Annotated in this window: 56 protein-coding genes, 1 pseudogene and 1 riboswitch (1 of these 58 only partly in view); of the genes and pseudogenes, 24 read left to right on the top strand and 33 right to left on the bottom strand. The window is 67.8% G+C overall.

Annotation, left to right across the window (positions count from 1 at the left end; genetic code table 11):
- Window positions 1–405: the start of a formimidoylglutamate deiminase gene (locus tag CV103_RS13350; RefSeq protein WP_107395206.1), read on the bottom strand. It extends 969 nt beyond the left edge of the window; 405 of the gene's 1374 nt are visible here — the first part of the coding sequence; the start codon lies at window positions 403–405; its stop codon lies beyond the left edge, outside the window.
- Window positions 406–469: 64 nt separating this feature from the next.
- Between CV103_RS13350 and hutI the strand changes: the two genes are divergently transcribed.
- Genes hutI through hutU form a run of 4 tightly spaced genes read left to right on the top strand, consistent with a single transcriptional unit; the run spans window position 470 to window position 5680 of the window.
- Window positions 470–1681: an imidazolonepropionase gene (gene hutI, locus CV103_RS13345; RefSeq protein WP_107395205.1), complete on the top strand. Its 1212-nt coding sequence runs from the start codon at window positions 470–472 to the stop codon at window positions 1679–1681.
- Window positions 1678–3201 (top strand): histidine ammonia-lyase, encoded by a 1524-nt coding sequence (gene hutH / locus CV103_RS13340; RefSeq protein WP_107395204.1) that lies wholly within the window; start codon window positions 1678–1680, stop codon window positions 3199–3201. Before hutI ends, hutH begins: the two co-directional genes overlap by 4 nt.
- Entirely contained in the window at window positions 3198–4019 is an 822-nt protein-coding gene (hutG, locus tag CV103_RS13335; protein ID WP_107395203.1) for an N-formylglutamate deformylase, read from the top strand. Before hutH ends, hutG begins: the two co-directional genes overlap by 4 nt.
- Window positions 4016–5680, top strand: a complete 1665-nt coding sequence (hutU, locus tag CV103_RS13330) for a urocanate hydratase (RefSeq protein WP_107395202.1) — start codon at window positions 4016–4018, stop codon at window positions 5678–5680. The genes hutG and hutU overlap by 4 nt, the downstream gene beginning before the upstream one ends.
- A 34-nt stretch (window positions 5681–5714) precedes the next feature.
- Here the strand turns inward: hutU and CV103_RS13325 are convergent, their stop codons facing one another.
- The 8 genes from CV103_RS13325 to CV103_RS13290 form a co-directional block, all read right to left on the bottom strand.
- Window positions 5715–6059: a DUF423 domain-containing protein gene (locus tag CV103_RS13325; RefSeq protein ID WP_107395201.1), complete on the bottom strand. Its 345-nt coding sequence runs from the start codon at window positions 6057–6059 to the stop codon at window positions 5715–5717.
- Window positions 6056–7831, bottom strand: coding sequence for a cation:proton antiporter domain-containing protein (locus CV103_RS13320; protein ID WP_070934012.1), 1776 nt, complete (start codon window positions 7829–7831; stop codon window positions 6056–6058). The genes CV103_RS13325 and CV103_RS13320 overlap by 4 nt, the downstream gene beginning before the upstream one ends.
- Window positions 7828–8271: an iron-sulfur cluster assembly scaffold protein gene (locus CV103_RS13315; RefSeq protein WP_191225187.1), complete on the bottom strand. Its 444-nt coding sequence runs from the start codon at window positions 8269–8271 to the stop codon at window positions 7828–7830. Before CV103_RS13315 ends, CV103_RS13320 begins: the two co-directional genes overlap by 4 nt.
- A 42-nt stretch (window positions 8272–8313) precedes the next feature.
- Window positions 8314–8859, bottom strand: coding sequence for a CvpA family protein (locus CV103_RS13310; RefSeq protein WP_107395200.1), 546 nt, complete (start codon window positions 8857–8859; stop codon window positions 8314–8316).
- A 68-nt stretch (window positions 8860–8927) separates the two neighbouring features.
- Window positions 8928–10292 carry a DNA repair protein RadA gene (gene radA / locus CV103_RS13305; RefSeq protein WP_015457087.1) on the bottom strand — a complete coding sequence of 455 codons (1365 nt, stop codon included), beginning with the start codon at window positions 10290–10292 and terminating at the stop codon, window positions 8928–8930.
- A 115-nt stretch (window positions 10293–10407) separates the two neighbouring features.
- Window positions 10408–11691: a dihydrolipoamide acetyltransferase family protein gene (locus CV103_RS13300; protein WP_107395248.1), complete on the bottom strand. Its 1284-nt coding sequence runs from the start codon at window positions 11689–11691 to the stop codon at window positions 10408–10410.
- Window positions 11692–11696: 5 nt separating this feature from the next.
- Entirely contained in the window at window positions 11697–12701 is a 1005-nt protein-coding gene (locus tag CV103_RS13295) for an alpha-ketoacid dehydrogenase subunit beta (RefSeq protein WP_015457089.1), read from the bottom strand.
- 20 nt (window positions 12702–12721) lie between these two features.
- On the bottom strand, window positions 12722–13993 hold the full coding sequence (locus CV103_RS13290) for a 3-methyl-2-oxobutanoate dehydrogenase (2-methylpropanoyl-transferring) subunit alpha (RefSeq protein ID WP_107395199.1): 1272 nt from the start codon (window positions 13991–13993) through the stop codon (window positions 12722–12724).
- 431 nt (window positions 13994–14424) lie between these two features.
- On the opposite strand from CV103_RS13290, the gene CV103_RS22885 reads away from it, so the two are divergent.
- Window positions 14425–15024: a PEPxxWA-CTERM sorting domain-containing protein gene (locus CV103_RS22885; RefSeq protein WP_015457091.1), complete on the top strand. Its 600-nt coding sequence runs from the start codon at window positions 14425–14427 to the stop codon at window positions 15022–15024.
- A 94-nt stretch (window positions 15025–15118) separates the two neighbouring features.
- Here the strand turns inward: CV103_RS22885 and CV103_RS13280 are convergent, their stop codons facing one another.
- The 8 genes from CV103_RS13280 to CV103_RS13245 all read right to left on the bottom strand — a co-directional run bounded on the left by CV103_RS13280 (window position 15119) and on the right by CV103_RS13245 (window position 23776).
- The gene (locus tag CV103_RS13280; protein ID WP_107395198.1) at window positions 15119–16471 is read right to left on the bottom strand and encodes an ATP-binding protein; all 1353 of its coding nucleotides are present in this window, start codon (window positions 16469–16471) and stop codon (window positions 15119–15121) included.
- Window positions 16468–17169 carry a response regulator gene (locus CV103_RS13275; protein ID WP_015457093.1) on the bottom strand — a complete coding sequence of 234 codons (702 nt, stop codon included), beginning with the start codon at window positions 17167–17169 and terminating at the stop codon, window positions 16468–16470. Before CV103_RS13275 ends, CV103_RS13280 begins: the two co-directional genes overlap by 4 nt.
- Window positions 17166–17822 carry an EF-hand domain-containing protein gene (locus CV103_RS13270; RefSeq protein ID WP_245896821.1) on the bottom strand — a complete coding sequence of 219 codons (657 nt, stop codon included), beginning with the start codon at window positions 17820–17822 and terminating at the stop codon, window positions 17166–17168. The genes CV103_RS13275 and CV103_RS13270 overlap by 4 nt, the downstream gene beginning before the upstream one ends.
- Window positions 17819–19027 (bottom strand): ABC transporter permease, encoded by a 1209-nt coding sequence (locus CV103_RS13265; RefSeq protein WP_041865064.1) that lies wholly within the window; start codon window positions 19025–19027, stop codon window positions 17819–17821. Before CV103_RS13265 ends, CV103_RS13270 begins: the two co-directional genes overlap by 4 nt.
- Before the next feature lie 68 nt (window positions 19028–19095).
- The gene (locus tag CV103_RS13260; RefSeq protein ID WP_015457096.1) at window positions 19096–19800 is read right to left on the bottom strand and encodes an ABC transporter ATP-binding protein; all 705 of its coding nucleotides are present in this window, start codon (window positions 19798–19800) and stop codon (window positions 19096–19098) included.
- The gene (locus CV103_RS13255; RefSeq protein ID WP_084673611.1) at window positions 19790–21289 is read right to left on the bottom strand and encodes an efflux RND transporter periplasmic adaptor subunit; all 1500 of its coding nucleotides are present in this window, start codon (window positions 21287–21289) and stop codon (window positions 19790–19792) included. Before CV103_RS13255 ends, CV103_RS13260 begins: the two co-directional genes overlap by 11 nt.
- Window positions 21289–22752, bottom strand: a complete 1464-nt coding sequence (locus tag CV103_RS13250) for an efflux transporter outer membrane subunit (RefSeq protein WP_015457098.1) — start codon at window positions 22750–22752, stop codon at window positions 21289–21291. Before CV103_RS13250 ends, CV103_RS13255 begins: the two co-directional genes overlap by 1 nt.
- A 91-nt stretch (window positions 22753–22843) precedes the next feature.
- Window positions 22844–23776, bottom strand: coding sequence for a LysR family transcriptional regulator (locus CV103_RS13245; protein WP_107395197.1), 933 nt, complete (start codon window positions 23774–23776; stop codon window positions 22844–22846).
- Between the two features lie 121 nt (window positions 23777–23897).
- Here CV103_RS13245 and wrbA point away from each other — a divergent pair, with 121 nt between their 5' ends.
- The 3 genes from wrbA (at window position 23898) to CV103_RS13230 (ending at window position 25836) form a co-directional block, all read left to right on the top strand.
- Entirely contained in the window at window positions 23898–24497 is a 600-nt protein-coding gene (wrbA, locus tag CV103_RS13240) for an NAD(P)H:quinone oxidoreductase (RefSeq protein ID WP_107395196.1), read from the top strand.
- A 92-nt stretch (window positions 24498–24589) separates the two neighbouring features.
- Window positions 24590–24904 (top strand): hypothetical protein, encoded by a 315-nt coding sequence (locus CV103_RS13235; protein WP_015457101.1) that lies wholly within the window; start codon window positions 24590–24592, stop codon window positions 24902–24904.
- A 20-nt stretch (window positions 24905–24924) separates the two neighbouring features.
- The gene (locus tag CV103_RS13230; RefSeq protein ID WP_107395195.1) at window positions 24925–25836 is read left to right on the top strand and encodes a pirin family protein; all 912 of its coding nucleotides are present in this window, start codon (window positions 24925–24927) and stop codon (window positions 25834–25836) included.
- A gap of 103 nt (window positions 25837–25939) precedes the next feature.
- Here CV103_RS13230 and mltG read toward each other — a convergent pair whose 3' ends face one another.
- From mltG to fabD, 5 genes are all read right to left on the bottom strand, one after another.
- On the bottom strand, window positions 25940–26941 hold the full coding sequence (mltG, locus tag CV103_RS13225; RefSeq protein WP_015457103.1) for an endolytic transglycosylase MltG: 1002 nt from the start codon (window positions 26939–26941) through the stop codon (window positions 25940–25942).
- Between the two features lie 25 nt (window positions 26942–26966).
- The gene (fabF, locus tag CV103_RS13220) at window positions 26967–28229 is read right to left on the bottom strand and encodes a beta-ketoacyl-ACP synthase II (protein WP_015457104.1); all 1263 of its coding nucleotides are present in this window, start codon (window positions 28227–28229) and stop codon (window positions 26967–26969) included.
- A 162-nt stretch (window positions 28230–28391) separates the two neighbouring features.
- The gene (locus CV103_RS13215; protein ID WP_015457105.1) at window positions 28392–28628 is read right to left on the bottom strand and encodes an acyl carrier protein; all 237 of its coding nucleotides are present in this window, start codon (window positions 28626–28628) and stop codon (window positions 28392–28394) included.
- 153 nt (window positions 28629–28781) lie between these two features.
- Complete coding sequence (gene fabG / locus CV103_RS13210) at window positions 28782–29522, bottom strand: 3-oxoacyl-[acyl-carrier-protein] reductase (protein ID WP_015457106.1); 741 nt, start codon at window positions 29520–29522, stop codon at window positions 28782–28784.
- Window positions 29523–29580: 58 nt separating this feature from the next.
- Window positions 29581–30516 carry an ACP S-malonyltransferase gene (fabD, locus tag CV103_RS13205; protein WP_015457107.1) on the bottom strand — a complete coding sequence of 312 codons (936 nt, stop codon included), beginning with the start codon at window positions 30514–30516 and terminating at the stop codon, window positions 29581–29583.
- Window positions 30517–30706: 190 nt separating this feature from the next.
- On the opposite strand from fabD, the gene CV103_RS13200 reads away from it, so the two are divergent.
- From CV103_RS13200 to rplI, 4 genes are all read left to right on the top strand, one after another.
- On the top strand, window positions 30707–31060 hold the full coding sequence (locus CV103_RS13200) for a hypothetical protein (RefSeq protein ID WP_107395194.1): 354 nt from the start codon (window positions 30707–30709) through the stop codon (window positions 31058–31060).
- A gap of 122 nt (window positions 31061–31182) precedes the next feature.
- Complete coding sequence (gene rpsF / locus CV103_RS13195; protein ID WP_015457109.1) at window positions 31183–31587, top strand: 30S ribosomal protein S6; 405 nt, start codon at window positions 31183–31185, stop codon at window positions 31585–31587.
- A 14-nt stretch (window positions 31588–31601) separates the two neighbouring features.
- Complete coding sequence (rpsR, locus tag CV103_RS13190) at window positions 31602–31826, top strand: 30S ribosomal protein S18 (protein ID WP_010125005.1); 225 nt, start codon at window positions 31602–31604, stop codon at window positions 31824–31826.
- A gap of 13 nt (window positions 31827–31839) precedes the next feature.
- Window positions 31840–32436 carry a 50S ribosomal protein L9 gene (gene rplI / locus CV103_RS13185; RefSeq protein WP_015457110.1) on the top strand — a complete coding sequence of 199 codons (597 nt, stop codon included), beginning with the start codon at window positions 31840–31842 and terminating at the stop codon, window positions 32434–32436.
- An 83-nt stretch (window positions 32437–32519) separates the two neighbouring features.
- Here rplI and CV103_RS13180 read toward each other — a convergent pair whose 3' ends face one another.
- Entirely contained in the window at window positions 32520–33422 is a 903-nt protein-coding gene (locus tag CV103_RS13180) for a PAS domain-containing protein (protein ID WP_107395193.1), read from the bottom strand.
- A 244-nt stretch (window positions 33423–33666) separates the two neighbouring features.
- Between CV103_RS13180 and CV103_RS13175 the strand changes: the two genes are divergently transcribed.
- Both CV103_RS13175 and CV103_RS13170 read left to right on the top strand, forming a co-directional pair.
- Window positions 33667–34089, top strand: coding sequence for a TadE/TadG family type IV pilus assembly protein (locus tag CV103_RS13175; RefSeq protein ID WP_245896820.1), 423 nt, complete (start codon window positions 33667–33669; stop codon window positions 34087–34089).
- A gap of 2 nt (window positions 34090–34091) precedes the next feature.
- Window positions 34092–35756 (top strand): pilus assembly protein TadG-related protein, encoded by a 1665-nt coding sequence (locus CV103_RS13170; protein ID WP_107395191.1) that lies wholly within the window; start codon window positions 34092–34094, stop codon window positions 35754–35756.
- Between the two features lie 25 nt (window positions 35757–35781).
- Here the strand turns inward: CV103_RS13170 and folE are convergent, their stop codons facing one another.
- From folE to CV103_RS13155, 3 genes are all read right to left on the bottom strand, one after another.
- Window positions 35782–36387 carry a GTP cyclohydrolase I FolE gene (folE, locus tag CV103_RS13165; RefSeq protein ID WP_041865068.1) on the bottom strand — a complete coding sequence of 202 codons (606 nt, stop codon included), beginning with the start codon at window positions 36385–36387 and terminating at the stop codon, window positions 35782–35784.
- A gap of 152 nt (window positions 36388–36539) precedes the next feature.
- Complete coding sequence (locus CV103_RS13160) at window positions 36540–38666, bottom strand: malate synthase G (RefSeq protein WP_107395190.1); 2127 nt, start codon at window positions 38664–38666, stop codon at window positions 36540–36542.
- Between the two features lie 139 nt (window positions 38667–38805).
- Complete coding sequence (locus tag CV103_RS13155) at window positions 38806–39177, bottom strand: hypothetical protein (protein ID WP_015457116.1); 372 nt, start codon at window positions 39175–39177, stop codon at window positions 38806–38808.
- Window positions 39178–39288: 111 nt separating this feature from the next.
- Here CV103_RS13155 and CV103_RS13150 point away from each other — a divergent pair, with 111 nt between their 5' ends.
- From CV103_RS13150 to CV103_RS13110, 9 genes are all read left to right on the top strand, one after another.
- Window positions 39289–40509, top strand: coding sequence for a hydrolase (locus CV103_RS13150; RefSeq protein ID WP_107395189.1), 1221 nt, complete (start codon window positions 39289–39291; stop codon window positions 40507–40509).
- Window positions 40506–41522: an arginine N-succinyltransferase gene (locus CV103_RS13145; RefSeq protein WP_107395188.1), complete on the top strand. Its 1017-nt coding sequence runs from the start codon at window positions 40506–40508 to the stop codon at window positions 41520–41522. Before CV103_RS13150 ends, CV103_RS13145 begins: the two co-directional genes overlap by 4 nt.
- Before the next feature lie 3 nt (window positions 41523–41525).
- Complete coding sequence (locus tag CV103_RS13140) at window positions 41526–42779, top strand: N-succinylarginine dihydrolase (protein ID WP_107395187.1); 1254 nt, start codon at window positions 41526–41528, stop codon at window positions 42777–42779.
- Window positions 42780–42865: 86 nt separating this feature from the next.
- Window positions 42866–43318, top strand: a complete 453-nt coding sequence (locus tag CV103_RS13135) for a nuclear transport factor 2 family protein (RefSeq protein WP_107395186.1) — start codon at window positions 42866–42868, stop codon at window positions 43316–43318.
- A gap of 71 nt (window positions 43319–43389) precedes the next feature.
- On the top strand, window positions 43390–44031 hold the full coding sequence (locus tag CV103_RS13130; RefSeq protein ID WP_107395185.1) for a phosphoribosylanthranilate isomerase: 642 nt from the start codon (window positions 43390–43392) through the stop codon (window positions 44029–44031).
- Window positions 44028–45251, top strand: a complete 1224-nt coding sequence (gene trpB, locus CV103_RS13125) for a tryptophan synthase subunit beta (RefSeq protein ID WP_070934032.1) — start codon at window positions 44028–44030, stop codon at window positions 45249–45251. The genes CV103_RS13130 and trpB overlap by 4 nt, the downstream gene beginning before the upstream one ends.
- The gene (gene trpA, locus CV103_RS13120; protein ID WP_107395184.1) at window positions 45248–46072 is read left to right on the top strand and encodes a tryptophan synthase subunit alpha; all 825 of its coding nucleotides are present in this window, start codon (window positions 45248–45250) and stop codon (window positions 46070–46072) included. The genes trpB and trpA overlap by 4 nt, the downstream gene beginning before the upstream one ends.
- Window positions 46069–46917, top strand: a complete 849-nt coding sequence (gene accD, locus CV103_RS13115; protein WP_015457124.1) for an acetyl-CoA carboxylase, carboxyltransferase subunit beta — start codon at window positions 46069–46071, stop codon at window positions 46915–46917. The genes trpA and accD overlap by 4 nt, the downstream gene beginning before the upstream one ends.
- Window positions 46918–47045: 128 nt before the next feature.
- A complete protein-coding gene (locus CV103_RS13110) occupies window positions 47046–48374 on the top strand; it encodes a bifunctional folylpolyglutamate synthase/dihydrofolate synthase (RefSeq protein ID WP_107395183.1) in 1329 nt (442 codons plus the stop codon).
- A gap of 47 nt (window positions 48375–48421) precedes the next feature.
- On the opposite strand, the gene CV103_RS13105 is transcribed toward CV103_RS13110, so the two are convergent.
- From CV103_RS13105 to CV103_RS13085, 5 genes are all read right to left on the bottom strand, one after another.
- Window positions 48422–49906, bottom strand: coding sequence for a class I adenylate-forming enzyme family protein (locus tag CV103_RS13105; RefSeq protein WP_107395182.1), 1485 nt, complete (start codon window positions 49904–49906; stop codon window positions 48422–48424).
- Between the two features lie 10 nt (window positions 49907–49916).
- Window positions 49917–50204, bottom strand: a complete 288-nt coding sequence (locus CV103_RS13100; RefSeq protein ID WP_236626832.1) for a hypothetical protein — start codon at window positions 50202–50204, stop codon at window positions 49917–49919.
- Window positions 50205–50330: 126 nt separating this feature from the next.
- Window positions 50331–51494 (bottom strand): acyl-CoA dehydrogenase family protein, encoded by a 1164-nt coding sequence (locus tag CV103_RS13095; RefSeq protein ID WP_107395246.1) that lies wholly within the window; start codon window positions 51492–51494, stop codon window positions 50331–50333.
- 127 nt (window positions 51495–51621) lie between these two features.
- Window positions 51622–52047 (bottom strand): acetyltransferase, encoded by a 426-nt coding sequence (locus CV103_RS13090; RefSeq protein WP_342749166.1) that lies wholly within the window; start codon window positions 52045–52047, stop codon window positions 51622–51624.
- A gap of 52 nt (window positions 52048–52099) precedes the next feature.
- Complete coding sequence (locus CV103_RS13085; protein ID WP_107395180.1) at window positions 52100–52636, bottom strand: AAA family ATPase; 537 nt, start codon at window positions 52634–52636, stop codon at window positions 52100–52102.
- Between the two features lie 73 nt (window positions 52637–52709).
- Window positions 52710–52819: riboswitch (SAM-I-IV-variant riboswitch) on the top strand.
- A gap of 36 nt (window positions 52820–52855) precedes the next feature.
- On the opposite strand from CV103_RS13085, the gene CV103_RS13080 reads away from it, so the two are divergent.
- Complete coding sequence (locus CV103_RS13080) at window positions 52856–53797, top strand: homoserine O-succinyltransferase (protein WP_015457131.1); 942 nt, start codon at window positions 52856–52858, stop codon at window positions 53795–53797.
- 424 nt (window positions 53798–54221) lie between these two features.
- Here CV103_RS13080 and CV103_RS13075 read toward each other — a convergent pair whose 3' ends face one another.
- Both CV103_RS13075 and CV103_RS13070 read right to left on the bottom strand, forming a co-directional pair.
- Window positions 54222–54968: an SDR family NAD(P)-dependent oxidoreductase gene (locus CV103_RS13075; RefSeq protein ID WP_107395179.1), complete on the bottom strand. Its 747-nt coding sequence runs from the start codon at window positions 54966–54968 to the stop codon at window positions 54222–54224.
- Window positions 54968–55351, bottom strand: a pseudogene (locus CV103_RS13070) (acyl-CoA dehydrogenase family protein); the annotation flags it as partial. The pseudogene CV103_RS13070 and the gene CV103_RS13075, both read right to left, overlap by 1 nt.
- Window positions 55352–55431 lie beyond the last annotated feature (80 nt).

Below are 55431 nucleotides of genomic sequence, written 5' to 3'. Positions count from 1 at the left end.
CGTCCGCCCGCCGATGTCGTGGTGGAGGTAATGGAACTCGCCCACGCGGGTATATCCCGCCTCGATCATCTCGACATAAGCGAGCGCCGCGATCGCCTCCACCTCGTCCGGCGTCAGCCGGCCGACGAAGCGATACATCCATTCCCGCCATGTCCAGAAGCTGTCCGATCCCGGCCCCCGCAGGCCGGTAAGCCCCGCCATCGCGCGCTGGAAGGCATGGCTGTGCAGGTTGGCCATGCCCGGAAGGCCGATCGCGATCCGCGCGTCGCCCGCTTCCGCCGCCACGCCCCGTTCGAGTCGCGCGATCCGGCCGCCGGAAACGCCGACGCGCACGTCCCGCGCCCAGCCGTCCGGCAGCAGCAGGCTCGCGAAATGCGTGAAATTCAGATCGCTTTCTCGCTCCACTGGACAGGCTCCCTCGTTCGCGAATATGTATAGACATTATTGCTGTCGAGCGAAAGGGAGGCGGATGACGGAAGGTTGCGATCGCCTGTGGCGCAACGCCCGCCTCGCGACGCTGGCGCCCGGCCTGCCGGGCCTGGGCGAGGTGGAAGACGGCCTCGTCGCCTGCCGCGACGGGCTGATCCTCTATGCCGGCCGCGCCGCCGACGCCCCTGCCTTCAACGCCATCGAGACGATCGACTGCGAGGGCCGCTGGATCACCCCCGGCCTGATCGATTGCCACACCCACCTCGTCCATGGCGGCGATCGCGCCCATGAATTCGAACTGAGGCTGGCCGGCGCTTCCTATGAGGAGATCGCTCGGGCCGGCGGCGGCATCCTTTCCACCATGGCCGCCACCCGCGCGGCGAGCGAGGCGGAGCTTGTCGCCTCCGCCCTCCCCCGCCTCGACGCCCTGATCGCCGAGGGCGTGACGACGGTGGAGATCAAGTCCGGCTACGGCCTCGCCCTCGATCATGAAATGAAGCAGCTGCGCGCCGCCCGCGCGCTCGGCCGCGAACGCGACGTCACCGTCCGCACCACCTTCCTCGGCGCCCATGCCCTGCCGCCCGAATATGCGGGCGATGCCGAGGGCTATATATCGGCGGTCGCGAACGAGATGCTGCCGGCCGTCGCCGCCGAAGGGCTGGCCGATGCGGTCGATGCGTTCTGCGAAGGCATCGGTTTCACGCCCGTGCAAGTCGATCGGCTGTTCGACGCCGCCCAGGCCCGCGGGCTGCCCGTGAAGCTCCACGCCGAACAGCTTTCCAACCTCCACGGCGCGGCGCTGGCCGCCCGCCACGGCGCGCTTTCGGCCGACCATCTCGAGCATCTCGACGATGCCGGCATCGCGGCGATGGCTGCCGCCGGCACGGTCGCCGTGCTGCTGCCGGGCGCCTTCTATTTCGTGCGGGATACGCACCGCCCCCCGATCGATGCCCTGCGCGCCGCCGGCGTTCCCATCGCCATTGCCACCGATTGCAACCCCGGCACCTCGCCCCTCACCTCGCCGCTGCTGGCGATGAACATGGCCGCCACCCTGTTCCGCCTGACCGTGCCCGAATGCCTGGCCGGCATGACGCGCGAGGCCGCGCGGGCGCTGGGCCTGCAGGATCGCACCGGCACGCTGGAGGCCGGCAAGGCCTGCGATCTCGCCATCTGGTCGGTCGAGCGGCCGGCCGAACTTGTCTATCGCATGGGGTTCAACCCGCTCCATGCCCGTATCCGGAGTGGTCGATGACCGAAATCATCCTCAAGGCGGGCGAAGCGACGCTGGCGGACTGGCGCGCCATCTATCGCGGCGCCAATGCGCGGCTGGATGCCGCCACCGCGCCGGCCATCGCCGCCAGCGCGGCCGCTATCGAACGCATCCTCGCCCGCGGCGCCCCGGTCTACGGTATCAATACCGGCTTCGGTAAGCTCGCCAGCGTCCGCATCGGCGACGAGGATCTCGCCACGCTCCAGCGCAATATCGTGCTGAGCCATGCCGCCGGGGTGGGCGATCCCATGCCCGTGCCGATCGCCCGGCTGATGATGGCGCTGAAGCTCGCCAGCTTCGCCCATGGCGCGTCGGGCGTCCGGCCGGAAACGGTGGCGATGCTGGAAACCATGCTGGCGCGCGGGCTCACCCCCGTCATCCCCGCGCAAGGGTCGGTCGGCGCCAGCGGCGATCTCGCCCCCCTGTCCCACATGGCGGCCGCGATGATCGGCGTGGGCGAGATCATCAGCGACGGTATCGCCATGCCCGCTGCCGCCGCGCTCGCCGCCGCCGGCCTCGAGCCGCTGACGCTCGGGCCGAAGGAAGGGCTGGCGCTGCTCAACGGCACGCAATTCTCCTGCGCCAACGCGCTGGCCGGCCTGTTCGAGGCGGAGAACCTGTTCCGAACCGCCCTTGTCACCGGCGCGCTTTCCACCGAAGCGGCCAAGGGATCGGACGCGCCGTTCGATCCCCGCATCCACGCGCTCCGCCGCCATGCCGGCCAGATCGCGGTGGGCGAGGCGTTGCGCGGGCTGATGGCAGGCTCCGCCATCCGTGCCTCGCACCTCGAAGGCGATGCCCGCGTGCAGGACCCCTATTGCCTGCGCTGCCAGCCGCAGGTGATGGGCGCGGCGCTCGATCTGCTTCGCCAGGCCGGCCACACCCTTGCCACCGAAGCGAACGGCGTTTCGGACAATCCCCTGATCTTCGCCGATACGGACGAGGCGCTTTCCGGCGGCAACTTCCATGCCGAACCCGTGGCCTTCGCCGCGGACATGATCGCCATGGCGATCTGCGAGATCGGATCGATCGCCGAACGCCGCATCGCCATGCTGGTCGATCCCGCGCTTTCGGGCCTGCCGGCCTTCCTCACCCCCCATCCGGGGCTGAATTCGGGTTTCATGATCCCGCAGGTGACGGCGGCCGCGCTGGTTTCGGAGAATAAGCAGCGCGCTTACCCCGCCAGCGTGGATTCCATTCCCACCTCCGCCAACCAGGAGGATCATGTGTCGATGGCCGCCCATGGCGCGCGCCGACTGCTGGCGATGGCGGAGAATGCGCGCGGCGTGATCGCGATCGAATATCTCGCCGCCGCGCAAGGGTCAGATTTCCACGCGCCGCTCAAGTCCAGCGAGGTGCTGGAGGCCGCCCGCGCGCTGCTGCGCGAACAGGTGCCCACGCTGGGCGAGGATCGCCATTTCCACCCCGATATCGCAGCCGCTGCCGCGCTGGTGGCCGGCGGGCGGATCGCCGCGCTTGCCGCCCTGCCCGGTGTGGCATGACGGACTGGCTGGAAATCCATCGCGGCACGGCGCCGCTGATCGTCAGCTTCCCCCATACGGGGGCGGACATCCCGGCCGATATCGAGGCGGGGCTGGCATCGCCCTGGATCGGGCGCAAGGACGCCGATTGGTGGGTGGACCGGCTCTACGCCTTCGCGCGCGATCTGGGCGCCACCACCGTCCGCACCCGCCTGTCGCGCACGGTGATCGACGTCAACCGCGATCCTTCCGGCGCCTCGCTTTATCCGGGGCAGGCGACCACCGGCCTCTGCCCTGTCGAGACCTTCGACGGCGAGCCGCTCTACCGGGCCGGCGCCGAACCCGATGAAGCCGCGATCGCCGATCGCCGCACCCGCTATTTCGATCCCTATCATGCCGCGCTCGGCGCCGAGATCGATCGGCTGCGCGCCATCTATCCAGCGATCGTCCTCTACGACGCGCATTCGATCCGCAGCCATGTGCCGCGCCTGTTCGATGGCGCGCTGCCCCAGTTCAACATCGGCACCAATGACGGCCTGAGCTGCGCGCCGGGGCTGGCCGCCGCCGTGGAAGGGGCGTGCGACGCATCGGCCTTTTCGCGCGTCACCAACGGGCGCTTCAAGGGCGGCTGGATCACCCGCCATTATGGCGCGCCGGGCAAGGGCATCCACGCCATCCAGATGGAGCTCGCCTGCCGGGGCTATATGGGCGAGCCCGCCGGCCCCTTCTCCCCCGAAAACTGGCCCACGCCCTTCGATCCGGCGCACGCCGCGCCGCTCGCCGCCGTGCTGCGCGCCGCGCTCACCGCCTGCATCGCCTTCGCCAAGGACCAAGCATGACCCGCACCGACAACAGCCGCGTCATCCGCCCCGCCACCGGCACCGGGCTTTCCGCGAAAAGCTGGCTCACCGAAGCCCCGCTCCGCATGCTGATGAACAATCTCCATCCGGACGTCGCCGAACGGCCGGAGGAGCTGGTCGTCTATGGCGGCATCGGCCGCGCCGCGCGCGACTGGGAAAGCTATGACCGGATCGTCGAGACGCTGAAGCGGCTGGAGGACGATCAGACGCTGCTGATCCAGTCGGGCAAGCCGGTGGGCGTGTTCCGCACCCATGCCGATGCCCCGCGCGTGCTGCTCGCCAATTCGAACCTGGTGCCGCACTGGGCGACGTGGGAGCATTTCCACGAGCTCGACCGCAAGGGGCTGGCCATGTATGGCCAGATGACGGCCGGGTCGTGGATCTATATCGGCAGCCAGGGCATCGTGCAGGGCACCTACGAAACCTTCGTGGAGATGGGCCGCCAGCACCATGGCGGCGATCTTTCGGGCAAATGGCTGCTGACCGCCGGGCTGGGCGGCATGGGCGGCGCGCAGCCGCTGGCGGCGGTGATGGCGGGCGCATCCTGCCTCGCCATCGAATGCCAGCCCTCGCGCATCGAGATGCGGCTGCGCACGGGCTATCTCGATCACGCCGCCTCGACCATCGAGGAAGCGCTGGCGATCATCGAGAAGGCCTGTGCCGAAAAGAAAGCCGTCTCCGTAGGCCTGCTCGGCAATGCGGCGGAAATATTGCCCGAACTCTATCGGCGCGGCGTGCACCCCGATCTGCTGACGGACCAGACCTCCGCCCATGATCCGGTGAACGGCTACCTGCCGATCGGCTGGACGCTGGAACAATGGGCGGAAGCGCGCGAGCGTGATCCCGCCTCGGTCGCGGCGGCCGCGAAGCAATCCATGGCCGTCCACGTCCGCGCCATGCTCGATTTCCAGGCCGCCGGCGTGCCCACCGTCGATTACGGCAACAATATCCGCCAGATGGCGCTGGAAGCGGGCGTCGCCAACGCCTTCGACTTCCCCGGTTTCGTGCCGGCCTATATCCGCCCGCTCTTCTGCCGGGGCATCGGCCCCTTCCGCTGGGCGGCGCTGTCCGGCGACCCGGAGGATATCGCCCGCACCGACGCCAAGGTGAAGGAGCTGATCCCGGACAATCCCCACCTCCACAACTGGCTGGACATGGCGGCCAAGCGCATCCACTTCCAGGGCCTGCCCGCGCGCATCTGCTGGGTCGGCCTCGGCGACCGGCACCGGCTGGGCCTCGCCTTCAACGAGATGGTGGCATCGGGCGAACTGAAGGCGCCGATCGTCATCGGCCGCGATCATCTCGACAGCGGCTCCGTCGCCAGCCCCAACCGCGAGACGGAAGCGATGGCGGACGGATCGGATGCGGTATCGGACTGGCCGCTGCTCAACGCGCTCCTCAATACCGCCAGCGGCGCGACCTGGGTGTCGCTCCACCATGGCGGCGGCGTGGGCATGGGCTTTTCCCAACATGCCGGCATGGTGATCGTGGCGGACGGCACCGAGGCCGCCGCGCGCCGGCTGGAACGGGTGCTCTGGAACGATCCTGCCAGCGGCGTGATGCGCCATGCCGATGCCGGCTACGACATCGCGATCGATTGCGCGCGCGAAAAGGGCCTCGACCTGCCCGGCATCCTCTGAAAAAGGCGGGGCCGCCCCGATGCGGCCCCTTATCTCAGCGCCGGAACGCCGCCAGCGCCAGCAGCAGCCATCCGCCGATCATGGTGACGCCGCCCAGCGGGGTGATCGCGCCGAACCAGCGCGGCGCGCCAAAAGCCATGGCGTAGAGCGTGCCGCTGAAGACCAGCGCGCCCGCCAGCATCAGCAAAGCCGCACCCCTGCCCCGTGGCAGGCCCAGCGCCGCCAGCGCGGCGGCAGCGTGGACGAGCTGGTAGGTCGCGCCCGTGCGCAGCCATTCCACCGCCTTGCCCGATGCGCCATGCGCACCGAACGCGCCCGCCGCCACCGCCAGCGCGCCCGAAAGCCCGGCCAGCGCCACCAGCCATCCCCCGCGTTTCATCCTTCCTTGATCTCCTCCATCGGATTGCCCGGCCGGAACATCATGTTCTTGGCGGTGCGCAGATCGCCGGACTGGCTTTGCAGTTCCAGCCGGATGGCATCGCGCTCGCGATACTCATCCTCGACGCGATCGATCTCCTCGGCCGGAATGCCGACGGCCTCCAGAGCATGCCGCCCCATCAGCACCGCGGATTCGAACATCTCGCGCACCGATGCCGCCAGATCGAGGCCGCTCAGCGACATCAGGGACCGCCGGTCATAAGCGCGCACCAGGATCGCCGCATGCGGGAAGGCGGACATCACCGTCTTCAGCTCGTCCCGGCTTAGGGTGCGATCGTCGATACAGAAGATGATCGCACGGGCCGTCTCGGCGCCAGCGAGCCGCAGCAGATCGAGCCGGCGTCCGTCGCCATAATAGACCTTCATGCCGAAATCCTGGCCGCGATCGATCGTCGCGGCCGCATTGTCGATCAGCGTGACGTCCACCGCCTTGGCCATCAGCATCTGCGCCACCGTCTGCCCGAAGCGGCCATAGCCGACGACGATCGCCGATCCTTCCGCGCCCGCGTGCGGCCCTTCCAGATCGCCCCGATCGGCCGCCTTCTTGTTCACGAAACGACGGGACAGCATCATCAGGAACGGCGTGGTCGCCATCGAAAGCGTGACGACCGCCCCAAACAGGCTGGCCGCCTCCGGCGCGATGAGCTGCGCCGCCTTCGCCTGGGCGAACAGCACGAAGCCGAATTCGCCGCCCTGGCTCAGCAGCAGGCCAAGCGCGAAGGCCTGCCGGCTCGCCAGGCCGAACAGACGGGCAAGCACGAAGATCACCCCCGTCTTGATCGCCACCACGGCCGCCGCCAGCGACAGCACGAAGACGGGGCGCATCGCCACCGCGTTCAGATCCAGCAACATGCCGACGGCGAGGAAGAAGAGGCCCAGCAATATCGTGCGGAACGGCTCGATATCGGCTTCCAGCTCATGCCTGTAGGGCGAATCGGCCAGCATCATGCCGGCGATGAACGCGCCCAGCGCGGTCGAAAGGTGGAGCGCCTCCATCACGGCGGCGGCCGTCATCACCGTGAACAGGCCGGCGGCGATGAACAGCTCGCGCTCGCCCAGCCCGCCGATCAGGCGGAACAAAGGGTTCAGGATCAGCCGGCCGAACAGCACCAGGCCGATGATCGCCCCCACGGTATAGACGGCCAGCAGCCAGCCCGGCGGCGCCGAAGGATCGGCCGGCGCGCGGGAAAGGGCCGCGATGATCGTTATCAGCGGCACGATCGAAAGATCCTGGAACAGCAGGATCGAGAAAGCCTTTTCGCCGAAGGGCGTGCTCAGCCGCCCCGCCGATCGCAGCATCGGCAGCACCTGCGCCGTGGAGGAGAGCGCCAGCGGCAGGCCCAGCGCGATCGCCGCCGCCATCGAAAATCCTGTGCTGGCGAACAGGAAGGCGGAAAGCGCCACGCCGCACAGCACCACCTGCGCCAGCCCGAATCCGAAAATGTCCCGCCGCAACCGGAACAGCCGGCTGGGATGGAGATCGAGGCCGACGAGGAACAGCAGCAGCACGATGCCAAGCTCGGCAATGCCAAGCTTGCCTTCGGCGTCGCCCACCAGCCCCAGCCCCTGCGGCCCGATCAGCGCGCCCGCGACGAGATAGCCGAGCACCGCGCCCAGCCCGAGCCTGCGGAAAAGGATGACGAGCACCAGCGCCGTGCCGAGCAGCACGACGCCATCGCGCAGCAGCAGGGTGGTCACATGTTCCTCGTTCACGCCACCGTCTCCGTAGCGCGGGCCGCGGCCTCGGCCACGGCTTCGAAGGCGAGCCTGATGGATGCGTGCCGCGCCTTGTGCGGGCGGGCGGGCGCGAAGATATCCAGGCCCGGCCACGCGCCGGGATCGTCGCGCTCGCCGGCCAGGAACGCCGCCAGCGCATCGCGCGCGGCCGCAAGCTCGGCGGCGTCGCGGCCGATGGCGTGGCCGCCCATGATCGCGGCCGAAGCCTGACCCAGCGCGCAGGCCCGCACATCCTGCCCCAGGGCGACGATCCGGCCCTCGCCATCCACGGCGACATCCACCGTCACCCGGCTGCCGCACACCGGCGATCGCCGCTCCACGCTGGCATCGGCATGGTCGAGCCGGCCGAGATGGGGAATGGCCGTCGCCAGCCGCAGGATATCCTTATTGTATAGCGCGCTCGACATGAGCGCCATTTAGGCGCCGCAGCCCGCCAGCGTCACCCCCGCAGCGCGAATTTATCCGCCGCTGGCATTATCCTGCGCGGCCTTGCCGTCATCCTGCCCGCGCGTGCGCATCTCCACGAAATCCACGATGGCGCGGCTGCTGGCGTTGAGCAGCGGGAAGGTGCGCGATTCGCGCACCCAATCCGGCCGTTCGGCCGCCGCGCCGTAGATCACGCTGTTCACCAGCCCGACGGCGAGGAACAGCAATGTCGCCACGATCAGGCCCTTGATACCGCCGAAGCCGAAGCCCAGCACGCGATCCACCGGCCCCAGCACCGATTGCCGCACCTGCCGGCCCGTGCGCCCCGCGATCAGCTTGCCCGCGACGAACACCGCCAGGAAGATGATGGCGAAGGCCAGAACCGCCGCCCCCATTTGCGTGCCGACGGGGCCGGCCAGCATCGCCGTGACCGGGCCGTGCCCAGCCTTCACCGCCAGGATCGCCGCCACCCAGGCGAACAGCGACAGCATCTCGGCCGAAAAGCCGCGCAGGCCGCCCATGATGGCGCCCCCGCCCATCAGCAGGAGGACGACGATATCGAGTGCCGTAAGATTCATGCACGCCTGCTACGGCATTTCCCGTTCGACTGGCGATCCCATAACGCCATCCCGCCGATAAAATCTTCCTATCCCCGCCCCAGCAGGTGATCGACCAGGCCGCCCAGCGTGGCAAATTCGGCGAGGCGCAGCGCGCCATTCTCGCTGCCCTTGGGCACCAGCGCGCCGGTAAAGCCCAGCTTCGCCGCCTCGCGCAGACGGAGGCCGCCATGGGCCACCGGCCGGACCTCCCCGGAAAGGGCGACTTCGCCGAACGCCACCGCGTCCGGCGGCACCGGCCGTTCCGCCAGCGCCGAAATCAAAGCCGCCGCCACGGCAAGGTCGGCCGCCGGATCGGACAGGCGATAGCCGCCCGACACGTTCAGATAGACTTCCGCCGTGGAGAAGCTCAGCCCGCAGCGCGCCTCCAGCACCGCCAGGATCATCGCAAGCCGGCCCGAATCCCAGCCCACCACGGCGCGCCGCGGCGTCGCCCCGCTCTGCAGGCGGACGACGAGCGCCTGGATCTCGACCAGCACGGGCCGCGTCCCTTCCATCGCGGGGAACACCGTGGCGCCGGCAATCTCCTCGCCCCGATGGGTCAGGAACAGGGCGCTGGGGTTCGTCACCTCGTCCAGCCCGCCCTCGGCCATGGCGAACACGCCGATCTCGTCGGTGCCGCCGAAGCGGTTCTTGATCGCACGCAGGATGCGATATTGGTGGCTGCGCTCGCCTTCGAAGGCCAGCACCGTATCCACCATATGCTCCAGCACGCGCGGGCCGGCGATCGTGCCGTCCTTGGTGACGTGGCCGACGAGGATCAGGGCCGTGCCCCGTTCCTTGGCGAAGCGGATCAGTTCCTGCGCGGAGGCGCGGACCTGGCTCACCGTGCCCGGCGCGCCTTCGATCACGTCGGAATGCATCGTCTGGATCGAATCGATCACCAGCAGCGCGGGCGCCTGCCCCTGCCCCACCGTCGCCAGGATATCGCGGACGGACGTGGCGGAGGCGAGCTTCACCGGCGCGTCGCCCAGCCCCAGCCGGCGGGCGCGCAGCCGCACCTGATCGGCCGCTTCCTCGCCCGAAATATAAGCGACATCGCCGCCGGCCATGGCGATTCGCGCAGCCGCCTGCAGCAGCAGGGTCGATTTGCCGATGCCCGGATCGCCGCCGATCAGCGTGGCGGAGCCGGCCACCAGCCCCCCGCCCAGCGCGCGGTCGAACTCGGCGATGCCCGTCGCCATGCGCGGCGGCAAGGCCACGTCCGCGTCCAGCCCCGCCAGCTCGAACACGCGGCCGCCGGTCCGCAGGTCATGCCGGGCGGAAAAGACGGTGACGTTGGATGCTTCCTCCGCCAGCGAATTCCATTCGCCGCAATCCACGCACTGGCCCTGCCACTTGCTCGTGGCGCTGCCGCATGCCTGGCAGACATAACGCTTCTGGGGCTTGGCCATGATGCTCCCGATCCCGAACAGACCGGGAACATAGCTGGGCGTATCGGGGGATGCAACGACCGGCGTTCACCAGCCGATGACCGTCATCCCGACGAAAGCCGGGATGACGGAAATCTCAATCCACGAACAGCAGCGCCGGCGTCTCCAGCAGCCGCTTCAGCGCCTGCACGAAGCTCGCCGCATCCCAGCCATCGACGACGCGATGGTCGCAGGAGATGGAAAGGTTCATCAGCTTGGCGACCGCGATCTCGCCGTCGCGGATCACCGGCCGTTCCACCACCTTGTTGGGGCCGATGATCGCCACTTCCGGCCGGTTGATGACGGGCGTGGTGGCGATGCCGCCCAGCGGACCGAGCGATGTGAGCGTCAGCGTCGAGCCGGAAAGCTCCTCCGACTTCGCCTTGCCGTTGCGCGCGGCATCGGCCAGCCGGCGGATCTCGTCGGCGAGCTGCCAGACGTTGCGATCCTGCGCGTCGCGGATCACCGGCACCATCAGCCCGGCATCGGTCTGCGTCGCCATGCCGAGGTGGACGGCGCCGTGGCGCGTCACCACGCCCGCCTCGTCATCATAGCGCGCGTTGATCATCGGGAAATCGGGCAGCGCCTTGCAGATCGCGACGATCAGCAGCGGCAGCATCGTCAGCTTCGGCCGGTTGCCGCGCGTGGCGTTCAGGTCCGCGCGCAGGTCCTCCAGCTTGGTGACGTCGATTTCCTCGACATAGGTGAAGTGCGGGATGTGGCGCTTGGATGCCGCCATATTCTCCGCGATCCGCCGCCGCATGCCGATCACCCGGATCGCCTCGTCGGCCCGCGCGTGCCCGGCAGGGCGATAGCCCTGGTTGTAGGTGAGGAAGGCATCGAGATCGGCATGCCGCACCCGATCGCCCTGCGCCGGCTTCACCAGCGCAAGGTCGATGCCCAGATCCCTGGCGCGCTGCCGCACCGCCGGCGACGCCAGCGGCTTGCGGCCATGCTCCGCCTCGCTGGTGGGTGCCGGTGCCACTACCGCCTCCGGCGTGGCGGGCACCGCCGCAACCGGCGCAGGCTGGGGTTCCGGCACGGGATCGGGCTTCACCACCTGCGCCGCCTCGTTGGGCGCGGCCTCGAAGGCGGGCTGCGGCGCGCTGGCCACTGCCTCGGCGGTTTCGGCCACCTCGCCTTCCACCTCGAATATGGCGAGCGCGGAGCCGATGGCGAGCATGTCGCCCACTCCGCCGCCAATCTCCACCACCTTGCCGGCGACGGGCGCGGTCATCTCCACCGTCGCCTTGTCGGTCATCATGTCGGCCAGCGGCTGGTCTTCCTCCACCACATCGCCCACCGCGACGTGCCAGGCGACGATCTCCGCCTCGGCGATGCCTTCGCCGATATCCGGCAGCTTGAACGTGAACCTTGCCATCATCCTCAATCCTGCATCACGCGCTTCAGCGCTTCGCCGAGCCGCACCGGCCCTGGGAAATAGGCCCATTCCAGCGAATGGGGGTAAGGCGTGTCCCATCCGGTCACGCGCTGCACCGGCGCTTCCAGATGGTGGAAGCAATGTTCCTGCACGAGGGCCGAAAGCTCCGCGCCGAAGCCGGAGGTCTTGGTCGCTTCATGCACCACCACGCAGCGCCCGGTCTTCTTCACCGATTCCGTGATCGTCTCGATATCCAGCGGCACCAGCGTGCGCAGGTCGATCAGTTCGGCATCGATGCCCTTTTCCTCGATCACTGCGGCGGCGACATGCACCATCGTGCCATAAGCCAGCACGGTCACGTCATTGCCCGGCCGCACCACCGCCGCCTTGCCCAGCGGCACCTTGTAATAGCCTTCCGGCACCGCGCTGGTCGGATGCTTCGACCAGGGCGTGACGGGACGATCATAATTGCCGTCGAACGGACCGTTATAGATGCGCTTCGGCTCGAAGAAGATCACCGGATCATTATCCTCGATCGCGGCGATCAGCAGGCCCTTGGCGTCATAGGGGTTGGACGGGATCACCGTCTTCAGCCCGGCGACGTGGGTGAAGATGCCCTCGGGCGACTGCGAATGGGTCTGGCCGCCGAAGATGCCGCCGCCGAAGGGCGATCGCACCGTGATCGGCGCGGTGAACTCGCCTGCCGAACGATAGCGCAGCCGCGCCGCTTCGGAGACGATCTGATCCAGCGCCGGATAGATATAATCGGCGAACTGGATCTCCGGCACCGGCCGCAGGCCGTAGGTGCACATGCCGACGGCGACGCCGATGATGCCGCATTCGGTGATCGGCGTATCGAACACGCGGGTCTTGCCGTGCTTCGCCTGCAAGCCTTCGGTCGCCTTGAAGACGCCGCCGAAATAGCCGACATCCTCGCCCATCACGACGATATCGGAATCGCGGGCCATCATCACGTCCAGCGCGGAATTGATCGCCTGGATCATGTTCATGGTCTTGGTGGACGTATCGCTCATATGCCGGCCGCCTCGCGTTCCGCGGTCATCTGGTCGCGCTGCTCCTTCAGGTGCCAGGGCATTTCCTCGAACACATCCTCGAACATGCTGTCGAACGGCTGCTTCAGCCCATCGGCGAGGATGCCGAGCTTCTCGGCCTCCTTCTGGGCGGCGCGCACTTCCTCGGCCACCTCGACATCCATCGCCGCCTGGCGTTCCTCGTCCCAGGCGTCGATCAGGATCAGATGCTGCTTCAGCCGAGCGATCGGATCGCCCAGCGGCCACTTCACCTTCTCCTCGGCCGACCGGTATTTGGTCGGATCGTCCGAGGTGGAATGCCCTTCCGAGCGATAGGTGAAATGTTCGATCAGGGTGGGGCCGTAATTGTTGCGCGCCCGCTCCGCCGCCCATTCGGTGGCGGCATAGACGGCCAGCGCGTCATTCCCGTCCACGCGCAGGCCGGCAATGCCATAGCCCACCGCGCGCGCCGCGAAGGTGGTCGCCTCGGCGCCCGCGAAGCCGGAGAAGGAGGAGATCGCCCACTGGTTGTTGATCACGTTCAGGATCACCGGCGCGCGATAGACGGAGGCGAAGGTCATCGCCGAATGGAAGTCTCCCTCCGCCGTCGATCCCTCGCCGCACCAGGCGGCGGCGATGCGGGTATCGCCCTTCGCCGCGCTGGCCATCGCAAAGCCCACCGCCTGCGGATATTGGGTGGCGAGATTGCCCGATATCGAAAAGAAGCTGGCATCGCGCGCCGAATACATGATCGGCATCTGCCGGCCCTTCAGCCGATCGCCCTTGTTCGAATAGACCTGACACATCATGTCGATCAGCGGCCAATCGCGCGCGATCAATATGCCCTGCTGGCGGTAGCTGGGGAAAACCATGTCGTCGCCGGCCAGCGCATAAGCGGCGCCGATCGCGGTCGCCTCCTCGCCGGTGCACTTCATGTAGAAGCTGGTCTTGCCCTGGCGCTGGGCGCGATACATGCGATCGTCATAGGCCCGCGTCAGCGCCATGTGGCGGAGCATGCGGATCAGCCGCTCTGGCGAAAGCTTCGGGTCCCATGGGCCGATCGCGCGGCCCTCATCGTCCAGCACGCGGACCAGCGTATAGGCATGGCCCGTCATCGCCGACGGATCGGCATCGATGGCCGGGCGGTCCACCGATCCCGCCGCCGGAATCTCGAAATCGTTGAAATCCACGATATCGCCGGGCCGGAATCGCGGCTCCGGCACATGCAGGCTCAAGGGGCGCAGGTTGCGCCTGTCCGAGTCGTTTGGCACCGTCCAATCTCTCCCGTCACTTACCGGCCATTCCGGCCGCACAGCGCCTGCCACTCCCGAAAGTCGGGAGGCGTCGCTTTGTCGAATATTATACAGTGACGCAACATTGTTTCAACGACGATAATCGGCCTTCGGAGGCCCATCTTCCCTCCGAAAGAGGGAGACGCCTGGGAACCGACTTTTGTTGCCCTGCAACGATTTACCGAACGGACGCCTGGCACCTCCACCCTTCGAAAGCGGCAAAGCGTGTCATTTATCCGACTGAATTCATGGGATAAATGACAGGCAGATTACATCCGCCCATCCGCCCTTTCCCACCGGACGGCGCAAAATCCCCGAAATCGCCCCGCCGGATGTTGCGTCGCAATAGATCACAAGAGTAGCACTCCCTTCGAGCGAGGGGGCCCGCCTGTGAAAAAAGGATCAGGAATATGGGGACTTTAAGAAAACTCGCGCTTCCGGCTCTGCTGGCTTTAGGGATCGGCACGGCGCCGGCGCAGGCAGCCCTCGTCACCAACGGGGATTTCGAAACCGGCGACTTCTCCGGCTGGACCCAGGGTGGGGATTTCGCCACCGACAATGTGTTCACGGCACCGGGCCATGTCTATGACGGCACCTATTCGGCCGCGCTCGGCACCCTGACGGGCAGCACGCTCAGCCAGGTCCTGAACGTGGTCGCCGGCCAGACCTATACCCTGACCTTCGTTCTGGCCAACGCCCCCGGCAATACGAATGCCAGCGGCAACAACGCCTTCAGCGTGACGCTGGGGGATGAAACCTTCAGCCTGCCGGACAATTTCGTCGCGTTCGATTACGGCACGTTCACGATCGAGGCGCTCGCCACGTCTGACACGCTCAACCTGGCCTTCTCGTTCCTCAACAACCCGTCGGACTGGTTGCTGGACAATGTGACGGTGGAAACCGCCGCCAACGCAGTGCCGGAACCCACGACCTGGGCGATGCTGCTGGTCGGCTTCGGGGTGGTCGGCACCAGCATGCGCCGGCGCCGCCAGGTCCTTTCCTTCAGCTAGGCGCGGAAGGGCGGACCGGACCGCCCGACGCTCAGGGGCAATTCATTCGGGAGGGGCCGTGGAGATATCCGCGGCCCCTTTTTCCGTCCGCCGGTCAGGCGCCCGCGTTGCGGACCGGCAGCCGGCACACCGCCTCCAGCCCCCCGCCCGCGCGATTGCGGAGGATCAGCGTGCCGCCATGCTCGCGCGCGATCGATCGGGCGATGGTCAGCCCCAGGCCGATGCCGCCCGTCTGGCGGTTGCGCGATGGATCGCCGCGCTCGAAGGGCTGGAACAGCCGGTCGATCTGGGATTCGTCGATGCCGGCCCCGCGATCGGCGACGATCGCCACCGCCTCCTGCCCCTCGCGGATCAGGGAAAGCTCCACCCGTTCGCCATAGGCCACGCCATTGTCGATCAGGTTCTGGAACAGGCGGGCCAGCGCCAGCCGGTCGCCGCGCACCTGCACCGGATCGATCCGCCCCACCGAAACCGGGCGGCCCATGTCCGCCTCGTCATGCGCCAGCCCTTCCAGCAGCGATCCCAGCTCGACATCGGCGATCTCGTTGCTGCTGGTCGATCCGCGGACGAAGCCGATGGTGGCGGCGATCATGGCGCGCATCTGCTCGATATCCGCCTGCACCTTGTCGCGCACGTCGTCCGGCGCCGCCTCGATGCGGAAGGCGATGCGGGCGAGCGGGGTGCGCAGGTCGTGCGCAATCGCGCCGATCATCGCCGTCCGTTCCGCCACATAGGCGGCGATCCGTTCCTGCATCAGGTTGAGCGCGTGGGCGGTCTGGCGCAGTTCGGCCGGCCCCTCCTCCGCCACGCGCGGCGCCAGGGGATCATGCCCCATCCGTTCGGCGGCATCGGCGAAGCGACGGATCGGCCGGGTCAACCGCCGCGCGAACCACCAGGCGAGCGGCAGCAGGGCGATCGCCGAAAGCGCGAACCATAGCAGGATGCGCCGCTGCCATGCCGCGATCAGCGGGCGCGGCGGCGTGTTGACGACCCGCCAGCCGTCCGCGCGCTCCACCGCCGCCGTCACTGTCCCGAAGAACAGCGGTTCGCCGCGCCGCATCGGCACCAGCCGGTCGCCATGCCGGTGGCGATCGTTGCCGAAGGAAGCGCGCTGATCCGGCTCGAAGAACAGCCGCACTTGCGCTTCCGGCCGGCCGAGCCGATCGGCCAGCCTGCGGGTGAAGGCCGGATCGCTCGTCATCCCTGGCGCCTGCACGGGCATGGGGCGGCGATCCTGCACGATCAGCACCCTTTCGCGGTCGCCGCGCTCCCGCCGTCCGCCCGCCAGCGCATCGGCGACGTCGCCCAGCCGGTTGAAATCGGGCCGGGGCGGATCGAGCACGACGAACATCGCCAGCGTCACGATCTGCGATGCCGCCAGGCTTGCCAGCACCAGCAGCAGGGTCTGCCAGAATATCGGCAGCCCGCGAGGGCGCGGCAGCCTCACTCGTCCACCACCTTCAGCGTGAACATATAGCCTTCGTTGCGGATGGTGCGGATCGGATCGTCATGGCCCAGCTTCTTGCGCAGGCGGCTGATCGTCACGTCGATAGCGCGATCGAACACGTCGCTGTCCAGCCCCTTGCCATGCTCGATCAGCATGTCTCGGGTCAGCACGCGCTGCGGCCGATCCAGAAAGGCGTTGAGCGTGCGGAATTCGGCGTCGGTCAGCGGCGCCGGCGGCTGCCCGCGCCGGGATACGCTGCGGTCGACGATATCGAGCGTCCAGTCGCCGAACCGCCGCACCGGCCCCGTCGACGCCCCCGATTGCTCCGCCCGTCGCCGCAGCACGGCACGGACGCGGGCCAGCAGCTCACGGGGATTGCAGGGCTTGGGCAGATAATCGTCCGCGCCCACCTCCAGCCCGATGATCCGGTCGGTATCCTCGCCCATGGCGGAAAGCATGATAACGCCGGGGCCGCCGGGCTTGTGCAGCCGGCGCAGGATCGAAAGCCCGTCCTCCCCCGGCATCATCAGGTCGAGCACGACGAGGTCGAAGCGCCGCTCCGCCATCAGCGCGTCCATCTCCTGCCCGTTGGCGGCGCTCGCCACCTCCATGCCGTTGGCGGTCAGGAAATCCGCCACCAGCGATCTCAGCTCGGCATCGTCATCGACGACGATGATGCGCGGTGCCGCTTCGGTCATCGCCCTTTCCCCCGTGCCGGGGCCTCCGGCGCCGGATCGGCCGGCATGCAGTTGGTGGCCGCCGCCTGCGCCGGCGTCATCGGCAATCCCGCCAGTGTCAGCGCGCCGGCATTGGCGGTATCGAGGCCCGTGAAGCGCTGCTGCGCCGCCGATCGGAACTCGGCCAGCGTGATCGCCCGGTTGAAATCCTCATCCGCCGATATCACCGGCTGGGGGATGTTGATGAGGGACCAGCGCCCCGCTCCCAGCGGCGCGCCATAGGCCGGGATGTCCTTCTTCTTGATCTTGCGGTTGCCCATCCCCGTTCCTGGGCCGCGCGCGTAAAGCCGGATCTCGGGGGCGATATCGCGTTCGTAACGGATCACCTCGTCCGGGATGATCTCGCCATCCCTGTCGGCATCCAGCACCGCGAAGAAGCGATCGGCATCGGCCAGGAACTCGGCCCGCGTCAGCCGCCCGTCGCCGTCCCCGTCGGCCTTCGCGAACCAGAGCCCCACAGGATAGGGATCGTCCAGCCCGGCGCGGAACGGCTCGCCCATGGGCGCGATGAAGAGCTGCGGCCCCTTGGGCGGGCATGGCGGCAGCTTCGGCTTGGCGGCGGCCGGCATGGCGGCCGCCATCGCCAGCAGGACCAACGGGGACCAGCGCATCATTCGTGCCTCAAAGCCTCGATCGGATTGAGCGAGGCCGCCCGCCGCGCCGGGAAATAGCCGAAGATCACGCCGATCCCCGCCGAAAAGGCAAAGGCCAGCAAGTTGATCTGCGGATCGAAGATGAAGGGCACCTTCAGCACCGGCGCCAGCGCCATCGATGCGATCAGCGCCAATATCAGCCCGATGATGCCGCCAAGGCAGGCCAGCGCCACCGATTCCACCAGGAATTGCAGCAGCACCTCGCGTCCCACCGCGCCGATCGCCAGCCGGATGCCGATCTCGCGGGTCCGTTCCGTCACCGAAACCAGCATGATGTTCATGATGCCGATGCCGCCCACCAGCAGGCTCACCGCCGCCACCGCGCCCAGCAGCGCGGTCAATATCTGGGTGGTGCCGGAAAGCGTCTCCGATATCTGCTTGGTGTCGAAGATGTTGAAATCGTCTTCCTTGGCGCCGGTGATGTTCCGCCGCTCGCGCAGCAGCTTGGAAATGCTTTCCTGCACGGTGGTGGAATCATAGGCCTCGTCCACCGAAACCATGATGTTGCGGATATCGCGATTGCCGGTGAAGCGGCGCTGCACCGTCTTGATCGGCATGATGATCACGTCGTCCTGATCGTTGCCGAAGCCGCCCTGCCCGCGCGTCGTCAGCGTGCCGATCACCTCGCAGGATACGTCCTTCACGCGGAAGCGCTGGCCGATCGGGTCCTCGCGGCGAAACAGGTTCTGCACCACGGTGCTGCCCAGGATGCACACCGCCTTGCCGGCCTGTTCCTCGGCGGGCGTGAAGATACGCCCCTCGCTCAGGTTCCACTGCTGCGCGGTGAAATAATCGTCGGTCGTGCCGTTGATCGTGGTGGACCAGTTGGCCGCGTTGCGGATCGCCACGCCGGTGGATTGCGCCTGCGGCGCCACCGCCCGCACCCCCGCTATCTGGGTGCGGATCGCCTCCACGTCGCGTTCCTTGAAATCGGGCGGCTGCGGCCCGCCGCCGCCCCGGCCGAAACCCTGGCCGGGCCGGATCTGCAGGATGTTGGCGCCCAGGCTGGAAATGCTTTCCTGCACGGCCGCGGTCGCGCCATTGCCCAGCGTCACCATCGTCACGACGGACATGACGCCGATCACGATGCCGAGGATCGTCAGGAAGGATCGCAGCAAATGCCGCCGGATCTCCCGGATCGCCAGTGCGACGGTGGTGCCCAGCAGCCGCAGCGGCCCGCTGGATCGAGCGCGGATCTCGGCCGCGGCATTCGCAAGCTCGGGGGTGTGGAGGTTCATGATGTCAGCGCCCCGTGGTCGATCCGCTCGATCAGACCGTCCTTGAAATGGACGATGGTGTGGGCATAGGCCGCCATGTCGGGCTCATGCGTCACCATCAGCACGGTGATGCCGCTGGAACGGTTCAGGTCCGTCAGCAACTCCATGATCTCCACCGATCGCGCGCTGTCCAGATTGCCGGTCGGCTCGTCGGCCAGCAGAACCTGCGGATGGGTGACGATCGCGCGGGCGATGGCCACGCGCTGCTGCTGCCCGCCGGAAAGTTCGGCCGGGGTGTGATCCCACCAGTCGGCTAGGCCCACCTTGTCCAGCGCCGCCATGCCCATTTCCCGCCGCGTCTTCCCGTCCTCCCCGCGATAGAGCAGCGGCAGCTCGACATTCTCGAGCGCGCTGGTGCGGGCCAGCAGGTTGAAGCCCTGGAACACGAAACCCAGATAGCGCCGCCGCAGCAGCGCCCGCTGGTCGCGATCCAGCGATTCGACATGGTGGCCGCGGAACAGGAACTCGCCTTCGGTCGGCACGTCGAGGCAGCCGAGGATGTTCATCATCGTCGACTTGCCGGAACCGGACGGCCCCATGATCGCGACGAAATCGCCCTCCTCTATATCCAGGTCGATCCCCCGCAGCGCCTGGAAGGCGGTGGCGCCGCTGCCGAACGTCTTGACGACGCTGCGCAGACGGATCAGCGGCTCACTCGCCATCGGCCCCGCCCGCCTGCCGCCCTGCCGGGCGGTTTGCGCCGCCGGATGCCGGCCTGCCGCCATTCTGGTCGCCGGCGCCGCCCGCAGAGGCGGGAGCGGCAGGGGCCTGGCCATTGCCGCCCTCGCCGCCGCTTCCGCGTGATCCGCCCCGCTTCTCGCTGACCTGCCCGGCGGCGAGCTGCCCGGTGATCACGTCCATGCCCTGTTTGATGTCGGGGCCGGTCACCTCGGTTTCGCTGCCGTTGGAATCGCCCACCGTCACCTTGATCGGCCTGGGCTTCCCGTCCTGGCCCAATATGTAGATGGTCTGCTGGCTGCCCCGGCCGATGCTCACCTCGCGCGTCGCGCGGTTGCCGCGCCGGGGCGGACGCGGGCTCAGCACGCTGGTCAGTCCGCCGCCCTGCGATCCCGCGCCGGCCCGATCGGGCGTGAAGCGCAGCGCCGCGTTCGGAACCAGCAGAACGCCGGTCTTCTCCGTCGTCACGATGTCGGCGGTCGCCGTCATGCCCGGGCGGAGCAGCTCGTCGTCATTGGCCACCGTCAGCCGCGCGACATAGGCGACCACGCTGGATGACGTTGCCGTGGTGGTCGAGGAGGAAGATGTGCTGCTGGCATTGGCGCCCAGGTCGACCCGCTCGATCACCGCCGGGAAGGTCCGGCCGGGGAAGGCATCCACCTGGAAGGTCGCGCGCTGGCCCTTGCGGACCTGGCCGACATCCGCCTCGTCCACCTTCACCTCCAGCCGCATCCGGCGCAGATCCTCGGCGATCTGGAACAGCACCGGCGCGTTGAACGATGCCGCCACCGTCTGCCCCGGCTCGATCTGGCGAGAAAGGACGACGCCGTTGACCGGCGATACGATCAGCGCCTTCGAATATTGCGTCTGGTCGGACGAAAGCTGCGCGCGCGCCTGCTCCACCTGCGCTTCGGCCGTCTTCACCCCGGCAAGCGCGCGGGCATTGTCCGCCCGTGCCGTATCCAGCTCGGTGGCGGAAGGCACCTTGCCCTTGGACAGGCGATAGACCTCCAGCAGGCGGTTCAGGTTCGCGCGGCTCTGGTCCGCCGTCGCCTGGGCCTGCATCACATTGGCCTGCGCGGAAGCGAGCGCCGCCTTGCTCTGGTTGATCGAATCCTGCAACCGCGAGGTATCGAGCTTGGCCAGCACCTGGCCCTTGGTCACCCGATCATTATTGTCGACGAACACCTCGGTCACCATGCCCGAGAGCTCCGAGCCCACGTCCACCTGGTTGGTCGGCAGGAGGTTGCCCGTGGCCGAGACCGTCACCGTCAGGTCGCCGCGCCGAACCGTCTGGGTCGCATAGGCCACCTGCGGCGCGCTCCCCACGATCATGCGCCAGAGGATCCAGGCGATCAGCAGCACGGCCACGCCCACCGCCGCCCATTTCAGGTAGGTGAGCGGCTTGGACGCGGCCTCGACGCCCAGAAAGGCGTCGATATCGGATTTGTTGTTGGCGGTCGGCTGGTCCATCATGGCCTCGTCGAAAGGGCGGTCGCGGGTATCGGCGCGGCCTCCCAGCCGCCCCCCAACGCCTTGTATAGCTGCACGGTCGCATTGGCGCGGTCGGCGCGGGCCGATGCCCGGCTGTCCTGCGCGGAAAGCAGGCTGCGTTCGGATTCCAGCAGCGCCTGGAAGTCGATGAGGCCGGCGCGATACTGGCTGCGCGCATAGATCACGGCATTCTCCGCCGCTTCCGCCGCCGCGATCACCTCGCGCTCGCGCCGCTCGGCATTGGTGAGCGCGGTCAACGCATTCTCCACCTCCTCCAGCGCGGTCAGCACCGTCTGGCGGTAGGTCGCCAGCGCGGCATCGGCGCTGGCCCGCTGCCCTTCGATCTGGGCGCGGATCTGGCCGCCGTTGAAGATCGGCGCCGTGATCCCGGCCACCAGATTGCCGATCATCGCGCTCGGCAGGTCGCCCAGCGAGGTATCCGAACCGCTGAACGATCCGCTGAGGCGCAGTGCGGGGTAGAGCTGCGCGGTGGCGACGCCGATGCGCGCGGTCTCGGCGGCGAGCGTGCGTTCGGCCGCCGCGATATCCGGCCGGCGCTGGACGATCTCGGCCGGGATGGCCGCCCCTATCGCCTCCGGCGGCAGCGGCACCGCCTGCGGATCGCGCAGCAGCCCGTTCACCGCCCCCGGCGCCTCGCCCAGCAGCACCGCGATCCGGTTCACCGCATTATTGTAGCTGGTCTCCAGATTGGGGATCGTCGCGGCCGTGTTCGCGCGAAGCTGGCGGGCCTGCTCCAGGTCCAGCGAGCTCACCAGCCCCGCCTGCACCCGCCAGCCGACGATCTCCACCGTCTCGTCCTGCGTCGCGAGGTTGCGGCGGGCGATATCCAGCCGCACCTGCGCCAGCCGGGCGGCGAGGTAATTGAGCCCGACTTCGGATGCCACGCTGACCTGCGTGAAATGCAGGTTCGCCTCGGAGCTTTGCGCATTCGCCCGCGCCGCCTCGATCGACCGGCGGATGCCGCCAAATATGTCGGCCTCCCACGATGCGTCGAAGCCCGCCCGGAAGATGGTGGTGTCGCCGCCGCGCGATATGGTCTGCCCGGTGCTCGGGTCCACATAGGTGTTCCCGTCATTGCCGATGCTGCGGGAAACCGATCCGCTGGCGCTGAGGCTGGGCAGCGCCCCGCCCTGTGCCTGCCGCAGCGATGCCCGCGCCTGCCGCAGCCGCGCGCCGGCCACCGCGACGTCTAGGTTCGCGGCCAGCGACTTATCAACAAGCTGGGTCAGCACCGGATCGTCGAAGCTGGTCCACCAGCGCGCCAGATCGATCTCGGCGCCGGGGCGCTCGGCCAGGAAACGCTCGGGCACCTTCAGGTCCGATGGCGCCGGCGCCCGATAGTCCGGCCCCACGGCGCAGGCCGAAAGCAAGGCCAGCAACGCCGTCGCGCCGATCGGCCGCAGGGTGGGTGCGATTGTCATAGATCAGCCATTGATAACCGATTCTTGCCCGGATGTTTCAGCCTTGAAACGGAAGTGGGCCCGTCCGGCCCACGCATCGTCGACGCCATCGTCATTTTCCCTCTTCGTCAACGCCGTGCGCCCATGGCGCCCGCACGAAGCGGCGCGCCAGGAAATCGATCAGCGCCGTCACCCGCGCCGGCCGCACCGTGCCCGGCGGCGTCACCACATGAAGCGCGGCCGGCTTGCTGGACCAGCCCGGCAGCAGTTCGATCAGCCTGCCGGATCGAAGCTCGTTCCAGATCAGGAATTCCGGCTGGATCGCAAGGCCCAGCCCCTCCAGCAGCGCCGGCACGACGATATCGCCGTTATTGACGGTAAGCTGGCCGTGCGCGCGCACCGTCACCTCGCCTTCCAGCGGATGTTCGAAATGCCACAGCGTCGGATTGGCAAGGTGGGAATAGAGGATGGCATGATGCTTCTCGATATCGCGGGGATGCTCCGGCGCGCCATAGCGCTGGATATAAGCGGGCGATGCCACCAGCGGCCGCCGCACCGCGCAAAGCCGCCGCGCGCGCAGCGAGGAATCGGCCAGCACGCCGATGCGGAGCGCCACGTCGATCCCCTGGGCCACCAGGTCGATATAATCGTCGCTCAGCCGCACATCCACGGAAACCTCGGGATATTTCTCAAGGAATTCCGGCAGGATCGATCCAAGATGCTTGATCCCGAACGACATCGGCGCCGCCAGCTTCACCTGCCCGCGCGGCGCGGCCGACCGTTCGGAAATCTCCTCCTCGATCGCTTCGCCTTCCGCCAGGATGCGGGTCGCCCGCTCCAGCGACGCGCGCCCGCTCTCCGTCAGCGAAAGCCGGCGGGAGGTGCGATGGAAAAGCGGCGTGCCCAGCCGCTGCTCCAGCCGCTGCACCGCCTTGGATATGGTCGCCTTGGAAAGGTTGAGGTCCGCCGCCGCGGCCGAGAAGGAACCAAGATCCGCCACCTTGGCGAAGATCGCCCAGGCTTCGAAATCGGGGAGATATGCCATGCCAAGAATCCGAAACGATGCGTTTCGATCATGGCCATTTTCGCAACGATGAAAAGCCCTATTCTCATCGCCAACAGGGCCGCACCGGGCGGACCCGCGGTTCCCAGCGAGGGAGGCATTCATGGCCAAGGTTCTGGTTCTCTATTATTCCACCTACGGGCACGTCGAAACCATGGCGCACGCCATCGCCGAAGGCGCGCGCGAAACCGGCGCCCATGTCGATGTGAAGCGGGTGCCGGAAACCGTGCCGGAGGAATTCGCCCGCGCCAACCATTTCAAATATGATCAGGATGCCCCGATCGCGCAGGTTTCCGACCTGGCCGATTATGACGCGATCATCGTCGGCACCGGCACGCGCTTCGGCCGCATCTCATCCCAGATGGCCGCCTTCCTCGATCAGGCCGGCGGGCTCTGGGCCTCGGGCAAGCTCAACGGCAAGGTCGGCGCGGCCTTCACCTCCACCGGCAGCCAGCATGGCGGCCAGGAGACCACGCTCTTCTCGATCATCACCAATCTGCTCCATTTCGGGCTGGTGATCGTCGGACTGCCCTACAGCTTCCAGGGTCAGATGAAGAATGACGAGATAACCGGCGGCACGCCCTACGGCGCCACCACCATCGCCAATGGCGACGGCTCCCGCCAGCCGAGCGAGAACGAGCTGGCCGGCGCCCGCTTCCAGGGCCGCCACGTCGCGGAAATCGCCAACAAGCTGTTCGGCTGAGAAAGCCGGCACCCCGGCGGGCCTTCGTTCCCTCCCCCTCCCACGAAGGCCCGCCCCCCCTTTTTCTCCGATACGCGATCATGGAGGATGCCATGGCCACCTTTCCCGCCGATGCCCCCACGCTCAGCAAGCTCGAATGGCAGGCCGTCGCGATCGGCCTGCGCGAAGTGGATGGCTGCGGCTGCGGCAGCATCGAGCCGCCCTCCCGCTTCCGCCGCCTGTGGACGGCATTGACCGGCGCGGAAGCCGTCCGCCCCCTGGCCGATCCCCGGCTGGAAGCGTTGCGCCGCTTCGTCTGCCGGCTCCGCCGTAGCGGCGAGGATGTGGAAAAGCTGGGTCAGGAGTTGATTGCGCTCGGCTATAGCCGCAATCAGGTGAGCGCGATCGCCGCCCTCGATCGCCCCTGAACCGAACGGAGAGAGCGCCCATGTCCGAACTTCCCGATATCGAACATGTCATCCTGCCGCCGGTGCGCGATCTGGGCGATGGCTTCAAGGTCCGCCGCGCGCTGCCTTCGGCCAAGAAGCGGATGGTCGGCCCGATGATCTTCTTCGACCAGATGGGGCCGGCGACCTTCAATTCGGGCGAGGGGCTGGACGTGCGTCCCCACCCCCATATCGGCCTCGCCACCGTCACCTATCTGTTCGAAGGCGAGATCCTGCACCGCGACAGCCTGGGCTCGGTCCAGCCGATCCGTCCGGGCGCGGTGAACTGGATGACGGCCGGCAGCGGCATCGTCCACTCCGAACGGACCGGCGACGAGGTGCGCGCGTCCGGCGGCCCGCTCTACGGCATCCAGACCTGGGTGGCGCTGCCGACCGCGCTGGAGGAGACCGCGCCTGCTTTCTCCCACCATCCCGACGCCACCATTCCCCAGATCGAAGGCGAGGGCCTTACCCTAAAGCTGATCGCGGGCGCGACCGCGGGCGCCCGCTCGCCCGTGCCCACCGTGTCCGACATGGTCTATGGCGATCTCCAGCTTCTTGACGGCGCGCGCTATTCCTTCCCGCGCGAACATGTCGAACGCGCCATCTACGTCGTCTCCGGCAGCGTCTCGATCGCCGGGCAGGAAGGCCACTTCGGCGAGGCGGAACTGGTGATCTTCCGCCCCGGCGCGGAGATCGTCGTCACCGCCCACGGCCCCACCCGCCTGATGATCGTCGGCGGCGAGCCCTTCCCCGAAAAGCGCTACATCTACTGGAACTTCGTCTCCTCCAGCCCCGATCGGCTGGAACAGGCCAAGACGGACTGGCGCGAACGCCGCTTCCCCGACGTGCCGGGCGAGACCGAATTCATCCCCCTGCCGCCGGAGCCTGAGGCCAAGGTCCGCTATCCATAGGCGCGGGCCGCCAACAGCTCCGGCCCGAACGCCGCCACATCATCCATCATTGGCGTTGATGCGGTGGCGGTTCGGCCACCGATAGCTAAGACCGGGTGCCGCCCTACATCTCACCGCGTTCGCGGCGGATCTTGTACCATTTCTGCACATTCGCATTGTGCTGTTCCAGCGTGTCCGCGAACACATGGCCGCCCTTGCCGTCGGCCACGAAATAGAGCGCCTTGCTGGGCGCCGGATCGAGCACCGCCTCGATCGAGGCCAGGCCGGGATTGGCGATCGGCCCTTCGGGCAGGCCCTCGATCGCATAGGTATTATATCCGTTCACCGCCCGCAGCTCGGATTGGCGGATGCGGCGGCCCAACGGCTTGCCCTGGGTGATCGGATAGATGGTGGTCGGGTCCGCCTGCAGGCGCATGCCGATGCGCAGGCGATTGGAATAGACGGCGGCGACCGTGCGCCGCTCGGACGGCACGGCGGTCTCCTTCTCGACGATCGAAGCGAGGATCAGCGCCTCGCGCGGGCTTTTCACCACCGTCGTCGGCTTGCGCGCCTTCCACGCCTGGGCCAGCGCCCTGTCCATCGCCGCCTGCATCCGCTTCAGCACGGCCGAGCGCGCCTCGCCGCGTTCGAAGCTGTAGCTGTCGGGCAGCACCGATCCCTCAGCCGGCACCGCCACCTCGCCGGTCAGCAGCGGTTCCTTCATCAGCCGCTCGCGCACCAATATCGATGGCATGCCTTCCGGCACGGTGACGAAACGCTGCTTCACCTTGCCGCTTTGCAGCATCTCCAGGATCTGCGCGCCGCTGGCATGGGCCGGCACTTCATATTCGCCGGTGCGGATCGGGGCGTCCGATCCGAAGAATCGGGCGAAGCGCAGGAAGGTCTGCGCCGATCGGATCGCGCCTTCCTCCTCCAGCACCCTGGCGGCGGAGGTCAGGCTGGAACCTTCGGAGATCGTCACGGATATCGGCTTTTCCGCCGGTCCGCTGATCCCCCAGTCATACCAGAAATAGCCCGCCGTCCCGATCGCGACGGCGATCACGATCAGCAGGAGGCAGCCGATGCGGCCACCGGAGGAACGCTTGCGCCTGCGCTTGCGGGCCATATCCCGTTCCTCCGATAGGAGCCGATCAGATCGCGCGCATCACCAGCGAGGCGTTGGTGCCGCCGAAGCCGAACGAATTGTTCAGCACGGCCTTCACCTTCCGCTTCTTGGCGACATGCGGCACCAGGTCGACGCCCGCGCAACCCTCGCTCGGATTGTCGAGGTTCAAGGTCGGGGGCACGATCTGGTCGCGCATCGCCAGGATGCAGAAGATCGATTCGACCGCGCCGGCGCCGCCCAGCAGGTGGCCGATCGCCGATTTGGTGGAGGACATGGAAAGCCCGCCGATCGCATCGCCGAACAGGCGGCGCACCGCGCCCAGCTCCAGCTCGTCGCCCAGCGGGGTCGAGGTGCCGTGGGCGTTGATATAGTCGATATCGTCCAGCGACAGGCCCGACTTGCGGATCGCCATCTCCATCGAACGATAGGCGCCCGATCCTTCCGGGTGCGGCGCGGTGACGTGATAGGCGTCGCCCGAAAGGCCATAGCCGATCACTTCCGCGTAGATCTTGGCGCCGCGCGCCTTGGCGCGCTCATATTCCTCGAGCACAACCACGCCCGCGCCTTCGCCCATGACGAAGCCGTCGCGATCCCGGTCATAGGGGCGCGATGCCTTTTCGGGCGTGGCGTTGAAGGCGGTGGACAGCGCCCGCGCCTGCGCGAAGCCGGCGATGCCGATCGGGCAGATCGCGCCTTCCGCGCCGCCGGCAAGCATCACGTCGGCATCGTCCATCGCGATCATCCGCGCGGCGTCGCCTATCGAATGGGCGCCAGTGGAGCAGGCGGTGACGACCGCATGGTTCGGCCCCATCAGGCCATATTTGATCGAAACCTGGCCGGAAATCAGGTTGATGAGCCGGCCGTGCACGAAGTGCGGGGAAACCCGGCGCGGGCCTTTATGCTCCAGCACCAGCGATTCGCTCTCTATGCCCGGCAGGCCGCCGATGCCCGAACCGATCGAGCAGCCGGCGCGCAGGCGCTCGGCCTCGCTCATCTCCGTCAGGCCGGCATCCTCGAGCGCCTGGCTCGCGGCGTCGATGCCGTAGACGATGAACGGATCGACCTGCCGCTGCACCTTGTGATCGACGCGCTTGTTGGCGTCGAAGGTTCCATTGGTGCCGTCGCCGCGCTTCACTTCGCAGGCGATGGTGCAGGCATAATCGCTCGCATCGAAGCGGGTGATCTGGCCCGCGCCCGATTTGGACGCGATGATATTCGCCCAGGCGGTCTCGACGTCCGCCCCAAGCGGCGTCACGAGCCCCAGTCCGGTCACGACCACGCGGCGCATGGCATCCTCCAAGAATCGATCAGAAAAATGCGTTCAAAAAACAATGTGGCAAAAACGAAGCGGCTCCGCGCCCCCAATATATGCCGGGGTCGGGGAGCCGCTGTTTTTCCCGGCCCGACCGGATGATCCGGCCGGGTCCGCTGGCTCAGCCCAGCCGGGCCTTCAGCCCTTGTTCGCGTCGATATAGCTGATCGCGTCCTTCACGGTGGCGATCTTCTCGGCCGCGTCGTCGGGGATCTCCACGCCGAACTCTTCCTCGAAGGCCATCACCAGTTCGACGATGTCGAGGCTGTCGGCGCCCAGATCGTCGATGAAGCTCGCATCCTCGTTCACCTTGTCGGCCTCGACGCCGAGGTGCTCGACAACGATCTTCTTCACGCGCTCGGCGGTCTCGCTCATATTCCCAACCTTCCTTAGGGTCTGTTTGCCGCTGCCTAACGGGGCGGCCTCAACTGTGCAAGCTTGGTTTGTTCCTTCGAACTTACAAGCCCGGTTTGCGGGGAGTCTTCCCCGCACTGCGGCAATGCGACGCACAACGGCGCCGCATCACGTTCAGATCATCGCCATGCCGCCGTTCACGTGCAGCGTCTGGCCGGTGACATAACCGGCCTCGCGGCTGGCGAGATAGACGACGGCGGCGGCCACATCCGCCCCTTCGCCCAGCTTGCCGGCGGGGATCTTGCCCAGCAGCGCTTCCTTCTGCGCGTCCGGCAGCACGTCCGTCATGGCGGATGCGATGAAGCCCGGCGCGACGCAGTTCACGGTGATGTTGCGGCTGGCCAGCTCCTGCGCCAGCGCCTTGGACATGCCGACGAGGCCCGCCTTGGACGCGGCATAATTGGCCTGCCCCGGATTGCCCGTCTGCCCCACCACCGAGGTGATGGAGACGACGCGGCCGAACCGCGCCTTCATCATCGGCTTGGCCGCCGCGCGGATCAGGCGGAAGGCGGCTTCGAGGTTGATGCGGATCACCTGATCCCATTCCTCGTCCTTCATCCGCATGGCAAGGTTGTCGCGGGTCACGCCGGCATTGTTGACGAGGATGTCGATCTTGCCGCCCAGCGCCTCCACCGCCGCGGGCACCAGCCCGTCGACGGCGGCCGCATCGCCCAGGTTGCACGGCAGCGCAACATGATCGCCGCCAAGCTCGGCGCGGAACGCCTCCAGCTTCTCCACATTGGAGCCGGATACCGCCAGCCGCGCGCCCTGCCCGGCCAGCGCCTTGGCGATCGCCGATCCGATTCCGCCCGATGCGCCGGTCACCAGCGCGGTCATGCCTGTCAGGTCGAACATTCTGCTTTCCTTTCCGTCATCCCGACGAGCTTCGCATCCGGGCAACCGCCCGGACCGGTCAAAGAGTCTTCAGCAGCGCCTCGATGTCGTCCATCGCGATCACGCTGGTCGCGTTCGCGTCGGCGGCGGTGCGCTTCACCATCGGCCCCACCACCTTGCCGCCGAACTCGACGAAATCGTGCACGCCGGCCGCGAACATCGCCGCGATGCTTTCGCGCCAGCGCACCGTGCCCGTCACCTGCTCCACCAGCAGCCGGCGGATCGTATCCGGATCGGCGACGGGCGCCGCCGTCACATTGGCGTAGAGCGGCACCAACGGCGCGCGGAGATCGACGTCGGCCAGCGCCTCGGCCATGGCATCGGCCGCCGGCTGCATCAGCGGGCAATGGAAGGGGGCGGAGACCGGCAGCAGCACGCCGCGCTTGATGCCGTGATCCTTCACCATCGCCACGGCCCGCTCGATCGCGCCGCGCTGGCCGGAAATGACGACCTGGCCGGGATCATTGTCGTTGGCCACGGTGCACACCTCGCCCTCGGCCGCCGCCTCGGCCAGCGCGCGCGCCTTGTCGAGGTCCGCGCCCAGCAGCGCCGCCATCGCGCCCTCGCCCACCGGCACGGCCGCCTGCATCGCCTGCCCCCGCCGCTTCAGCAGCCGGGCGGTGGTCGCGAGATCGAGCGCGCCCGCCGCGCACAGCGCGCTATATTCGCCCAGCGAATGGCCGGCGACATAATCGGCCTTGTCGGCCAGGCGGATGCCGCCTTCCTTTTCCAGCACGCGCAGCGTGGCGATGGCATTGGCCATGATCGCCGGCTGGGCGTTCTCGGTCAGCGTCAGGTCCGCCTCGGGGCCCTCGGTCATCAGGCGGAACAGATGCTGGCCCAGCGCCTCGTCCACCTCCTGGAACACCTCGCGCGCAGCCGCGCTCGCGTCGGCCAGCGCCTTGCCCATGCCGACCGCCTGGCTGCCCTGCCCCGGAAAGATGAATGCGCGCATGGCTGGAGAATCCGTCCTGAATGTCCCTGAGAAGGCGCCGCGTTAGAAACTGGCCCGCCCGATGGCAAGATCGGACGACATATCCGCGCCGTTCGTCGCATCCCGCTCATCATTTTTCAGCGCTGACATGCAAATGCCACTCGTCCGCACTAATATGCCTGCGCGGAGTGGGGAAGTGGAGTTCAAGCGTATGACCAGCTACCGCCTATTTCTTTGGTCGCGGGAGGAAAACCGCCTTCAGCAGAAACATATCGCCACGGCGGGGGCCGACGGCGCGGGCCTGCTGGAAGCGTTCGACCATATCGGCCGTTCCATGCTCGGCGGGATGAGGAGGGAGGGCGATCCGTCCACCTGCCCGCCGCGCCCCAGCAAGATCGCCCGCGCGCGCCGCCACCTCATCGCCGCCCGGCGCCTGCTGGAGGATATGGGCGAACATATGCTGGCCCAGCGCACGGCCGCCCCGATCGCGGAACTGGAGCGGCGGGACGGCGATGGCGACGGATCGCCGCTCACCGCTTGTCTTTTGCCGCGCCTTCCGGCATAGGCGCGCCCACGTCATGGGCGGAGGCCACGCGCCTTCCGCCCTTGTCGTCTTGAAGAAAGCCGGAGGGGCGATCGCGATGGGCGCGGTCGTCAGCGATCGGCGGAACATGAAGGACACGCGACATGCCTCTGTACGAGCATGTGTTTCTCGCGCGTCAGGATCTGGCCCAGGCCCAGGTCGACGCGCTGGCGGAAACCGCCACCAAGATCATCGAAGAAGGCCAGGGCAAGGTCGTGAAGACCGAGACCTGGGGCCTGCGCGGCCTCGCCTATCGCATCGCGAAGAATCGCAAGGCGCACTATGTCATGCTCGAGTTCGAGGCCCCCGCGGGCGTCGTCGCCGAGCTGGAGCGCCAGACCGCGATCAACGAAGACGTCATCCGCTACATGACCATCAAGGTCGATGCGCATGAGCAGGGTCCGTCCGCCATGATGCGCCGTAACGAGCGCAATGAGCGTGACAGCCGCCGCGGCGACCGCGGTGGCGATCGTCCCCGTCGCGACCGCGACGAGCGTGACGCGGCCTGAGGGAGAACATAAACATGGCACGCCCGTTTTTCCGTCGCCGCAAGAGCTGCCCCTTCTCCGCGAAGGACGCTCCCCGGATCGACTATAAGGATGTCCGTCTGCTCCAGGGCTTCGTGTCCGAGCGCGGCAAGATCGTTCCCAGCCGCATCACCGCGGTTTCCGCCAAGAAGCAGCGCGAACTCGCCAAGGCGATCAAGCGCGCCCGTCACATCGGGCTTCTCCCCTACATCGTGAAGTAAGGAGCTTACCGCAATGGAAGTCATCCTGCTCGAACGCGTCGAGAAGCTGGGCGCCATCGGCGATGTCGTGACCGTGAAGAACGGCTACGCCCGCAATTTCCTGCTTCCGCGCAAGAAGGCGCTCCGCGCCAACGAAGCCAACAAGAAGGTGTTCGAGGCGAACCGCGAGCGCCTGATCGCCGAAAACGCGCAGCGTCGTGAAGCCGCCGTCGCCGATTCGCAGGGCATCGACGGCAAGACCGTCACGCTCATCCGTCAGGCGTCGAACGTCGGCCACCTTTACGGCTCGGTCTCGGCCCGCGACCTTTCGGAAGCGCTCGAAGCCGAAGCGATCAAGATCGCCAAGAGCCAGATCGTGCTCGATCGCCCGATCAAGACGATCGGCCTGCACGAAGTGAAGATCGCGCTTCACCCGGAAGTGTCGGTGACGATCAAGGTGAACGTCGCCCGCAGCCCGGAAGAAGCCGAGCTGCAGGAACAGGGCGTCGACGTCATGGCCTCGATGTTCGAACGCGACGCCGCCGGCTTCACCGAGGATTACGATCCCAACGCCGAACCCGGCGAGATCGCCGCCGAGGAAGCCCCGGCCGAGGAAGAAGCGGAGGGCTGATCCCCCGTTTCTCCCACATGCGGGAAAGAAAAAGGCCGTCCGGAGCGATCCGGGCGGCCTTTTTCCTGCCTGCCGTCCCGCGCTCACGCCAGCGGCGTCACCACCAGCACGGCACCGCTGCTCGAATATTCGCCCTTCAGGTCGGCCAGGCCGATGCGCACCGGCAGTTCCCCGCCGCGATTGACGAGCAGTTCGGTATCGAACGCCGCGGGGCCGGCGCCGCTCAGCACCGCCTCCACCCGCTCGCCCGCCTCCACGCGGCGCTTGAGGGGCAGGATGTCGGTCAGGCGCACGCCCGCCAGCGTCTGCGGCGTGAAGCCCGCCATCGCCGCAAGCTGATCGTCCACGCGGGTGAAGGTGCCGCGCGGGCTCAGCCAGCCATGGCCGATGCCGCCATGGGCGGCGGCGGCGGCCGTCGCGGCGGATATCGCGACATTCTGCCGCCGCATCTCCACCTCGTCCCCGGCATTGCGGAAAAGCACGGCGGCACCGCGCCCGAACGGGAAGGTCTGCAGGTGCAGCCAGTCATCGGGCGAAGCGAAGGAGGGCGCGTCGAACGCCCCCGTCTCGGCCGATCGCACCGCGCGCGCCAGATAGGTTTCCAGCAGCGAATGGGACACGCCGGGGTATATCTCGCCCAGCTTCCGCCCCATCAGCAGGTGGCGATGCCCGCGCAGATAGCAGGCGGCCACCGGGTTCATCCGGGTCACGGCCAGATCGGCGTCGAAGGCGATGAAGCCCTGCGCGATCAGATCGACCACCGCCTCCAGCCGCTGGTCCGCATCCACCCCGTCCGGGCCGCTGTCGTTGCTGGCGCCCGCGCCTTCCACCAGCGCCCGATAATTGGCGGTGGAAAGCATCACCAGCCGTTCGCGGCCGTGATGCGTGATGAACAACGGCCCGGTCGCCACCCTATCCTGCCAGCGGCCGAACTTTCGGACCAGTTCTGCCGAAGTAACGCTGAGACGATCTATCGCATGTGTCATTGGTCATACCCCAGTTAACCAAAAGAACACGCAATGACTGGGAAAATTTGGTTTACGAAAACTTGCCAACCATGCCCCGGTCATATCCATTCCGGACTTGGGCGACGGATATCCGCCGATCCCTTGCTCCATAATGGATCGGTATATTGTGCATGGCCCGGCGGAATGCCGCCAACCGCCTTCTAAGCACGCCGCCTTATCTTGGTCCGCAACCGGTAACGGGAGGGATCGGATGATCGGCGCAATGGCGAAAAAGGTGAAGATCGGGGGAGCGATTTGCGGCAATCGCGGCGCGGCGGCGGTGGAATTCGCGCTGGTGGCGCCGCTCTTCCTGCTGATCCTGCTCGGCGTCGTCGCCTATGGCGGCTATTTCTGGCGGGCGCATTCGCTTCAACAGGTCGCCAACGACGCCGCGCGCGTGGCGATCGGCGGCCTCGACGCGGCCGAACGCGCCAGCCTCGTCCACGCCAGCGTAGCGGAGGAGATCGGCCCGCTCGCCGGCCTCGATCCCGGCCGCGCCTCGGTGTCGATCCGCGAGGTGGGCGACGCCATGACGGTAACGCTGGATTATGATGCGTCGGACGATCCCTTCCTGCGCTTCGGCCTGGTGCCCCTGCCCGATCGCCGCATCCGCCGCACCGCCGCCATCCGCCTGACGGGGCTTTGACGATGCGCCCCTTCCCCTCCCCCCTGGCCGCGCTGCGCCGGGATGCCGGCGGCGGCGTCACCATCCTTGCCGCCGCATCGATGATGGCCTGTCTTGGCTGCCTCGCGCTGGCCGTCGATCTTGGCTCGATCTATTTCGAAAGCCGCAGGCTTCAGGGCGTGGCGGATGCCGCGGCGATCGCCGCCGTCGCCGATGTCGTCCACGCGGACGCCGCCGTCCGCGCCACGGTGCAGGCGAACCGGCTGCCGGAGCCGGTCACCCAGAAGGTGGAGCTTGGCTCCTGGCGCGCCGATCCGGCGGTGCCGCTGGCCCAGCGCTTCACGCCGTCCCCCTCCGATCGCTCGGCGGCGCGCGTCACGCTCGGCACCGATGCCCGGCTCTATTTCGGCATCGTCTCGCTCGGCCGGCGCCACACGCCGATCCAGCGCAAGGCGATCGCGGCCCGCTCCAACCTCGCCAGCTTCTCGATCGGGTCACGCCTTGCCGGCCTGCAGGGCGGCATCGCCAATGCGCTGCTCTCCGCGCTGGCCGGATCGCAGGTGAACCTGTCGGTGATGGATTATAATGCGCTGGCCCAGGCCGATGTCGATCTGCTCGCTTTCTCCGATGCGCTGCGCGCCAGTCTCGACCTCACGGCCGCATCCTACGATCAGACGCTGTCGGCCGATCTCACCACCGGGCAGGCGCTGGAAGCGATCGCGCATGCGCTTCAGGATCAGGGATCGACCGATGCCGCCGCCGCCGTCCGCAAGCTGCTCTCCACCGTCGCCGCCGCCAAGCCCGCCGCGCTCGACAAGCTGATCGATCTCGGTCCGATCGGCGCGCAGGACCATGCCGTCCCCGGCCAATATGTGAAGGTCAACACCTTCGATATGACCCGCGCGCTGCTGGAGCTCGCCAACGGCAACCGCCAGGTGGCGCTCGATCTCGGCGCCTCGATCCCCGGGATCACCAAGACGACGGTGAAGCTCGCCATCGGCGATCGCCCGGCCGATTCCCCCTGGCTCGCCGTCACCGCCAAGGGGGAGCCGGTGATCCGCACCGCCCAGACCCGCGTCTATATCGAGGTGGAGGTGCTGCCCGCCGGATCGCTGCTCGGCATCGCCAATGTCCGCCTGCCCTTGTTCATCGAGCTTGCCGCCGCCGAGGCCAAATTGTCCGCGATCGATTGTTCCAACCGCCGCGCTGGCGGCGCCACCCTGCTGGTCCTCCCGTCGATCGGCCACGCCGCGATCGCCAACCTCTATCCGGCGGATATCTCGAACCACAAGCAGCCGCTGGTGGAAGGGCCAGCCCCGCTGGTCAGCGTGCCGCTCGTCACCGTCACCGGCCAGGCCCGGGTCGATCTCACCGCGCCGGTGTGGAAGACGGTCGCCTTCTCGCCCGCCGAGATTTCGGCCCGCACGGTGAAGTCGGTCTCGTCGGACAGCCTCATCCAGGGGCTCGTGCTCTCGCTGATTTCCGGGCTGAACCTGAACGTGAACATCATCGGCCTGGGGATCGGCACCGGGCCGGTGGGCCAGCTGATCGGCAACACGCTGGCGCCGGTCGCGCCGGCGCTCGACGGGCTGCTCAACGCGCTTACCGACCTGCTTGGCCTGCACCTCGGCCAGGCCGACGTCCGGGTGAACGGCGTGCGCTGCGGCGCGCCGGCGCTGGTGGCGTGAGCGCGGCCGGAGGCCGCGCCCGCGCTCAATAACCCATCAGCTTCAGCACTTCCGCGCGCGATCGTTCGTCGTCGCGGAACACGCCCATCATCCGGCTGGTCGTCATCACCACGCCCGGCGTCTGCACGCCGCGCGCGGTCATGCAGGCATGCGTCGCTTCGATCACCACCGCCACGCCATGGGGGGCGAGATTGTCCCAGATGCAGTCCGCCACCTCGGCCGTCAGCCGTTCCTGCACCTGCAGCCGGCGGGCGAAGCCGTGGAGCACGCGGGCGAGCTTGGAGATGCCCACCACCCGCTCGCGCGGCAGATAGGCGATCGCCGCCTTGCCGATGATCGGCGCCATATGATGCTCGCAATGCGACTGGAAGGGGATGTCCTTCAGCAGCACGATCTCGTCATAACCGCCCACTTCCTCGAAGGTGCGGCTCAGATGGCGGGCCGGATCGTCGCCATAGCCCTTGCAATATTCCTTCCACGCGCGCGCGACGCGCTTGGGCGTATCCAGCAGGCCTTCGCGCGTGGGATCGTCCCCCGCCCAGCGCAGCAGGGTGCGGATCGCCTCCTCGACGTCTTCCGGCACCGCGATCTTCGCGGGGGTTTCCATCATCTCGCCCATGGCGGCTCCCATCCTCATCCGGCCGTCCTTCATCATTGAACATGCCCTTGATGAAAGCGCCTAGCCATCGGAGGCAGGCTTGCCAAGCATGGTCGGGCCGGCGGATCGGCCAAAATCCCCGATGAAGACGCGAACTGGCCCGCCGGCCCCGGCCGGATGGAGGATCAGGCCGCCTCCGCCTGCTCGGCCGCATCCGCCAGCTTGCGGGCGATGCGGAAACGATGGAGCAGCGGCTCGGTATAGCCGTTGGGCTGCCCCGTCCCTTCGAACACCAGCGCGCGCGCCGCCTGGAAGGCGATGCTCTCCTCCGGTTCGGTCGCCATCGGGCGGTAGAGCGGATCGCCGGAATTCTGGGCATCCACCTTCGCCGCCATCCGCCGAAGCGCAGCCTCCACCTCCTCGGCGGTGCACACCCCATGCAGCAGCCAGTTGGCGATATGCTGGGAGGATATGCGCAAGGTCGCCCGATCCTCCATCAGGCCGATGTCGTGGATATCGGGCACCTTGGAGCAACCGACCCCCTGGTCGATCCAGCGGACGACATAGCCCAATATGCCCTGAGCGTTATTGTCCAGCTCCTCGGCGATCTCCTCCGCTGTCCAGTTGCGCCTTTCCGCCAGCGGGATGGTGAGCAGCCCGTCCAGCGGCGGCACTGCCTCGCGGGCGATCTCCGCCTGCCGGGCGAACACGTCCACCAGGTGATAATGCATCGCATGCAGCGTCGCGGCCGTCGGGCTCGGCACCCAGGCCGTGCTGGCCCCGGCGCGCGGATGGGCGATCTTCTGGGCCAGCATGTCGGCCATCCGGTCCGGCGCGGCCCACATACCCTTGCCGATCTGCGCCCGGCCCGAAAGGCCGCAGGCCAGGCCGATGCGGACATTGCGATCCTCATAGGCGGATATCCAGGCCGCGCCCTTCATCTCGCTCTTGCGGATCATCGGCCCCGCCTGCATCGACGTATGGATCTCGTCGCCCGTGCGATCGAGAAAGCCGGTGTTGATGAAGGCGATCCGATCGCGCACCGCGTGGATGCAGGCCGCGAGGTTGGCGGAGGTCCGCCGCTCCTCGTCCATCACCCCCACCTTCAGCGTGTGGCGGGCGAGGCCCAGCATATCCTCGATCGCGTCGAACAGCCGATCGGTGAAGCCCGCCTCCTCCGGCCCGTGCATCTTGGGCTTGACGATATAGACCGATCCCGCCCGGCTGTTGCGGAAGCGGCCGTGCCCGGCCAGGTCGTGCATCGCGATCAGGCTGGTGACGATGCCGTCCAATATCCCCTCCGGCGCCTCCGTGCCGTCCGGCAGCAACACCGCCGATGTCGTCATCAGATGGCCGACATTGCGCACGAACAGCAGGCTGCGGCCCGGCAGGGTGAAATCGGTGCCGTCGGGCGCGGTCCAGGCGCGGTCCTCCTCCAGCGCGCGGGTCATCGTCCGGCCGCCCTTGTCGAAGCTGGCGGCTAGATCGCCCTGCATCAGCCCCAGCCAGTTGGCATAGGCCGCCACCTTGTCCTCGGCATCCACGGCGGCGACCGAATCCTCCAGGTCCACGATCGTGGTCAGCGCCGCTTCCAGGATGACATCGGCGATGCCGGCCGGATCGGTCGCGCCGATCGGGCTTTCGGGATCGATGCGAAGCTCGATGTGCAGGCCGTTATGCCGGAACAGCAGCCCGCCCGGCTTGCGGCCCACCAATTGCGCCGGATCGGCGAGAACGGGCTCGCCGCCCGCGAAATCGGCCCATTGCCCGGAAGCCAGCGGCACGGCCTCGTCCAGGAACGCCTTGGCCCGCGCAATCACGGCGCCGCCGCGTTCGGCATCATAGCCACCGGGCTTCGCCGCGCCGGGCAGCGCATCGGTGCCGTAGAGCGCGTCATACAGGCTTCCCCAGCGGGCATTGGCCGCATTCAGCAGGAAGCGCGCGTTGAGCACCGGGACGACGAGCTGCGGCCCCGCCATCCGGGCCACCTCCTCGTCGACCTGCCGGGTCCCGATCTCGAACGGCGCGGGCTCGTCGGCCAGGTAGCCGATCGATCGCAGGAAGGCGCGATATTCCCCGGCATCGATCGGCTTGCCCGCCCGCAATTCGTGCCAGCGATCGATCTCGGCCTGCATCCTGTCCCGCTTCGCCAGCAGGGCGCGGTTTTCCGGGGCGAATCGCGCGAACAGCCCGGCCACCTCCGCCCAGAAGGCGGCGGCCTCCATTCCCGTGCCGGGCAAGGCCCGTGTCTCGATGAAATGGCTCAACGGCTCGGCTATGCGCAGTCCGGCGCGCTGGACATAGGCTGGCATGCGATCTCGACTCCCAATGAAAACCACGTGCGATCATGCCGCCTCAAGCGGCACGCCATCGAACGCCTTTTCTGGGGAGGAGCAGGCTCCGCCTATATCGGCAATCCATGCGGGGCATGCAACCCCGCGCCGCCGCGAATCAGTCGATTCGCGCGACGGCCAGCGTTTCGGCCGGCAACACGCGGGCCAGATCGGTGCTGATCCGGCGGACGCCGCCGGCGCCTCCGCCCATCGCCCGGATCAGGTCCGGCGCGCCGACGACGATCGTCTGCCGGCCCGCCGCATCGGCGCGCAGCCGCGCCATGCTCTGCGGGTCGTTCAGGATTTGCCTTGAGATCGAACCGGTTGCCGCCGGCTCGCCCAGGCGGTCGGCGATCACGTGCCGCACCGCTATCGCATCGACGCCGTTTTCCACCAGCAGCTGATAGCCGCTATTCTGGGCCATGGCCGGCCCGGAAATCATCATGGAAACAGAGCAGAGCAACAGCCCAGCCACGGTATAAATGCGCATTTCGTCATCCTCTCCCGGCAGCCGCTGGCGTTTGCGCTCTCATCGGCGGATCAAATCCTGCACGGAAGTCGGGGGTGACGCAAGTCTCCCCTGATCGCTAGGATCGCGGGCATGAACCACCCCGCCCCCCTCGATCGCGAGGAAGCCCATATCCTCGAACGCGCGGCGGCCGCGCCCATGCTGGCCCAGGTGGAACGCTGGGCCGCCATCAACAGCGGATCGCGCAACCTTGCGGGCCTTGCCCTGATGGCGGGGGAACTGGCCTCGGCCTTCGCCGTCCTGCCGGGCGACGTCGCGCTCCTCGAAGCGGCGCCGGCGGATGCGGTGGCGGCCGACGGCGCCCGCGTCGCCATCGCCCACGGCCGCAACCTCCACCTCGCCGTCCGCCCCGACGCGCCCGTCCAGATCCTGCTCACCGGCCACATGGATACGGTATTCGCCGCCGATCATCCCTTCCAGGCGCTGCGCTGGCTGCCGGATGGCACGCTGAACGGCCCCGGCGTGGCCGACATGAAGGGCGGCATCGCCGTAATGCTCGCGGCCCTGTCCGCCATCGAAGCCAGCCCGCTTGCGCCGCGCATCGGCTATGAAGTCGTCATCAACAGCGACGAGGAAGTGGGATCGGCCGGCTCCGCCCCGCTGATCGCCCGCGCCGCGCGGGGCAAGGCGGCGGCACTCACCTATGAACCTTCCGCCCTGCCCGATGGCACGCTGGCCGGCGCGCGGCCCGGCAGCGGCAACTTCTCGGCCGTAATCACCGGCCGGGCCGCCCATGCCGGCCGCAACCCGGAAGACGGGCGCAACGCCATCATCGCCGCCGCCGATTGCGCGCTCCGCCTCGCCCGCGCCGCGCGCGCCGGCCTTTCCGTCAATCCGGCCAGGATCGATGGGGGCGGCCCCAACAATGTCGTGCCGGATCACGCGATCCTGCGCTTCAACCTGCGCCCCGCCACGCCGGAGGACGAAGCCCAGGCGAGGGCGATCATCGATGCCGTCATCGCCGAGGTCGCGGCCGAGCATGGCGTCTCCATCCATCTCCACGGCGGCTTCGGCCGCCCGCCCAAGCCGATGGATGCCGCCGCCGAGCGGCTTTACGCGCTGGTCCGCGATTGCGGCGCCGATCTGGGCCTGAAGCTTGGCTGGAAGCCCACCGGCGGGGTATGTGACGGCAACAACATCGCCGCCTGCGGCGTGCCCGTGGTCGATACCATGGGCGTCCGCGGCGGCGCGATACATTCCGGGGAGGAATATCTGATCGTCGATTCGCTGGGCGAACGCGCCCGCCTGTCCGCCCTCGTCCTGCTTCGCCTTGCCGCGGGGCGCCACGCATGAGCTTCGTCATCCGCCCGTCCCGCCCGTCGGATCTCGATTCGCTCTACGACATGGCCAAGCTCACCGGCGGCGGCTTCACCAACCTGCCGGCAGATCGCCCGTCGCTTGTGGCCAAACTCGAACGTTCGGCCGCCGCCTTCGCCAAGGCGGAGGATGTCGAGGGGGACGATCTCTATGTGCTGATCCTGGAAGATACGCTGACCGGCAAGGTCGCCGGCACCGCGCAGATCTTCGCCAAGGTCGGCCAGCACTGGCCCTTCTACAGCTACCGGCTCGGCACGCTCACCCAGACCTCGCAGGAGCTGAACCGCACCTTCCGGGCGGAAATGCTCACGCTCACCACCGATTATGAAGGCTATTCGGAAGTGGGCGGCCTCTTCCTCCACCCGCGCGAACGCGCCGGCGGGCTGGGCCTGCTGCTGGCCCGCAGCCGCTACCTCTTCATCCGCCAGCATCGCGCACGCTTCGGCAAGCGGGTGCTGGCGGAGCTGCGCGGCGTGATCGACGAGGCCGGCGGCTCGCCCTTCTGGGACGGGCTGGCCGGCAAATTCTTCGGCATGAACTTCCAGGAGGCGGATGCCTTCAACGCCGTCCACGGCAACCAGTTCATCGCCGATCTGATGCCCAAGCACCCGATCTACACCGCCATGCTGCCCGAAAGCGCGCGATCGGTGATCGGCCTGCCGCATCCCAGCGGCCGCGCCGCCATGCGGATGCTGGAGAATGAAGGCTTCCGCTACGAAGGCTATGTCGACATCTTCGATGGCGGCCCCACCATGGCCGCCTCGATCGACGATATCCGCTCGATCCGCGACGCGGCCGACGCCAATCTGCGCAGCATCGATGCCGAGGAGGGGATAAACGTGCTCGCCGCAACCGGCTACCTCGCCGATTTCCGCGCCTGCTACGCCCAGGTCGATGTGGAGGCGGACGGCCGCGCCACCATCGATCGCCGGGCCGCCGATCTGCTCGGCGTCGCGGCCGGCGATGCCATCACCTTCGTGGCGCGCTGAACCATGGCGATCATCGAGATCAATTTCGACGGCATCGTCGGCCCCACCCACAATTATGCCGGGCTCAGCCTCGGCAATCTCGCCGCCACCGCCAATGCTGGCCGCACCTCGCATCCCCGCGCGGCCGCGCTCCAGGGCATCGCCAAGATGCGCGCCAACCTCGCCTTGGGGCTGCCGCAGGGGATATTGCCGCCCCATCGCCGGCCCGATCGCGCCTGGCTGGCTTCGCTGGGCACCACGGCGGAGGATGCCGATCCCGGTCTCCTCGCCAATGCCCTTTCCGCCTCGCCGATGTGGGCCGCGAACGCCGCCACGGTATCGCCCGCGCCCGACACGGCGGACGGCCGCTGCCACCTGACCGTCGCCAATCTCGTCACCATGCCGCATCGCAGCCATGAATGGCAGGGGACGCTCGCCCAGTTGCGGCTGGCCTTCGCCGATGCCGCGCATTTCGCCGTCCACGGCCCCGTGCCGCCGCCCTTCGGCGATGAAGGCGCCGCCAATCACATGCGGCTCGCCCCCAGCCACGGATCGCCCGGCGTCGAGATTTTCGTCTATGGCGAGAAAGGCGGCCCCTTCCCCGCCCGCCAGCACATCGAGGCCAGCCGGGCGGTGGCCCGCCTCCACGGGCTCGATCCGTCCCGCACCCTCTTCGCCGCCCAGTCGGAAGAAGCGATCGCCGCCGGGGCCTTCCACAACGATGTCGTCGCGGTCGCCGACGGCCGCGTCCTCTTCGCCCACGAACAGGCATTCGCGGACAAGGACCGCTTCTACGCCGATCTCCGCCGGCTGATGCCCGATGTCGAGATCGTCGAGGTCCCCGCCGCCCGCGTCAGCCTTGCCGATGCGATCCGCTCCTACCTGTTCAACGCCCAGCTCGTCACCCTGCCAACCGGCGAAAGCGCGCTGATCCTGCCCACCGAGGCGCGGGATACGCCCGCCGTCTGGGCCTGGCTCAACGATATGGTCGCCGGCAACGGCCCGATCCGGCGGCTTGAGCTGGTGGACGTGCGCGAATCCATGTCCAACGGCGGCGGCCCCGCCTGCCTGCGCCTGCGGGTCGCGGCCGACCCGGCGACGATCGACCCGCGCTTCCTGGTCGATCCCGCGCGGCTCGATGCCATCGCCGCCCTGGTCGAGCGCCACTGGCCGGAGGCGATCGCGCCACAGGACCTCATCTCGCCCGATCTATGGGTTCAGGCCGAGGCCGCGCGCGCGGCGCTGCTGGACTTCCTCGGTCTAAGCGAGCTGATCTGAAGATCGTGGCCTTCCCGCCGCTTTAGGGCCGCCATCCCGGCCTCGCCGGGCTGGACGCGCAGGCAACAGCGATGGACGCTCACCCCATGTCCGAATCCATTATTCTCCAGCTTCTCCTCGACGAACGCGCCATCTACCGCCAGCTCTGCCGCTTCGCGGAGGCGATGGACCGGCGCGAATGGCACCGCCTCGATGATGTGCTGCTGGAGGATGCGGAGGCCGATTACGGCATCGGCCGCCGCTTCGGCCGGGCGGCGATCGTCACGGAAATGCGCAGCTTCCTAGATGGTTGCGGCCCCACCCAGCATCTTCTCGCCAATGTCGTGATCGATGTGGACGACGATGCCGCGACGAGCAGCGCCTATGTGGCGGACATGCATGTCGGCCTTGGCGATCGCGCCCACCTCACCTTCCGCACCCTGGGCGATTATCGGGATCGCTGGGTCCGCACTGCCGCCGGCTGGCGCATCGCCGAACGGATCAAGCACAACCGCGCCCATGTCGGCGACATGGCGGTGCTGGGCCCCGGCCCTCAATAGCTTCCCCCTCGCGGCTTGGCTTCGCGCCTCGCATGCACTAGGGCTCCGGGCCTTCCGAGAAGGACCAGCGCTTGCCTGTTCAGACCAAGATTTGCGGCCTTTCCACGCCCGAAACGCTGGGTGCGGCCATCGCCCATGGCGCCGCTTATGTCGGCTTCGTCTTCTTCCCGAAAAGCCCGCGCAACCTCGATTTCGATCGCGCCGCCGCGCTCGCGGCCCTCATTCCCGGCCATATCCGCAAGGTGGGCGTGCTCGTGAACCCCGATGACGCCTTCGTCGATCGGGCGGTGGCGGCCGCCGGCCTCGATATCCTGCAACTTCACGGCGCCGAACCGCCCGAGCGCGCCGCCGTCCTCGCCCGCCGCCACGGCATCGGCATCTGGAAGGCCATTCCGGTCAAGGCCCGCGCCGATCTCGCCGCCGCCGCCCGCTATCGCGACGCCGCCGATCACATCCTTTATGACGCCAAGACGCCGGACGAGGCCGATCTGCCCGGCGGCATGGGCCTGCGCTTCGACTGGCATCTGCTCGAAGGCTTCCGGCACCCGCTGCCCTGGGCGCTTTCGGGCGGGCTGGATGCCCGCAACCTCGCCGAAGCCGTCGGCGTCACCGGCGCGGATCTGGTGGATACGTCCTCCGGGGTGGAAACCAGCCCCGGCGTGAAGGATGTGGACAAGATCGCCGCCTTCCTCCAATCGGCGTCACAGCTATGACCCCAGCTCCAGCCATACCCAATTCGCTTCGCACGCAGCCCGATGCGCGCGGCCATTTCGGCCAGTTCGGCGGCCGCTACGTCGCCGAGACGCTGATGCCGCTGATCCTCGATCTCGAGCGCGAATATCGCGCGGCCAAGGCGGACCCCGCCTTCAAGGCCGAATTCGACGATCTGATGAAGCATTATGTCGGCCGCCCCAGCCCGCTTTATTTCGCGCCCCGGCTGACGGAGCATCTGGGCGGCGCGAAGATCTACCTGAAGCGCGAGGAACTGAACCACACCGGCGCGCACAAGATCAACAACTGCATCGGCCAGATCCTGCTCGCCCGCCGCATGGGCAAGACGCGGATCATCGCCGAAACCGGCGCCGGCCAGCACGGCGTCGCCACCGCCACCGTCGCCGCGCGCTTCGGCCTGCCCTGCACCATCTTCATGGGCGCGGTGGACGTGGCGCGCCAGCAGCCCAACGTCTTCCGCATGAAGCTGCTCGGCGCCGAGGTCGAAGCCGTCCAGTCCGGCGCGCAGACGCTGAAGGATGCGATGAACGAGGCGCTGCGCCACTGGGTCGCCAACGTCCACGACACCTTCTACATCATCGGCACCGCCGCCGGCCCGCACCCCTATCCGGAACTGGTGCGCGATTTCCAGTCGGTGATCGGGGATGAAACCCGCGCCCAGATCATGGAAGCGGAAGGCCGCCTTCCCGATACGATCATCGCCCCCGTCGGCGGCGGATCGAACGCGATCGGCATCTTCCACCCCTTCCTCGACGATCCCGATGTCGCGCTGATCGGCGTGGAGGCAGCGGGCGACGGGCTCGATACGCCGCGCCATGCCGCCAGCATCGCCGGCGGCTCGCCCGGCGTGCTCCACGGCAACCGCACCTATCTGCTCCAGGACGAGGACGGCCAGATCGCGGAGGCCCATTCGATTTCCGCCGGGCTCGATTATCCGGGCATCGGGCCGGAACATAGCTGGCTGCACGATATCGGCCGGGTCCGCTACGAACCCTGCACCGATGCCGAGGCGCTGGCCGCGTTCCAGACGCTGTGCCGGCTGGAAGGCATAATCCCCGCGCTCGAATCCGCCCACGCGCTCGCCGTGGCCGAACGGATCGCGCCCACCATGGGCAAGGACGAGATCCTCGTCGTCAATGTCAGCGGCCGGGGGGATAAGGATATCTTCACCGTGGCAAAGGAACTGGGGGTGGAACTGTGAGCCGCCTTGCCGCCACCTTCGCGGCCTGCGCCGCCGAGGGCCGCGCCGCGCTCGTCACCTTCGTCACCGGCGGCGATCCCACGCCTGCGGCCACGGCCGATATCCTCGATGCGCTGGTCGCGGGCGGCGCCGACGTGATCGAACTGGGCATGCCGTTCACCGATCCGATGGCCGATGGCCCTGCCATCCAGCGGGCGAATCTCCGTTCGCTCGGCGCTGGAACAACCACCGACATCATATTGGATATCGCCAGGAATTTCCGGCAACGCCACCCGCATGTGCCGCTGGTGCTGATGGGCTATGCCAACCCGATGGTGCGCCGTGGTCCGCAATGGTTCGCCGGGGCCGCGGCCGAAGCGGGCGTCGACGGCGTGATCTGCGTCGATATCCCGGTCGAGGAGGATGACGCGCTGGGGCCGACGCTCCGGGATGCCGGCATCGACATCATCCGGCTCGCCACCCCCACGACGGACAAGGCCCGCCTGCCCGCCGTGCTCGCTGGCGCCTCCGGTTTCCTTTACTATGTCTCGGTCGCCGGCATCACCGGGCTTCAGCAGGCCGCGCAGGCCAGCATCGAGGCGGCGGTGGCGGGGCTGAAGGCGGCCACCGATCTGCCGGTCGCGGTCGGCTTCGGCGTCCGCACGCCGGCGCAGGCGGCTGCCATCGCCAGGGTCGCCGATGGCGTCGTCGTCGGCTCCGCGATCGTGGAGGCGATCGGCGCCGCAGCCGCCGAAGGTCGCGATCCTTCGTCGGATGTATTCAATATCGTCAAAGGGTTGAGCGACGCTGTTCGCACCGCCCGACAGGAGCAGGCAGCATGAGCTGGATCGACAGGGTCCGCAAATCCATCCCCTTCATCGCCAAGCGGGAGACGCCGGACAATCTCTGGCACAAATGCCCCGGCTGCGGGCAGATGGTGTTCGTCAAGGAATATGAGGAAAACCAGTCGGTCTGCCCGCGCTGCGATCATCATGGTCGCATCGGCCCCGACGCGCGCTTCAACCAGCTTTTCGACGGCGGCGTCTATACGCTGCTGCCAATGCCGGCGGTGCGCGAAGACCCCCTCAAATTCCGCGATTCCAAGCGTTATACCGATCGCATCAAGGCCGCCCGCGCGGCGACGGGCGAGCAGGATGCGCTGATCAATGCCAAGGGCCTGATCGAAGGCAAGAAGGCCGTCGTCGGCGTGCAGGATTTCGCCTTCATGGGCGGATCGATGGGCATGGGCGTGGGCGCCGCCTTCGTGGCCGGGGCCGAAGCCGCGATCGCGGAACGCTGCGCCTATGTGATCTTCACGGCGGCCGGCGGCGCGCGGATGCAGGAAGGCATCCTTTCGCTGATGCAGATGCCCAAGACGACCGTGGCGATCGAGATGCTGCGCGAGGCCGGCCTGCCCTATATCGTCGTCCTCACCGATCCCACCACCGGCGGCGTCACCGCATCCTATGCGATGCTGGGTGACATCCAGATCGCCGAGCCGGGCGCCCTGATCGGCTTCGCCGGCCAGCGGGTGATCGAACAGACGATCCGCGAAAAGCTGCCGCCGGGCTTCCAGCGCGCCGAATATCTGCTGGAACATGGCATGGTCGATATGGTCACGCATCGCCACAAGCTGCGCGAGACGCTGGCCACCCTCGTCGATTATCTGGTGCCGGAACCGGCCTGAAGGCAATGTCGCCGCGCGGATGCGATGCCGGCCCGCCATTTCCGATGGAGGCCGGCGGGAGAGGTCCGGGCGGCGGAACTGGCGGGCGCGGCGCTTCGGTCCGCGCGCCGCACCGAAAGTAACCGTCCATGGCCGATCACGCCGTTTCCAGCGACCCCGCCGTCCAGGCCCAGCTCGATCGGCTGGCAGCACTCTCTCCCGGCCGCGATATCCTGGGGCTCGAACGCATCCGCGCGCTGCTCGATCGCCTCGGCAATCCCGAACGCAGCCTCCCTCCCGTCTTCCACGTCGCCGGAACCAACGGCAAGGGATCGACCTGCGCCTATCTGCGCGCCGCGCTGGAAGCGGCCGGCCATAGCGTCCACGTCTATACCAGTCCGCACCTCGTTCGCTTCAACGAACGTATCAGGATCGCCGGGCAACTCATTGAAGATGCAACCCTTGCCACCTTGCTGGCCGAGGTGCTGGATATCGCAGGCGATATTTCGCCCAGCTTCTTCGAAGTCACCACGGCTGCCGCTTTCCTGGCCTTTGCCCGCACGCCGGCCGATGCCTGCATCATCGAGGTGGGCCTCGGCGGCCGGCTGGATGCCACCAATGTCATTGCCCGGCCGGCGATCTGCGGCATTGCCCAGCTCGGCATCGATCACCAGGCATTCCTGGGCGACCGGATCGAGGATATCGCCGCCGAAAAGGCCGGGATAGCCAAGCCCGACGTCCCGATCGTGACGCAGCATTATCCCGCCCCCGTCGCCAACCGGATCGGCGAGGTCGTCCGCGCGGCCGGCGCCCCCTGGCTCGCCAAGGGCGGGCAATGGGATTCGGTCGCCTATCAGGGGCGCATCCATTATCGCGACGAGGCGGGAAAGCTCGATCTGCCGCTTCCCCGCCTGCCCGGCCAGCATCAGACGCAGAATGCGGCGCTGGCGATCGCGATGCTCCGCCACCAGCAGGCCGTTCCCGTGCCCGTATCGGCGTTACGCGCAGCGATGGGATGGGCCGAATGGCCCGCGCGGCTCCAGCATCTGGCCACCGGCACGCTCGTGGATCGCCTGCCGCCCGGTTCCGATCTCTGGCTCGACGGCGGGCATAATCCCGCGGCCGCGCGCGTGATCGCCGATTTCTTCCGCGGCAAGGTGCCCGCGGGGCGGCCTTTCCACATCATCCTCGGGCTGCTCGAGAACAAGGACCCGCTCGGCTTTCTCAAGCCCTTTGCCGGGCGCACCGCCACAGTCCACACCGTGCCCATCCCCGGCCACGCCCATCATCTTCCCGCCGCATTGGCAGCCGCCGCCCGTTCGACGGGGCTCGGTGCCATGACGGCGGCGGACCCGATCGACGCCATCGCCTGGATCGCCCGCCACGCCGATCGCGCCCGCCCGCCCGTGGTCCTGATCGCGGGCTCACTCTATCTCGCCGGCAACGTGCTGGCCGCAAATGGCACGCCGCCAACCTGATTATCATTTGATATCAGGTGGAAACGCGCCATTCCTGACAGCCCATATCAGGCGGCGAACTGCTCCCTGATCACCCGCCGCAGCAGCTTGCCCGTCTCGTTATAGGGCAGCTCATCGACGAAGCGGATCGCCTGCGGCACGCGGCTGGAACGCAGCCGGCCCCGCACCAGCGCCTGCAATTCCTCCGCCGCCGCCTGCGCCCCACTGGCCAGCACGATCGCGGCAGCCACGCCCTCGCCCCATTCCGGGTCGGGCATCGCCACCACCGCGCACTCAGCCACCGCCGGATGCGAGGTGAGCACCTCCTCGATCTCGCCGGGGGAGATATTCTCGCCGCCGCGCACGATCACGTCATCCGCGCGCCCGTCGAGGAACAGGAAGCCCTCCTCATCCACCCAGCCGCGATCGCGGGTCGGAAACCAGCCGTCATCGTCGGTCTGGCGCCCAAGGCCATGATATTCGCCCGCCACCTGATCGCCGCGCACGAACACCAGACCCGCCTCGCCGGGGCCGAGCAGCCGCCCGTCCTCGTCGCGGATGGCCAGTTCCACCGTCGGCAGCGGCCGCCCCACCGATCCCAGCCGGCGTCGCACCGCCGGATCGTCGGACTGCGCGGCCGCACGGTGCGCCTCCGGGTCCAGCAGGCAGATGGTGCTGCTCGTTTCCGTCAGGCCATAGGCGTTGGTGAAATCCACGCCGGGGAACAGCGCCATCGCCCGCTCGATCACCGGCAGCGGCATCTTGCCGCCGCCATAGGCCAGCGCCCTGAGCGCCGGCAGGTCCGCCTGCTCCCCGGTCGCGTCGAGATGCTCGACGATCCGTTGCAGCATGGTCGGCACCAGGAAGGCGTTGGAAATGCCGTGCGCCCGCGCCAGCGCCAGCCAGCCGCCAGCATCGAAATTGGGAAGCTGCACCATCCGCCGCCCGGCATAGATCGAGCTCAGCACCGCCGAAATGCCGGCGATGTGGTAAGGCGGCACCGTCACGATGGCGGCATCGCCCTCATCCGCGCCCATGAACTCCACCGTGCCCAGGATATAGGCCAGCAGATTATCGTGCCGCAGGATCGCGGCCTTGGGCACGCCGGTCGTGCCGCTGGTGAACAGCTCCACGGCGATGCCGCGTTCCTCGTCCGGCGCCACCAGATCCTCGCCGCCGCCCGCCTTCGCCAGCGCCAGGAACTCGCCCGCGGCAATCGCGCTGATGCCGGCCGGCACCGCGCTCCGCCCGCTCACCAGCAAAGCGGGCGAAACCCGTTCCAGCAGGGCCGCGATCTCGGGCTCGGTCAGGCGGTAGTTGATCGGCACATAGGGTATGCCCGCCAGCGCCGCGCCGAACAGCGCGACCGGCGCCGCCGGCCCGTTGATGTCGAGGAAGGCCAGCCGCTCCGCCCCGCGCGCGATCGCCAGCGCGGCAGCACCCTTCGCCGCCGTCAGCAGCTCGCCATAGGTCAGGCTCTCGCCGTCGCACACCAGCGCCACGCGGTCCGGCATGGCGTCCGCCGCCATTTCCAGCAGCATGAAGATGTTCATCGCCGCCTCCTCAGTCGGATGAAGGCAGCGCCTTGGCCTGCTTGATGCCGATTTCCCGGCCGGCCACGGTGATCGTGCCCTCGCCGCCCTTGGTGCAGAGGAACTCCATCGTCTCCTCCGCGTCGGTATAACGCTTGCCGGTCAGCGATCCGCCGGCCAGCGCCGGATCGATCGTGGCGCCGTCGCCGGCCTCGTCGCCCGCCAGTGCCGGCGCACCGCCGATGCGCAGGTCCAGCGGCTCGGCGGGCACCCGCAGCACCATTATCTGCGTATCGCAGACCGCGCTTTTCAGCTTCATTCCCGCCTTATACTGTCTCGCCGCCATTCCGGCCCTCTCCGCCACAAAATGAACGGGATTCAGTCTAGGCGCGGCAGCGGCCGGGTCAAGGGGATTGATGGCGCCTTTTTATCATCCCCTCCGCCCTCACAGGTCGCCGCGCGGCTCCCTGGGCAGGCCCAGCCCGCGTTCGGCGATGATGTTGCGCTGGATCTGGCTCGATCCAGCATAGATCGTGTCCGAACGGCTCATCAGATGGGCATGGACCAGCCCGTCATAGCGATAATCCTCGCCGCCTATCTCGCCCGCCACGCCCAGCACGTCCATGGCCAGATCGCCGAGATCGCGGTGCCAGCGCGACCAGTATAGCTTGGAGGTCAGCGCCGCCTCGTCCAGCTCCGGGCTGCCGGCGTCGTTCAGCATGCGCAGCGCGTTGAAGCGCATGATCGAAAGCCCCGTCCAGGCATCGGCGATACGCTGGCGGATCAGCGGGTCCTGCGCCCGGCCGTTCGCCTTCGCGGCGGCGATAAGCTGGTTCATCTCCGTCTGGAAATGCATCTGCTGGACCAGCGTGGAGACGCCGCGCTCGAAGCCCAGCAACCCCATCGCCACCGCCCAGCCGTCACCCGGCCGGCCGACAAGATCGGCCGCCTGCGCCACCGCCCCGTCGAAGAACACCTCGGCGAACTCGCTCTCGCCGGTCATCTGGCGAATCGGCCGCACGGTGATGCCCGGCTGGTCCATCGGCATCAGCAGGAAGGACAGGCCCTTGGGCCCCTTGCTCCCCTCCTCGCTGCGCGCGACCACGAAGATCCAGTCGGCGATCGATCCCATCGAGGTCCAGATCTTCTGCCCGTCGACGATCCATGTGTCGCCGTCCAGCCGCGCGCGGGTGCGGACATTGGCGAGGTCGGACCCGGCGTTCGGCTCCGAATAGCCCTGGCACCAGATCGCCTCGCCGCGCGCGATCCCCGGCAGGTGCCGCGCCTTCTGCTCCTCAGTGCCGTAGGCGATGATGGTCGGCCCGGCGAGTTCGATGCCGATATGGCCGATCCGCGATGGGGCATGGGCGCGGGCATATTCCTCGGCGAACACCACCTGCTCGGCGATGCTGGCGTCGCGGCCGCCATGCTCGGAAGGCCAGCCGATGCAGGAAAGCCGCGCCTGGCCCAGCTCCTGCTCCCAGGCGCGCCGTTCCTCGATCATGTCGACATGGTTGTTGAGGCCGCGCAATGCCTTGAACGGCCCGTTCAGCCGTTCTTCCAGCCAGGTCCGCGTCTCGTCCCGGAATTCCGCCAGCGAAACCGCCATCATATCCCCTCAAAAGGCCGCAGTCATTTTGCCATGGCGATGCGGCAAGGCTCGCTTCTTGTCAAATCCATCGTCGTTATGCGTAGCCCATGAAACATATCGTTCCGCAAAATGACGACATCCACACTCAAGCCATCGTCATATGAAGCAAGGGATAGGGCCGCCCCTCGTCGTCCCGCTCCGATCGCCCGGTAACCCGGAAGCCCAAATGCGCGTAGAAGCCCACCGCCTTGTCATTCTGCTCGTTCACGTCCACGGAAAGGGCCGTCCCGCCAAGGCCTGCCGCGCCCCCACGGGCATGATCGATCATCGCCGCCCCTATCCCGCGCCCGTGCATCGCGGGATCGACGAACAGCGAATCCACATGCGCCTCCGAAAGGCCCATGAAGGCGACCGGCCGGTCCTCCCCATCCACCGCCACCCACAGCGCGGCCAGCGCATCGATCGCGGCAAAGTCCTCCGCGCTCAGGAAATCATGCGTCGCGAGCACCGCCTCGCGCCAGATGGCATGCAGCCGCGTCACGTCGGCCGGCCGGGATCGTCTTATCCTCATGGTCATCGCACCGGGATAGACTGCCGGGCGGAGATTGGCAGCCCCCGGCCGTTCAGCCGACATGCCGGCGAACGAAATCCACCCGCATCGCCAGCGGGCCGCGCGGTAGCTCGATCAGATCATAGCCCAGCTCCGCATAGACTTGCCGCATCGCATGGCAGGTCGCCTCCGCCTCGGCCGGTTCCTGCCGGCGCTCCGCATCCTGGGTGAAGATTTCGGCCCAATAAGGCGCGATGAACACCGTGGGATTGTAACGGAACAGCTCGCCCGCCCGGCGGACATGATCCGGCACCGGCAGATCGCAGAGCCGCAGATAGCCGATCACATCCGGCACCCCGCGATCGAAGATCACCGGCCCGGCCATGGCCCGCGCCTCGCGATGCGATCGCAATTCCCAGCCCAGCATCAATTCGGCAAAGGCGGCGCGGTCATCCCATGGCAGGGCATGGCCGCCGATCGCCTGCTGATCCTGGATGATCGCCCTGCCCGCCTCCGGCATGTGGGCGAAGCCTTCAGCCGCCAGCGCGCCGACAAGGCTGCTCTTTCCCGAACCCGGCCCGCGGGTGATGATGTGGAGATGATCGGTCATGGTCCTCCCGCGCCGCCGATGCGGCCGCCTTCGTCGAAATCCTTGCCAGCGCCGCTCCATCCGCATAGAAGCGACGCCACATCAAGAGTTGGGGCGACGCCCAACGCCAACCTGCCGTTCCGGGCAAGGTGGCACTCCCCTTCGGGGGAGGATGTGGCCGAGCCGGCAACGAAACGGATCAAGCCACGGGCGTTCGTCTTCAGGAAGAAGGACGTCAGAGTGCCCATCAGGATTCCCGATCAGCTCCCCGCCGCCCGCACGCTCGAGGCCGAAGGCGTGGTGGTGATGCGCGAGGCGGATGCCGTGCGGCAGGATATCCGCCCGCTTCGCATCGGGCTGCTCAACCTGATGCCGGACAAGATCCGCACCGAAACCCAGATCGCCCGGCTGATCGGCGCCACACCCCTTCAGGTCGAGCTTACGCTGGTGCGCATCACCGGCCACACCCCGCGCAACACGGCCGCCGATCATATGGCCACCTTCTACCGCGCGTGGGAGGACGTGCGTTCCGAACGCTTCGACGGCTTCATCGTCACCGGCGCCCCGGTGGAGCATCTGCCCTTCGCCGAGGTCAGCTATTGGGATGAGCTGCGCGACATATTGGACTGGACGCAAACGCACGTCCATCACAGCCTCACCATCTGCTGGGCGGCCCAGGCCGCGCTGCACCATCTCCATGGCATGCCCAAGCATGATCTTCCCGCCAAGGCGTTCGGCGTGTTCCGGCATGACAATCGCGCGCCGGGTTCGCCCTATCTGCGCGGTTTCCCGGACGACATTCCCGTCCCCGTCTCGCGCTGGTCGGAAGTCCGGCACGATGACATCCCGGCGGAAAGCGGCCTTGAGATCCTGCTCGACAGCGATGAGACCGGCCTCTGCCTGCTGAACGATCCCCGCCACCGCATGCTGCATATGTTCAACCATCTGGAATATGACACGCAGACGCTGGCGAACGAATATTTCCGCGATGCCGCCGGCGGCGCGCCGGTGCCGCTGCCCGCCAATTATTTCCCCGAAGGCGATCCAGCCCGCCCGCCGGAAAACCGCTGGCGCGGCCTTGCCCATCTGCTGTTCGCCAACTGGATCAACCAGATCTACCAGACGACGCCGTTCGATCTCACCGCGATCGGCACCGGCCAGCCGCTCGACGCGGCCGCCTGAACGATACGCCCCGACCTTCGAGGAGCGGCCGATCCCATCCCATCGGATCGGCCGCTTCGCCTCATGTATCCCGTCGTTCATGCCGGCCCGCCGCAACCTTGCCGCAAAGGCCATCGAGGCGGCCCAGCATCGCGCCGCCCCATCCAACGCCATGCCCGCGCGCACCACGCCGCTTCCTCCCGCGTCATGCCAGCGCAGGCTGGCATCGGGCCGAGGCTGGCGCATGCACACCACCCAGCAAGGGAAGCCGCCAACCCCGCCGAATAAATCCAAATTAATTTAGTTGCTTAATCACGACTCATCACCATCGCCAGCAGCTCGCGCTGGCATGACCCTGCTTGGAAGGCCCGCCTCCGCTTTTCCTGCCGCATGGAGGTTCAACCGAAGTCCGATGGCAGCCGAGCGTAGAACCGATGCCCTCAGCCTATCGGCAGACGGACGCCCCATCCACGGCCATGCTCTCGCCGCTCACGAAGCTGGCGGCATCGGAACATAGCCACACGGCCGCCGCGGCGATCTCCTCCGGGCGGCCCATGCGGCCCATCGGCACGGTCGAATCCATCAGCTTCTGGCGTTCGGGATCACCACCGATCGATTTCGCCATCATCGGCGTGTCGGTGGTGCCGGGGCAGACGGCGTTCACCCGGATGCCGCGCGCCGCATATTCCTTGGCCGCCACCTTGGTCAGCCCCAGCACGCCATGCTTGGCCGCTGTATAATGCGGCATGCCCGGCGCCGCGATGAAGCCCGCGCCCGAGGAGATGTTACAGATCGCGCCGCTGCCCTGCCGCAGCATGACCCGCGCCTCATGCTGCATGCACAGGAACACGGCGGTCAGGTTCACCGCGATCACGCGGTGCCATTCGTCCAGCGGAAAATCCTCGAACGCGCCCCAATTGCCGCTGATCCCGGCCGCGTTCACCGCGCAGTCGATCCGGCCGAACCGGGCGACGGCAACGTCGAACAGCTCGGCCACCGTTTCGGGATCGGCCAGGTCGCCGCCGAAGCCCAGGCCCTTGTCGCCCAGCCGCGCCGCGACGCGCCCGGCGGCCTCGCCCGAGATATCCGCCGCCACCACATTGGCGCCGGCGGCGGCGAACTGCTCCAGGCAGGCCAGGCCGATCCCGCTGGCACCGCCCGTCACCAATGCCGTCTTGCCCGTGAAATCCATCAGATCGACCTCGATACCACCAGCTTCATGATCTCGCTCGTCCCGCCGTAGATGCGCTGCACGCGGGCGTCGCGCCACAACCGGGCGATAGGATATTCGTTCATGTAGCCGGCACCGCCATGCAGCTGCAGACAGGCGTCCACCACCTCCCACTGCATCTCGGTGTGCCACAGCTTGGTGGCCGCGCCTTCGAACTGGTCCAGCTCGCCGGCGACATGGCGGGCCAGCGCCCAATCCAGATGCGCCCAGCCCACCTGCAGCCTGGTCTTGATATCCGCCAGCACGAACTTGGTGTTCTGCTGGTCGAAGATGGTCTTGCCGAAGGCCTGCCGTTCCTTCACGAACTTCACCGCCTCGTCGAAGGCGCGCTGCGCCGCCGCCTGCGTGCGCGGCGACAACTACGATGGCCGGTTGAGCGGCGACTATGATGGCCGGTAGGATCGGTTGTCTGGTCTGATCGTAG

Source organism: Edaphosphingomonas fennica, assembly GCF_003034225.1.
GTDB lineage: Bacteria > Pseudomonadota > Alphaproteobacteria > Sphingomonadales > Sphingomonadaceae > Sphingomonas_E > Sphingomonas_E fennica.
Note: the sequence above shows the minus strand (reverse complement) of the source record. Positions and strands in the feature narration are given on the sequence as shown.

Bases quoted from the DNA above. Each gene is read 5' to 3' on its own strand.
- hutI (WP_107395205.1), top strand. From the start codon at position 470: ATGACGGAAGGTTGCGATCGCCTGTGGCGCAACGCCCGCCTCGCGACG.
- hutH (WP_107395204.1), top strand. From the start codon at position 1,678: ATGACCGAAATCATCCTCAAGGCGGGCGAAGCGACGCTGGCGGACTGG.
- hutG (WP_107395203.1), top strand. From the start codon at position 3,198: ATGACGGACTGGCTGGAAATCCATCGCGGCACGGCGCCGCTGATCGTC.
- hutU (WP_107395202.1), top strand. From the start codon at position 4,016: ATGACCCGCACCGACAACAGCCGCGTCATCCGCCCCGCCACCGGCACC.
- CV103_RS13325 (WP_107395201.1), bottom strand. From the start codon at position 6,059: ATGAAACGCGGGGGATGGCTGGTGGCGCTGGCCGGGCTTTCGGGCGCG.
- CV103_RS13315 (WP_191225187.1), bottom strand. From the start codon at position 8,271: ATGGCGCTCATGTCGAGCGCGCTATACAATAAGGATATCCTGCGGCTG.
- CV103_RS13310 (WP_107395200.1), bottom strand. From the start codon at position 8,859: ATGAATCTTACGGCACTCGATATCGTCGTCCTCCTGCTGATGGGCGGG.
- radA (WP_015457087.1), bottom strand. From the start codon at position 10,292: ATGGCCAAGCCCCAGAAGCGTTATGTCTGCCAGGCATGCGGCAGCGCC.
- CV103_RS13300 (WP_107395248.1), bottom strand. From the start codon at position 11,691: ATGGCAAGGTTCACGTTCAAGCTGCCGGATATCGGCGAAGGCATCGCC.
- CV103_RS13295 (WP_015457089.1), bottom strand. From the start codon at position 12,701: ATGAACATGATCCAGGCGATCAATTCCGCGCTGGACGTGATGATGGCC.
- CV103_RS22885 (WP_015457091.1), top strand. From the start codon at position 14,425: ATGGGGACTTTAAGAAAACTCGCGCTTCCGGCTCTGCTGGCTTTAGGG.
- CV103_RS13275 (WP_015457093.1), bottom strand. From the start codon at position 17,169: ATGACCGAAGCGGCACCGCGCATCATCGTCGTCGATGACGATGCCGAG.
- CV103_RS13270 (WP_245896821.1), bottom strand. From the start codon at position 17,822: ATGATGCGCTGGTCCCCGTTGGTCCTGCTGGCGATGGCGGCCGCCATG.
- CV103_RS13260 (WP_015457096.1), bottom strand. From the start codon at position 19,800: ATGGCGAGTGAGCCGCTGATCCGTCTGCGCAGCGTCGTCAAGACGTTC.
- CV103_RS13255 (WP_084673611.1), bottom strand. From the start codon at position 21,289: ATGGACCAGCCGACCGCCAACAACAAATCCGATATCGACGCCTTTCTG.
- CV103_RS13250 (WP_015457098.1), bottom strand. From the start codon at position 22,752: ATGACAATCGCACCCACCCTGCGGCCGATCGGCGCGACGGCGTTGCTG.
- CV103_RS13245 (WP_107395197.1), bottom strand. From the start codon at position 23,776: ATGGCATATCTCCCCGATTTCGAAGCCTGGGCGATCTTCGCCAAGGTG.
- wrbA (WP_107395196.1), top strand. From the start codon at position 23,898: ATGGCCAAGGTTCTGGTTCTCTATTATTCCACCTACGGGCACGTCGAA.
- CV103_RS13235 (WP_015457101.1), top strand. From the start codon at position 24,590: ATGGCCACCTTTCCCGCCGATGCCCCCACGCTCAGCAAGCTCGAATGG.
- CV103_RS13230 (WP_107395195.1), top strand. From the start codon at position 24,925: ATGTCCGAACTTCCCGATATCGAACATGTCATCCTGCCGCCGGTGCGC.
- mltG (WP_015457103.1), bottom strand. From the start codon at position 26,941: ATGGCCCGCAAGCGCAGGCGCAAGCGTTCCTCCGGTGGCCGCATCGGC.
- fabF (WP_015457104.1), bottom strand. From the start codon at position 28,229: ATGCGCCGCGTGGTCGTGACCGGACTGGGGCTCGTGACGCCGCTTGGG.
- CV103_RS13215 (WP_015457105.1), bottom strand. From the start codon at position 28,628: ATGAGCGAGACCGCCGAGCGCGTGAAGAAGATCGTTGTCGAGCACCTC.
- fabG (WP_015457106.1), bottom strand. From the start codon at position 29,522: ATGTTCGACCTGACAGGCATGACCGCGCTGGTGACCGGCGCATCGGGC.
- fabD (WP_015457107.1), bottom strand. From the start codon at position 30,516: ATGCGCGCATTCATCTTTCCGGGGCAGGGCAGCCAGGCGGTCGGCATG.
- CV103_RS13200 (WP_107395194.1), top strand. From the start codon at position 30,707: ATGACCAGCTACCGCCTATTTCTTTGGTCGCGGGAGGAAAACCGCCTT.
- rpsF (WP_015457109.1), top strand. From the start codon at position 31,183: ATGCCTCTGTACGAGCATGTGTTTCTCGCGCGTCAGGATCTGGCCCAG.
- rpsR (WP_010125005.1), top strand. From the start codon at position 31,602: ATGGCACGCCCGTTTTTCCGTCGCCGCAAGAGCTGCCCCTTCTCCGCG.
- rplI (WP_015457110.1), top strand. From the start codon at position 31,840: ATGGAAGTCATCCTGCTCGAACGCGTCGAGAAGCTGGGCGCCATCGGC.
- CV103_RS13180 (WP_107395193.1), bottom strand. From the start codon at position 33,422: ATGACACATGCGATAGATCGTCTCAGCGTTACTTCGGCAGAACTGGTC.
- CV103_RS13175 (WP_245896820.1), top strand. From the start codon at position 33,667: ATGGCGAAAAAGGTGAAGATCGGGGGAGCGATTTGCGGCAATCGCGGC.
- CV103_RS13170 (WP_107395191.1), top strand. From the start codon at position 34,092: ATGCGCCCCTTCCCCTCCCCCCTGGCCGCGCTGCGCCGGGATGCCGGC.
- folE (WP_041865068.1), bottom strand. From the start codon at position 36,387: ATGGGAGCCGCCATGGGCGAGATGATGGAAACCCCCGCGAAGATCGCG.
- CV103_RS13160 (WP_107395190.1), bottom strand. From the start codon at position 38,666: ATGCCAGCCTATGTCCAGCGCGCCGGACTGCGCATAGCCGAGCCGTTG.
- CV103_RS13155 (WP_015457116.1), bottom strand. From the start codon at position 39,177: ATGCGCATTTATACCGTGGCTGGGCTGTTGCTCTGCTCTGTTTCCATG.
- CV103_RS13150 (WP_107395189.1), top strand. From the start codon at position 39,289: ATGAACCACCCCGCCCCCCTCGATCGCGAGGAAGCCCATATCCTCGAA.
- CV103_RS13145 (WP_107395188.1), top strand. From the start codon at position 40,506: ATGAGCTTCGTCATCCGCCCGTCCCGCCCGTCGGATCTCGATTCGCTC.
- CV103_RS13140 (WP_107395187.1), top strand. From the start codon at position 41,526: ATGGCGATCATCGAGATCAATTTCGACGGCATCGTCGGCCCCACCCAC.
- CV103_RS13135 (WP_107395186.1), top strand. From the start codon at position 42,866: ATGTCCGAATCCATTATTCTCCAGCTTCTCCTCGACGAACGCGCCATC.
- trpB (WP_070934032.1), top strand. From the start codon at position 44,028: ATGACCCCAGCTCCAGCCATACCCAATTCGCTTCGCACGCAGCCCGAT.
- accD (WP_015457124.1), top strand. From the start codon at position 46,069: ATGAGCTGGATCGACAGGGTCCGCAAATCCATCCCCTTCATCGCCAAG.
- CV103_RS13110 (WP_107395183.1), top strand. From the start codon at position 47,046: ATGGCCGATCACGCCGTTTCCAGCGACCCCGCCGTCCAGGCCCAGCTC.
- CV103_RS13105 (WP_107395182.1), bottom strand. From the start codon at position 49,906: ATGAACATCTTCATGCTGCTGGAAATGGCGGCGGACGCCATGCCGGAC.
- CV103_RS13100 (WP_236626832.1), bottom strand. From the start codon at position 50,204: ATGAAGCTGAAAAGCGCGGTCTGCGATACGCAGATAATGGTGCTGCGG.
- CV103_RS13095 (WP_107395246.1), bottom strand. From the start codon at position 51,494: ATGGCGGTTTCGCTGGCGGAATTCCGGGACGAGACGCGGACCTGGCTG.
- CV103_RS13090 (WP_342749166.1), bottom strand. From the start codon at position 52,047: ATGAGGATAAGACGATCCCGGCCGGCCGACGTGACGCGGCTGCATGCC.
- CV103_RS13085 (WP_107395180.1), bottom strand. From the start codon at position 52,636: ATGACCGATCATCTCCACATCATCACCCGCGGGCCGGGTTCGGGAAAG.
- CV103_RS13075 (WP_107395179.1), bottom strand. From the start codon at position 54,968: ATGGATTTCACGGGCAAGACGGCATTGGTGACGGGCGGTGCCAGCGGG.